The organism is Cohnella sp. WQ 127256 (assembly GCF_024519285.1).
Lineage (GTDB): Bacteria > Bacillota > Bacilli > Paenibacillales > Paenibacillaceae > Cohnella.
In genome coordinates, this window is the sequence record NZ_JAMZCY010000001.1 from 288,357 (window position 1) to 346,027 (window position 57,671).

Genomic DNA, 57,671 nt, shown 5'->3' on the forward strand with positions numbered 1-57,671 from the left:
TCGCGGAGCGTTACACGCTTGGTGCGGAAATCGATTGGGATCGTCTGTATTCGGCGAAGTCGTACGCGCGAGTTCATCTACCTACCTACCCTTTCGAGAGAACCCGCTGTTGGATAGAGCTCGATCGTATCCCGTTAATGACCGCTGACTCTCCTCATAAGGAAAGCCGCCAAACCACGGTCTATGAAGTAGCATTGACGGGTCGCGACCAAGATACGTACTCGTCTGCGGAACAGGAGATTGCCCGAATTTGGGGCGAGGTGCTCGGATTTCGACAAATTCATTACGAGGACAATTTCTTCGAGCTGGGCGGGGACTCCATTCTTGCACTTAAAATTGCGAATCGGATTCGCGGGCAGTGGGCGGTGGACGTCAGCGTGGCCGACTTGTTCACCCATGCAACATTACCCGAGCTGGCGGCATTCGTGGAACGACGATCCGGCGATGGTCCTCTCCGGTCGGAAGCAACTTTTTCCTTGTCGAAAGCAAGCGCAAGGGACTATTATCCGCTCACTTCTTCGCAATTGCGCGTATTCGCGCAGGAGCAATTCGGATCGATCGGTACGGCGAACAATACGCCGTTCTGCGCGATGGTGGAGGGCGAGCTAGATTCCGGCCGGGTGAACGAGGCATTCACGCGACTGGTGGACAGGCATGAATCTCTGAGAACCGCATTCGAATTCGTCGACGGGGAAGCGAGACAGCGGGTCGTCGATCGAACGAATTTCGCAATCGAGATCCATAACGGTACGACGGAACGATTGGACGACATCATCGATGCATTCATCCGGCCTTTCGACCTATCGTGCCCGCCGTTGCTGAGGGTAGGTTTGGTGACGCTTCAGACGAATCGTCATCTGCTTATGATCGATCTTCACCATATAATGTCGGACGGCATGTCCACAGGCATCTTAATGAAAGAGTTCTGCGATCTGTACAACGGAACTCCGCTGGCTGAGCTTAAAATTCAATATAAGGACTACGCGGTCTGGCAGCAACGTTCGATTAACGAAGGGGAACTTCGGGACCGCAAAGCCTATTGGACGGATCGATTGTCGGGCGAGCTTCCCGTGTTGGAGCTTCCGTATGATTTTCCTAGATCCGACCGCAAGCAGCCGGGCGGAAGCCGCGTAAGAGTTCCGATGGAAGCCTCATTGAAACGACAATTGGAGCAGCTTGCAATCGAGCGCAGATTAACGATGAACGCCCTTCTTTTCGCGCTGTACGCTCTGCTATTACATGGATATTCCAATCAAGATCGCCTTATCGTCGGTACGCTGGTGGCGGGAAGAAACCATCCGGATCTTGAGCGGGTATTCGGGATGTTCATCAACTTCTTGCCTATTGACGTCCGGTTTGCTCCGAAGGCGACTTTTGCGGACTATTTGACGGAAATTAACGAGACGATAGGCAAATCTTATGCGAACGACTATCCGTTCGATCTGATGTTATCGGATTCGGCGTTAAAGACGGATCGCTCGCGCAACCCTCTGTACGACACGATGTTCGTCTATCACAACGAGTATAAAATGAATTCGGCGAATCCGTATCGGATGGAGGTCGAGGGGCTGTCGTTCGCGGAATATCCGCTAAACCGTCCTACGTCATCGTTGGATTTAAAGCTGGACGTGTGGCAGGATGCGGACGATCGGCTCGTACTCGTGTTGGAATACGACACGGCTTTGTTCGCGGAAACAACGATGAAGCAGTGGATGTCCTCATTCTTGAAGCTTGCGGAAGCGGCTGTCGCCGAACCGGAGGCGCCTCTGTCGCGCTTGCTTGCGGAGAAATCCGCCGAGGAGCAAGAGGAGGTCGTGATCAAAGAAAGCGCGGCTGCTTACGATATTAAGCCTTCTCTTTCGGTAGTGGTTAGCGCCACGTTCACCGTCGAGCACATCGGCGAGCATGTGAACTGGTGGTGCAGACAGTTTGATCTGCCGGTCCGCGTATCGTTCGCGCCGTACCATCAAGTGTTCCAGGAGTTGCTGGATCATGGCAGCCTTCTCGGCAGGAACGACGGGGTTAACGTGTTCATGATCCGGTTCGAAGATTGGATCCGGGATGACGAAAGTCCGATCGGCGTCACAATCGCCAAACTCGAAAAAATATATTCGGATCTGATTGAGGCTTTTGGTCAGCGGAAGAAGGGAGTTCCTCACTTTGTAGCGATATTCCCCGTCTCCGATCATTTGCCGTTCGAAAGCGAACTGTTCTCGTACTTGGCAGCGTTGAACGAACGCTGGAGGCAGTTCCTTGGCAGCCTCGATCGCGTTTTCGTTCTCGAGTTGAACGAAGTGTTGGCCGATTCGTATGAAGTGCGGCAAATGTACGACAGAGTAACGGATCAGGAAGGGCATGCCCCTTTCACGGAACAATTTTACGCGGTGATCGGAACAACGATTGCCCGTAAGCTGATCGCTTGGAAAAGACAGAACTTTAAAGTCGTCGTCCTCGATTGCGACAATACACTCTGGAAGGGAATTTGCGGGGAGGACGGTCCGACCGGCGTAGAAATTTCCGAAAATTATCGAGATTTGCAACGTTTCATGTTGGACAGGTACGAGGAAGGCATGCTTCTGGCGATCAGCAGCAAGAACAATGAAGCGGACGTATGGGAAACGTTCGAGCGCCACCCGAATATGCTTCTGAAGAAGGAGCATTTTGCCGCCGCGAGAATTCATTGGGGCGCTAAGTCGACGGCTTTACGAGAAATTGCCGAGCAATTGAATTTAGGATTGGACAGTTTTATCTTCGTCGACGATAGCGGGATGGAATGCGCAGAAATGATGCAGAATTGTCCGTCTGTGTTGACCTTGCAGTTGCCGGAGGATGAACGACAAATCCCGGATTACCTTCGTCACGTATGGGGGTTCGATAAGCTGGTCGTGACGGAAGAAGATCGCAAGCGAACCGCTCTCTATGCGGCCGAATCCATACGTCGCCAATATTTGCAGGAAGACAATGTTTCAATGGAACAATTTCTTCGCGGCTTGGGGCTGCGAATCTACATGACAAGCTTGCGCGAGGATCAAGTTCCTCGGGCAGCCCAGTTAACGCAGCGCACAAATCAATTCAATATGCATTCCCTTCCTAGGACGGAAAATGAGCTCGCGAGCATGCTTTCGATATCCGGCAAGCCTATGTGGAGCATCGAGGTAGAGGATCGCTTTGGTGAGTACGGATTCGTTGGATTAGTAACAGGGCATGCCGAACGTGAATCGTTCATCCTGGATACGTTCCTGTTAAGCTGCCGCGTACTCGGCAGAGGGGTAGAACATGCGATTCTATCCGAAGTGAAACGGGTTACCACGAGTTATCAGGCCGAATATATCGAGATGCAATACGTGGCTACCGAGAAGAACGCCCCTTTCCGCGAATTTCTGGAAACGTCCGGTTGGCGGTTGGAGGACATCGCTAGCGGGAGGACCGCCTATCGACTGCGCGTGGATAGCATTCCGGACCGCTCCCCTCATATCACGCTAACGAACGAACGGCTGAAGGCTACCGTGTTGTCATTGCCGCGGGCAATGAATTCCGGGGAACGAGAATGCGCGGCCAGCACTCCGCCGATCTTACTAGCAGCTGCGACTTCCGTCCCCTCGGTCAAAAATCGCCCGAGCCAGGAGGAAGGTCCGCGAAATTGGCATAGCTCTGAAGCATTTAAGGATGTCGCCGCGTTAAGTCATGCCAGCCACTTGCTGCCTTTGCGTTATCACAACGCGGGAAGCCTCTTGCGGCTCGTTCAGAAACGGAAGCAATCCGTATCGGGAAGGAAGACGGATTATAAGGAACCCGTAACGTCGGCCGAACGCGAATTAGTCGAGCTGTGGGAAGAGCTATTGGACATTCAACCCATCGGAGTTACGGATTCTTTCTTCGATATTGGCGGCAACTCGTTGCAGGCCGTCTCGCTGGCTTCGAGAATTCATCGGCAGTTCGATGCGCGGATTTCTCTACGCGACTTGTTCGCCGTGCCGACGATTCGGGGCTTGTCGGCATTGATCCACCGGACGGGTCCAACCGTCCATTCCACTATCGGGCCTGCTGAGCATCGCGATTACTATCCGGTAACTTCGGCTCAGAAGCGGTTGCTGGTGCTTAGCCGGTTGGATGACGCTAAGACGGCGGACACGGCATATAATCAGCCTTGCTTTTTCGAAGTAGAAGGCGCTTTGAACGTCGAACGGTTTCAAGCCGCTTGCGAGAAGCTGGTGCATAGGCATGAAAGTCTTCGAACTTCGTTCCGTTGGCAGGAAGGCGAATTCGTGCAAATCATCTCGCAGACGGTCGATTTTTCCGTCGAATTCCACGATGCGGACAACGAGAACGGGGAGGCGCATATCGCTCGCTTTATTCGTCCGTTCGATCTGGGACAATGTCCGTTATTCCGGGCAGGTATCGTCAGAATGGGAGAAGCAAAGTGGCTCCTAATGTTCGATATGTATCACGTAGTATCGGACGGAGTGTCCATCGGCGTGATGATCCAAGAATTATTGGCTCTCTATCAAGGCAACGAGCTTCCCGAATTTCGCATCCAATATCGCGATTATGCCGTCTGGCAGACGGGGTTGCTGCATTCAGATCACATGAGAATGCAGGAAAGGTATTGGCTAGAGTCGTTCTCGGACGAAGTGCCGGTCTTGAATGTACCGCTTGACTCGCCAAGACCCGCCATACGCAGCTATGAGGGCAAGCGCCTTAGCATCGAATTGGACAAAACGTTACATGAAGCGGTGCGATCTCTGGCCGCAGACGTTGAGGCGACGCCATTCATGGTGTATTTGTCCGCGTATTACGTGCTGCTCGCCAAATATTCCGGACAAGAGGACATCGTGGTCGGCTCTCCCGTAGCCGGGAGATCCCATGCTGATCTGGATCGGTTGATCGGCATGTTCGTCCATACGCTCGTTCTACGCAACAAGCCCGAAGGGAACCTCATGTTCCGTAGGTTTCTGGCCGAGGTGAAGGAGAATACGTTGCGGGCAATGGAGCATCAGGATTATCCGTTCGAACAATTAGTAGACAAGCTGGCGCTTCGCAGGGATCTTAGCCGGAATCCGCTCTTCGATACGATGTTCGCGTATCAGAATATGTCGTGGGCGGACGGCGACATGGAAGCTGCGAAGGTGCGGCTGTATCCGTATGACGCGGGTAGCAGCCGATTCGACTTCACGTTAGAGCTGGCGGAGCACGGCGATTCCATTCGTTTGAACGTAGAATATGCGACCGAGTTGTTCCATGAGAAGACGATGGAACGATTGATCCGTCATTATACGAACATCCTCGCGCAAGTGACGCGTTCTCCCGATCAGTTGCTGTCCGCGATCGACATGCTGGATGATTCGGAGAAGGCCAGGCTATTGTTCGGCTTCAATGCGACTCATGTCGAATATGAAACGGAGCGTACGATGCACTCGGTCTTCGAAGAGCAAGCGCGCCAATCTCCCGACGCGATCGCGGTCGTCTTCGGCAATCAAAGATTGACTTACGCGCAATTGAACGAAAGGGCCAATCGTTTGGCAATGGAATTAAGGGAACGGGGAGCCGCCCCGAATCAAATCGTCGGCATCATGGTCGAACGCTCGCCGGAGATGGTCGTTGCGGTATTGGGCGTATTGAAAGCCGGAGCCGCGTATTTGCCGATCGATCCGCAATATCCGGAGGAGCGCATTCGCTACATGCTGGAGGACAGCCGGACGGGCATCGTGATCAGTCAACTTCGACTGGCGGAACGAATTCCTGCAAATCTTCAGACGTTACACGTCGACGATCAACGTTTCGCGGACGTGGGCGACCATTGGCCAACGGGTAATCCTTTGTCGCGAAATACGACAAAAGATCTTGCCTATGTCATCTACACTTCCGGTTCGACGGGCAAACCGAAAGGAGTCATGGTCGAGCACGGCGGCATGATTAACTTACAGATTTATTTCCAACGGAAGCTGAACGTCGCGAATACCGACAAAATCGCGCAATTCGCCAGCTTTTCATTCGACGCCTCCGTGTGGGAAATGTTCATGAGCTTATTCAATGGCGGAGAGCTGCACGTCTTAGCTTCGGAAACGATTCATCATTACGACAAACTGGAGCATTATTTCAACGATCAGGGGATCACGGTCGCGACTTTGCCGCCAACCTACTTGGCGGGATTACGGCCGGAGAACGTGCGGATGCTGCGCGCGGTCATTACGGCGGGCTCCTCTTCCACTGCGGATTTGCTGGCTAAGTGGAGGAGCAAAGTACAGTACGTCAACGCTTACGGGCCGACCGAAACAACGATCTGCGCGACAGTATGGACTGCCCCTCCAGCCGGAGATTCCAGCGAGAGCACGTCCGTCCCGATCGGAATTCCGATCCCGAATGCGCAAGCCTACATCGTTAATGAACACGATCAATTGCAACCGGTCGGCGTACCCGGCGAATTGTGCATAGGAGGAGCGGGGCTGGCTAGAGGTTATCTGCATCGTCCCGACTTGACGGAGAAGCAGTTCGTCTCCAATCCTTTCGTATCCGGTACCCGAATGTATAGAACCGGCGATCAGGCTAAGTGGCTGCCGGACGGGACGATCGAATACGTGGGCCGGATGGACGATCAAGTCAAAATACGCGGGTATCGCATCGAGCTGGGCGAGGTAGGGAATTGTTTGTCGAGCCATCCGAACGTAACGGAATGCATTGTCGTTCCTTACGCGGATTCGCAGGGCGGGATCGAACTGTGCGCCTACATCGGTACGGATGGACATGCGCTTGCCGCGAGCGAAATTCGTAGTTTCGTCGGGGAGCGTCTACCGGATTATATGGTTCCCGCCTACGTCGTCGTGTTGGACAAGCTTCCGCTCACTTCGAACGGGAAAGTAGACAAAAAGGCGTTGCCTGAGCCCGCCCGCGCTTCCAATGAAAGCTACGAGCCGCCGACGAATGAAACCGAACGCCGACTTGCCTGGATGTGGAGCGACATTCTCTCCGTCGATAAGATCGGTATTCAGGATCACTTCTTCGAGCTGGGTGGACATTCGCTTAAAGCCATAGCGTTGCTGACTCGCATTCATGAGGAGTTGGGCGTCGAGCTGATGTTAAAGCAGCTCTTTCAAGCACCGACGATCCAGCGGCTCTCGCGCTTGATATCGGATACGAAGCCGACTCGCTACGATGCGCTTCCGGCAGTCGAAGCCCGGAGCAGCTATCCGGTCACCCACGGACAGAAAAAGCTGTTTGTTCTACAGCAGCTTGAAGGCGCGCAAACGGCCTATAACATCGCGGGTGCCTATCGTATCGAAGGCGAGATCGATATCTCGCGGTTGGAAGCTTCTTTCAAGGCTTTGCTCCGGAGGCATGAAGCGCTACGCACATCGTTTGCCGTCGAAGACGGCGAATTCGTCCAATTTATTCATGACGACGTTCCTTTTACGATCCAATATGGGGAGACTTCCGAAGAACGGTTGGAAGAAACGCTAAGAGAGTTGGTTACTCCATTTGATCTAAGCAGGCCGCCATTGGTTCGCGTTGCTCTTCTGAAGCTCCTTCATGGCGACCCGTCGGACTCGGACTTGGATGCCCACGTGCTCTTCATCGATATGCATCATTTGATATCGGACGGCGTATCTAGCGGTATTCTCATCCGAGATTTTCTTAACCTGTACGAAGGGATAGAGTTGGAGGACCTTCGGATCCATTACAAGGATTACGCGGTCTGGCAGTCGAGTCCGAGCGCGGTTTCGATGATTGAAAGGCAAGAGAAGTATTGGATGGACTCGCTGTCCGGCGATCTTCCTTCGTTGCAGCTTCCAACGGATTTCCCTAGACCGTCCGTGCAAAGTTTTGAAGGAGCGCACGTCTTCCTGACCATCGACGAGGAGCTGACAGATCGGCTTAGAAAAGTCGCGGCGGACAGCGGAAGCACGTTATATATGGTTATGCTGACTGGATTTTTCATTCTATTGTCCAAGTACAGCGGCCAGGAAGACCTTATCGTCGGGACGCCTTCCGCGGGCAGAACGCACGCGGATCTGCAACGGATCATCGGCATGTTCGTGAATACGTTAGTCATTCGTACCCGATTGTCTGGGCATCAACCTTTCAAGGAATTGCTCATAGCAGTGAAAGAAAAGTCTCTGTCGGCTTTCGATAACCAAGACTATCCTTTCGACACGCTTCTTGAGAATCTGAGCTTGCCTAGGGATATTAGCCGGAATCCGCTTTTCGATGTCCTCTTTATGATGCAGAATTTCGAATCGGTCGAGCTTAAGGCTGGCCGGCTAGGGGTCGCCCCCTATTCGTTCTTGCCTGCCGTATCGAAATTCGACCTCAGTCTCGAAGCGGTGGAGAAAGAGGGGGGACTCGCGCTCAGGTTAGAATACGCGGTTAAGTTATATCGGACGGAGACGGCAAACCGATTGCTGGACGATTATGCTAGAATTCTTTCCGAAATCGCGACGAATCCGGATGTAAAGCTGCAAGACATTCGATTGCACGGTCAAATCACGAGAAGGAAAAAAGTGATTTCTGAGGAAATCGAGTTCAACTTTTGAATCGGAGGAGTATCGATGATCGATAAATATGCACTAAATATGCTTTCGGCAAGCGGCGAATTCGAGGAAGAGCAACGGTATTGGCTACAGCAATTAAAGGGAGACCTTACACCGGTGACTTTTCCATATGACGTAGCGGCGCCCGCCCCGGATCAACGCGAACGGGCTTCGATAACGAGAAGCTATGCTTTGCCTCAAGAGCTATCGGAGCGATTATACGTATTCTGTAACCACTCGGATTACGGCGTATACATGACGGTATTGTCCGCTTTCCCCTTTCTGCTGCATCTGTACGCGCAAGCCGATGAGATCGTCATCGGATCGCCCGTATTTCGCGGCGAGGCCAGCGAAGCCGACCGAATGAACGAGATTTTGCCGTTACGTATTTCCTATGACGGACAGAGCAGCTTTAAGGCGACATTGTCCGACATTAAGCGAAAGGTAACGGAAGCGAACGATCATGAGTTTTTTCCGTTGCGCCAATGGGTGGAGGAACTTACGCGAGTCGTGGTTCTCTTCGATCGTATTCATAAAGCGGGCTTTGCGGACGGGTATTGTCCGGATATGACGTTCGCGCTTGCCAAGCGCGAACAGACGCTGCACGTCGAGGTGGATTTCCGCGCTGATTCGTACGAACAGCCGACGATCGATGCTATCTTTCGCCGATTGACGCGTTATTTGCAAGTCGTGCTAGATGAACCGAACGTCATGATGGCGGATATCGACTTGGTGGAATCCGAGGAAAAGCGGCGGCTGGTATACGATTTTAACGATACGCATGCCGTCTATGACGAGAACGCTACGATCCATCGTATATTCGAAAGACAAGCGTTGAAGACACCCGATCGAATCGCCATCGTCGACGGCAGCGAGCAATGGACCTATCGGGAATTGGACGAGAAAGCGAATAATCTAGCGCATGTATTGCGCGGCAAAGGCGTCATTCCGAATCAATGCGTAGGCGTAATGACGGAACGATCGACGGGGATGATCCTGAGCATGCTCGCCATCCTGAAAGCCGGCGGAGCTTACGTGCCGATCGATCCCGCTTATCCGGCGGATCGCATTGCATACATGCTGGAAAACAGCGGAGTGCGGTTGCTTGTTCACGATTTTAGCGATCCGAAGGGATTGCAGGAGCTATCGTGCGACACTATTGATCTTTCCCTCGTGCCGACGGTATCGTTCGATCCTTTACCCGATGTGAATACATCGGACGATTTGGCATACGTGATCTATACTTCCGGTACGACGGGTAAACCGAAGGGAGTCATGATTGAACACCGCAACGTCGTACGGTTGTTCTTTCACGACAAGCCGCTATTTCAATTTGAAGAGAACGACGTATGGACGATGTTCCATTCGTATTGCTTCGACTTCTCGGTATGGGAAATGTACGGCGCGTTGTTGTACGGCGGTAAATTAGTCGTAATTCGCAAGGAAGTGGCGCAGGATCCGTTGCGGTTCGTGGAAACGATGATCCTGGAAAACGTAACCGTATTGAACCAGACGCCGTCGTCCTTCTACCATATCATTCAGCATGACTTGGAGCGGGAGCAACCGGAGCTGCGGCTTCGGTATGTCATATTCGGCGGAGAAGCGTTAAAGCCGGCGATCCTGAAGCCATTCAAAGAACGTTATGCCGACACCAAGCTCATCAACATGTACGGGATCACGGAGACGACGGTGCACGTGACGTTCAAAGAAATCACGGATGCGGAAATCGCGACCAATGTCAGCAACATCGGCAAGCCGATTCCCACGCTGCGCTGTTACATTCTCGACGACAGGTTAAATCTCGTGCCGCAAGGCGTCGTCGGAGAACTCTATGTCGGCGGAGAAGGCGTAGCGAGAGGTTATATCCATAATGAAAATTTGACGGGCGAAAAGTTTCTGTACGACCCGTTCCTGCCGAAGGAGAGACTGTATCGGTCGGGGGATTTGGCCAGATGGACGGACGAAGGCGAGCTTGAGTATTTCGGGCGCATCGACCACCAAGTCAAGATTAGAGGTCACCGCATCGAGCTAGGGGAAATCGAAACGAAGCTGCTCCAGCAAGAAGAAATACAAGAGTGTCTCGTCATCGCAAGAAAGGACGTGGCCGGTCAATTCGACTTGGTGGCGTACTATGTCGCGGAGCAAGAGATGGACGTAAGTTCCTTACGCGATCACCTTGCCACCGAATTGCCCGATTTCATGATTCCGGCCTTCTTTAAGCATCTTCTCGCATTACCTTTAACCGATAACGGAAAAGTGGATAGAAAAGCGTTGCCTCAGCCCGAGTTGGCACGTGCATCGGGGCATGTCTATGTTGCGCCCCGCACGCCGACGGAACATGAAATCGCCGACCTGTGGGCCGACGTGCTGCAGCTGGAGGAAATCGGCATTCACGATAATTTCTTCTCCATCGGCGGCGATTCGATCAAGGTGATTCGCTTCCTTAGCCGTATGAACAAAGCTCAGGGGAGCAACCTTTCCGTTGCCGATTTCTATCGAAATCCGACGATAGCCGAATTAGGGGTATTGCTATCGATGCCGGCCTCAGAGGGAGGCGACGAGCGTGAACGGGGGCTGCATCTGATCGATGGGATGAAGAGCAGGCTGCAAAACGAACTTGCGGATGTTCCGATGCCCGCGGACGCCGAGGATTACTATCCGCTAAGCAGCATCCAGATGAGCATGGTATTCTACTCCAAGTTGAAACCGGATGAACCGATCTATCACGATCAGTTTTATTATGTCTTGGATTTCGCCCGGTTCGATTGGGAGTTGCTGCGCGAGACCGTCTTTAGGCTTGCCGTTAAACATCCGATCCTTCGAACGTCCATGCAATTGGAGCGGTATAGCGAACCGATTCAGATCGTTCACCGGGATCGAATGCCCGCAATGGCGCTTGAGAATTTATCGGCATGCGCGATCGAAGAGCAAGAACAACGAATCCAAGATTATATGGCCGAAGATTTGCGGAACAAATTTCGGTTTGACGACGATCTGCTATGGCGGCTTGGCGTATTTCAACTAAGCCCGGGAGAAGTATGCATCGTTCTATCGTTCCATCACGCCATCTTGGACGGGTGGAGCGTCGCAAGCTTCAATAAGGAAATCATTGATACTTACGAACGATTGCTTCACGGCGGCGTAGTCTCGGCGGAGCCTTTGAAGGCGAGTTACAAGGATTACGTGGGCATCCAATTGTCTCGCAACTCCTCTCTGGAAACGGAACAATTCTGGAAGAGGGAACTGGAAGGGTATACGCGCAACAAGCTGCCGTTCAACCTGGGGGCCAAGCAGATCGAAAACCGGCCGGAGAGCGCGATCTATCGCAGCGAGATCGATCAGGAGCTCCTAGTCGCGTTGGACCGGTTAACACGCGATCAAGGGTTTACGTTAAAGGAGATTTGTTTCTCCGCTTACTTGTATTTGATGTCCGTTATTACGACGGAGCAGGATCTGGTAACGGGAATCGTCACGCATGACCGTCCGGCGATCGAAGACGGAGAAAATATGCTCGGCTGTTTCCTCAACACGTTGCCGTTCCGCGAAGCGATCGATAGAACCCGCACGGGACTATCATTCATGGGCCAAGTTCAGCAGCGTTTGCGGCAGGTCGCGACGCACGATATGCCGTTAGTCGATATCGCTAACCTGCTAGGAGAAGGCCGTCAGCACGCGGCCAATCCGTTGTTCGACGCCTTGTTCAACTTTACCGACTTTCATGTGCTGGACAATATGGACCGCCAGAACGAAATCAAAGGATCGGATCGCCGGCTTAATCTTAAGTCCAGCGAGATGACCAATACCCTCTTCGATCTGGAAGTGACGAGAACGTGGAATCGATTGGGCGTGCAGATCAAATACGCGCGGAACTATTTCTACGAAACGGAAATCGAAACGGCGTTTAACATGTACTTGCGCATATTGCGTAATTTCGCTGCCGATCCCGTAGCTACGTTGCGAGAAATTCCGCTGATGGAGGCGGAACAACGCGAAAGAATCGTCTATGGCTTCAATAGCACGCAAACCCCGTATGCTCGGGAGAAGACGATGCATCGGTTGTTCGAGGAACAAGCGGCGCGGTCGCCGAGCCGGGTTGCTTTGACGATGGAAGGAGCGGAATTAACGTATGCGGAACTGAACTCCAAAGCCAATCAAGTAGCGGTTATGCTCGCCGAACGGGGAGTTCGTCCCCGTGATCGCGTCGCACTGATCGCGGATCGCGGATTCGAGATGGTCATCGGCATGTTCGGCATTCTGAAAGCCGGCGCGGCTTACGTCCCGATCGACCCTGAATATCCGGAAGCCCGTCAACGATATATTTGCGAGAACGCGGAAGTGACCGCCCTATTGGCCGACCGCGACGATGGATTAGGCATCGGCAATACGCTGAAGCTGGACCCGGAATACTATGGACAATGGTCCGACGAAGAGAGCGGGATTTACGCGGAGCCGACGGATCTGGCTTATATCATCTATACGTCAGGATCGACGGGTAATCCGAAAGGTGTCATGATCGAGCATCATTCCGCCGTCAACCTTATCCAATGGGTGAACAAACGATTCGAGGTCGGCGAAAACGATACGCTGCTCTTTATCACGTCGATGTGCTTCGATTTGTCGGTATACGACCTATTCGGCATGCTGGCTTGCGGGGGGAAAGTCGTCATCGCCCGCAAAGACCAGATCAGCGATCATACGGAGATGATTCGCTTATTGAAGCAGGATCGGATTACTTTCTGGGATTCCGTTCCGTCCACGATGAATCACCTCGTGAGCATGCTGGGGCAAGATGAACCGGATTTCACGCAAACGGACTTAAGGCTTGTCTTCATGAGCGGGGATTGGATTCCCGTCACGCTGCCCAAACGGATCGAGCGGTTTTTCCCGAACGCGTCGGCTATCGCCCTCGGCGGTGCCACGGAAGCGACGGTATGGTCCAACTATTATCCGATCGGGGCAGTCGAGGATACGCAGAGCAGTATTCCGTACGGCGTTCCGATGGACAACAACTACTTCTACATTTTGGACGAGGAGCTGAATCCGGTTCCTTACGGCGTAGCAGGAGAGTTGTATATCGGGGGCGTCGGCGTAGCCCGCGGTTACATGAACGATCCCGGTAAAACGATGAACGCTTTCTTGCCTAACCCGTTCCTGCCGGAACCCGGCGAGCGCATGTACAAGACCGGGGATCTAGGCCGGATGCTGCCGAGCGGAGTCATGGAGTTCTTGGGAAGAAAGGATCATCAAGTGAAGATTCGCGGCTTCCGCGTCGAGCTTGGCGAGATCGAAAGCCAACTCGTCAAGCTGAAGCACGTTCGCGAAGCCGTCGTCGTGGATCGGCCCGATAAGGAAGGCATTCCTCATCTATGCGCTTACGTCGCGTTCGATCAAGTTATGACTTCCCAACAATTGCGGGATGAATTGGCGAGCAAGCTGCCCGGTTACATGATACCTTCGATCTTCATCCCGCTAGAGCGATTACCGCTGACCGCGAATGGCAAAATCGATCGCAAGGCGCTTCCCGAGCCGGATGATAGCTTCTATACCGGAAGCGAATACGAGGGACCGCGCGACCCGGTCGAGGAACGATTGACGCGAATATGGCAGGAGGTGTTGGGCAAGGAACGAATCGGCATCCGCGATCATTTTTTCGAAATCGGCGGACATTCGTTGCTGGCGACATCGCTTGCGCTGAAAATGAACCGGGAATTCGGAATCGATATCCCTCTGCTCGTGATATTCAATCATCCTACCGTTCTAGAGATAGCCGATATCGTCAGGTCGGCCAAGCGGTCGATTCATCGCCGCATCGAACGCGCGCCGGAAATGGACGAATACCCACTATCTTCCGCGCAGCAACGGATGTTCATCTTGAATCGGATCGAGGGGGAAGGTTTGCACTACAATTCTCCCGCGGCTTTCGTCGTCGAAGGAAATCTGGACGCTGCCCGGTTAGAGGAAGCGTTCCGCTCGCTGTTGAGTCGTCATGAAATCTTGCGTACCTCGTTCGCCTTGAAGGACGGCGTAATGGTTCAACGTATTCACGCGGATTTGGAATGGTCGGTTGAGCGGATTAAGCTTGACGTTGAAGCTAGCGCGGAAACCGAAGTGTTAGACGTCATTCGCACCTTCGTCAGATCTTTCGATCTCGCGAATGCGCCGCTGCTCCGCGTTGGCCTCGCGCAATGGGGAGCAAACCGCCACTTGCTGTTATTCGACATGCACCATATGATTTCCGACGGCGTGTCGATGGGCATTTTGATTAGGGAATTCATAGCCTACTATGAGCAACAGCAGCTTGAGGCACCTCGCATTCAATACAGGGATTACGCGGCTTGGCAGCAACAAGCATTGAACGGCGAGGCAATGGCGGAGCAGCGTAACTATTGGCTGAACCGATTCGCCGATGAAATCCCGGTGCTTCAGATCGCGACGGATTACCAGAGGCCGGCGGTCAAAAGCTTCGAGGGAGACAGACTATCGAGCTCGGCGGACAAGGAATTGGCCGAAGGGCTGCAGCGGGTCGCGGCAAGCTCGGGAGGTACGCTGTACATGGTACTGCTCGCGGCCTACAACGTATTGCTGGCGAAATATTCTGGACAAACGGATATCGTGGTCGGTTCGCCGATTGCGGGAAGATCGCATGCAGACTTGGAGAGCATGCTGGGCGTATTCATCAACACGCTCGCGATGCGGAATTCGCCGGAACCGGACAAGACTTTCGAGCAGCTTCTACTCGAAGTGAAGGAGAACGCCTTACAGGCGTATGCGAATCAGGACTACCCGTTCGAGCAATTGGTTGAGAAGCTGAATTTGCGCAATGACATTAGCCGCAACCCCTTATTCGATACGATGTTCATTCTGCAAAATACGGACCGCATGCGTTATGAGCTGGACGGCCTTACTTTTGCGGAGCAGTCATTGGAACATCAAGCAGTCAAATTCGATCTCACGTTACAAGTCATGGAAGATTCGAACGGTATTCGCTTCGATTGGGAATACGGTACGAAGCTGTTCAAGAAGGCGACCGTGGATCGTCTTTCCGGGCATTGGCTGCAGCTTCTTCGGAGCATTGCCCTCAATCCGTCTCAACGGTTAGCGGATATCGAGATGATATCGGAGGAAGAGAAGCGTCAAATTCTAAAGACTTTCAACAATACAGCGGCATCTTATCCGGAACATACGACGCTGCACGAGACGTTCGAGGAGCAAGCCGCCCGAACGCCGGATCGGGTAGCCGTCGTATTCGAAGATCGACAGATGACATATCACGAATTAAATGCACGGTCGAATCAGTTGGCCCGTCATTTGCGGGAGCGGGGAGTTCGCGCGGATATGGTCGTCGGCGTCATGGCGGATCGTTCGTTCGAGATGATCGTGGGCATCTACGCGATTTTGAAAGCTGGCGGAGCCTATGTCCCGTTAGACCCGGCCTACCCGGAAGAGCGTCTATTATACATGCTGCGGGATAGCGGGATCGAGCTCGTGCTTACGCAATCGGATACCGCGTTGTCGTTACCTGTCTCTACGATCCTATTAACCGATAGTAGACTATATGCCGGAGAAGATTCGAATTTGCCTTCGATTTCCGGTCCGACTCATTTGGCCTACGTGATCTATACTTCCGGTTCGACGGGGAAACCGAAGGGAGTCATGATCGAGCATCGTTCCGTCATGAACCGGCTGAACTGGATGCAGAAGCAATATCCGTTAACGGGCGACGACGTTCTTCTCCAAAAAACAAGGTACAGCTTCGACGTATCCGTATGGGAAATGTTCTGGTGGTTTATGGCTGGGGCACGGTTAAGCGTTCTATCTCCGGAAGTGGAGATGGACCCGAACCGATTGGCGGAGACGATAGAGCGCGATGGCGTCACGGTTATTCACTTCGTGCCGTCGATGCTGAACGCTTTCTTGGATTACGCGGAGCAATCGGATACTGTCGCGAATAGGACATCTTCCTTACGCTGGGTCGTATGCAGCGGCGAGGCATTGCCTCTCGCATCCGTCCAACGATTCAACCGTGTCCTAGGCCGTCCGCATTCCATCCGGCTGGCTAATTTGTACGGACCGACGGAAGCAACCGTGGACGTGACGTATTACGATTGTTCGCCGAACGATGACGATACGATGATCCCGATCGGCAGACCGATCGATAATACGTCGGTATTCGTCGTAGATCCGTTAGGCCGATTGCAGCCGATCGGCGTTATCGGCGAATTATGCATCGCTGGCGTTGGCTTAGCGAGAGGATATGCCGGGGAACTGGGCCGTACGCAAGACCGGTTCGTCGACCATCCTTACGTTTCGGGCGAGCGCATGTACAAAACCGGCGATTTGGCAAGGTGGTTGCCGGACGGTTTGATCGAATACCGGGGCAGATTAGATCACCAGGTTAAGATACGCGGCTTCCGGATCGAGCTAGGCGAGATCGAAGCGCAGCTATCTAAGTACCCATCCATTCTTGAAGCTGCGGTTATCGATCGGACGGACGCGCAACAATCCCGTTATTTGTGCGCTTATTACGCTTCGAATGAGGAAATAACGGTATCCGAGCTAAGGGCATATTTGTTGAGCAAGCTTCCCGACTATATGATTCCTTCCTATTTCGTGAGATTGGATCGGATGCCGTTAACGGCAAACGGAAAGCTTGATCGAAGACGGTTGCCCGAACCGGTCGAACGTATCCATACCGGAACGCCGTACGTCGCGCCGCGCGATACGATCGAACGGCAGTTAGCCGAAATCTGGCAGCAATTGTTAGGAATCGAATCCGTCGGGCTTCAAGATCATTTCTTCGACCTGGGGGGGCACTCGCTGAAAGCGATGGTACTCGTATCGCGGATTCAGAAGGAGTTCGGCGTCGAAGCCCAGGTTCGGGAAGTTTTTCAGCACCCGTTCTTAGAGGAATTGGCGGAATGTATCCGCTTGAAGGAAATTCGCGGTTATGACGCCATTCCGAACGCGGAGATCCGGGAGTATTACCCGATGTCGGCGGCGCAGCGAAGAATGTTCATCCTGAATCAAATGGAAGGGAAGGGCGTGCAATACAATAATCCAAATGCCTTTCTACTGGCCGGAGCGCTCGATGAGCAACGACTAGCGGAAGCATTCCGGCAGTTGTTGGTGCGCCATGATACATTACGAACTTCGTTCGTCATGGAGAACGAGCTTCCGGTGCAGCGTATCGACTCGGATGCGGCCATATCTATAGAACGGTACGAGATGAATCGGTCAGAGACATCTGAACGGAGCTCCCTAGAGGACATCATCCGCCGTTTCGTTCGGCCGTTCGATTTGCATGTCGCCCCTCTATTGCGAATCGGATTAGCTAAGATTGCGGAAGACCGCCATTTACTGCTGTTCGACATGCATCATATTATATCCGACGGCGTATCGATGGGGATTTTCGTCCGTGAATTCATCGCTCTCTATGAAGGCAAGGAACTGCCCGCGCTGCGAATCCAGTATAAAGATTTCGCGACTTGGCAGCAGGAGGCGGCTTATCAAGACGCTTTGCTGGATGACGAGACCTATTGGCTTAACAGATTCGCCGGTGAGCTTCCTGTGTTGGACTTGCCTTCGGATGATAGAAGGCCGGCCGTGTTCAGCTATGAGGGAGATCGGATTCAGTTCTCCGCGAACAGAGAAATGACGGAAGGGCTACATCAGGTCGCGGCTCGGACGGGCAGCTCGATGTATATGGTACTGCTCGCGGCCTATAACGTATTGCTGGCGAAAGTAACGGGACAGACGGATATCGTGGTCGGATCGCCGATCGCGGGAAGGTCGCACGCGGATCTGGAAGGCATGCTGGGCGTATTCATTAACACGCTTGCGATGCGGAACGCGCCGGAGCCGGATAAAACGTTCGAGCAGCTTCTGCTCGAGGTGAAAGAGAACGCCCTACAGGCATACGCGCATCAGGACTACCCATTCGAGCAATTGGTAGACAAGCTGAACCTGCGCAAGGACCTCAGTCGCAATCCTTTGTTCGATACGATGTTCATCCTGCAAAATATGGATCAAGAGCAGCTCGAAATTCCGGGATTAACGTTAACGCCGTACCCGTTCGATTTGAGAACATCTAAGTACGACTTGACTCTGCAAGCCTCAGAGGAAGCGGATGTCCTTTCTTTCACGATGGAATTCGGCACCAAGCTGTTCAAGAAGGAAACGATCGAACGTCTGGCCACGCACTGGCTGCGAATTCTTCAATACATCCTCTTAGATCCGTCGCTACGTTTAGCGGATATCGATATTTTGCCTGAGGAAGAACGGCGGTTGATCGTCCATGAATTCAACGATACGACGATCGACTACGCTAAGGACAAGACGTTACATCACATGTTCGAGGAGCAAGCGGCGGCAAGGCCGGACGAAGTCGCGATCGTATTCGAACACGAGCGGCTAACCTATGGGGAATTGGATGAACGATCGAATCGGCTCGCCCATACGCTTCGGGAGCGCGGCGTAACGCAGGATACGGTCGTCGGACTGATGGCGGAGCGATCGCTGGAAATGTTCATCGGGATCTATGGCATTCTGAAGGCGGGCGCCTCGTATTTGCCTATGGATCCGGCATACCCGCAGGAAAGACTCGATTATATGTTGCTGGATAGCGGAGCAAAGCTCGTCTTATCGCATACGAGCCAATCCGTTCCGGTATCCGTCGAGACGATGCAACTGGCTGATCCGAACCTATATAGCGATAACAAAGCTGCTTTGCCTACGATTGCCGGGCCACTGAATTTAGCTTACGTCATTTATACGTCGGGTTCGACCGGGAAGCCGAAAGGCGTAATGATCGAGCACCAAGCGCTAGCGAATCTGTTTGCCGGTATGACGCAAGAAATCCCTTTCTCCGCCGGCGATTCGATTTTGACGCTAACTTCGATTTCGTTCGATATTTTCGTCTTGGAGTCGCTCATTCCGCTCGCCGCAGGGATGACCTTGGTTGCACCCGCGCAAGAACGGGAACGCGACCTGCGTTCGTTGGAACAATACATCGCCGAGTATCCGGTCAAGACGATACAGCTCACGCCTTCTCGTTTACGTATGCTGCTGGACGGGCAAGTTTTAGAACCACTTCGTCGAGCAAGCTTCCTGCTCATCGGCGGTGAGCCCTTACCCGCGGATTTACTGCAAACGTTACAAGCAACGACAGCGGCACGAATATTCAATATGTACGGACCGACGGAAACGACGGTCTGGTCCGCGGTCCGTGAATTAACCGATACGGCCGACGTTGCGATCGGCAAGCCGATCGCGAATACGCGGATGTACGTGCTCGATCGTTCGGACCGGGTGCAGCCGATCGGCGTCATAGGCGAGCTATGCATTGCGGGGGACGGCTTGGCGAGAGGGTATTGGAATCGTCCGGATTTGACGAACGAGAAATTCCCGCCCGATCCTTACCGTGATCAGGGTCGAATGTATCGAACCGGCGATTTGGCCAAATGGTTGCCTGATGGAAATCTGGCTTACATGGGAAGAATCGACCACCAGGTCAAAATTCGCGGCTACCGGATCGAGTTGGGAGAGATCGAAGCTGTTATGCGTCTGCACGATTCTATTCAAGAAGCCGTAGTCATTGCTCGTGAAGATGAGAACCGACCTTCCTTCTTGTGCGCCTATGTGGTCGCGAATGAAGAGCTAACGACTGCGCAATACAAGGAACATGCAATGCTCGCGTTGCCGGAATACATGGTCCCTTCCTTTTTCATTCGGCTGGATAACATCCCGCTGACCCCTAACGGGAAGATTGACCGAAGAGCGTTGCCGGAACCGCAAGGAAATATCCATGGCGGAGTGGAATACGTGGCGCCGCGTAACGAGATAGAGGCTAAGCTCGTGGAAATCTGGTCGGAAATTTTGGAGCTCGAAACGATCGGCGTCCATGATGATTTCTTCGATCTTGGAGGCAATTCCATTCAGCTTGTACGTCTTCATATGGCGCTGGAGCGGGAGGAATTACTGCCGGAGCGGGACACTTCGTTATCGTTCCAACACCGGACGATCGAAGCTCTGGCGAGTTATATCGTGAACCAGCCGGTCCGCTCAGTTGAGGAAGTGGGGGTGGTGGAATGAAATTAATATGTATCCCCTATGCGGGAGGCTCCGCGACGGTTTATTACCCGTGGAAGAAGCTGATACACCCTTCGATCAAAGTCGTTCCTCTCGAATTGGCGGGCAGGGGGGAGCGGATGGGACAATCGTTCTACCGTAGCATTGAAGCGGACGGAACGGATGACCTATACCGCAGTGTGGAGAAGGAGTTAGACGGATCGCCGATTGCCCTATTCGGGCACAGCATGGGGACGTTATTTGCCTATGAATTGGCACATCGTATCGTACGCGAAACCGGACAACCTCTTGCGCATCTATTCCTATCCGGGCGCGGTGCTCCACATACAGCACGTTCCGAGTCTGTGATTCACGAATTACCCGACCCGGAATTTCAAGCCGAGGTGTTGCGATTGGGCGGAACGCCGGCGGAGCTGTTCCAACATAAGGAGCTGAGCGACATCTATATGCCGATTCTTCGCTCGGATTACCGCCTGTCCGAGACCTATCGCGATACGGGCAAACCAGACAAGCTGGATTGCGGGATTACCGTTATGCGAGGCACGCAGGATAGCTACGGGCGGACGGAGGCAGAGGAATGGAACCAGTACGTAAGCGGCGACACTCGTATCGTCGAATATGACGGCGGTCATTTCTTCATTCATGAATTCCGTCAGCAGGTGCTAAGCGCTATCCATGAATCGTTGTTATCTATGCGTTCATCCCAAATCTAGGAGGTTAAATCGCCATGTCGGTAAAAACGCTTCCCTTGGCCGAACCGAGAGTACTCGGTTATTTGCATCATGCGTACGTGTTATCCATCGCTGGCAATTGCCCGAATTTCGAAGATTGGTACTATAGCAGCTACGTTCAGATATACGACGATTATTTGTCGGGCGGATTAAACTTCTACGAGCATGATTTCACCCGTTTCCGTCAGCCGCTTCTCGACCATCATTCGATGTGCATGGATGCCTTTATGAAGGGCCGCTACGATGTCGTGGAATTCGCCAAGCATTGTTTGGATACGGACTACTATTTCTACACCTTCGTCGACGAGCGTTATATTCCGGGGAAAGGGGCGTTCAAAGCCAAGGTAACTTTCCCTCACGAAATCATGATTTTCGGTTACGACGACTCTGCCAAGCAGTTTCACGCGATCGGCTTTTCGGACAAGTTCCAGTACGAGAAATTCACGGTCGGCTTCGAACACTTTGCCCAAGGTTTCAACAACCTCAAGATGACGGCCAGTTATATGAACAACATTCACCTGCTGAAGCCCGCCTACGATGCGGAATATCCGTTCCGGTTGAAGCAAGTGGCAAGCCTGTTGGAGGATTATTGCTTATCGCGTAACACGTCGGAGCAATATAGCATGGTTCGAGAGCCTTATCGTTCCGCGTTCGGGATGGCCTGTTATGATTACTTGATCGAGTATTTCGAACAGCTATTGAAGGGCAAGGTCCAGTTGAAGATCAATTCGCTCCACATTTTATGGGAACATAAGAAATGCATGATCGACCGCGTAGCCTATATGCAACGCAAGCATGGGTTGTTACGTGATTTTGACCTGGGTCCGCTTAAGGAAGTCGAGCGGCTGGCCTATAAGACGCGGGATGAAATTATCGTATTTTCGTTAAGCAATGATCCGAAATGTTTTCAAAATGTGATTAAGTATTTGGGTCAGTTGAAGGTAAAAGAGACAGCGGCGTTGGGGCTGCTGTTGGATCGGATTTCATCTTTGGTACCGGCTTAAGTACTAGGATGAGAGCCATAAACGATCTGGAATTGGCAGACGCGCTAGATTCAGGTTCTAGTGTCAGCAATGACGTGGAGGTTCGAGTCCTCTTGGCCGCACCATACTTTAATAAACAGACTCTTCTCAGGAAGGGTCTTTTATTTTTTTTTTTTGATAAACAAAGAAGGGGAACAGAGGGTTTTATCAAATAATATAGTGTTAACCAATCCTTTCGAAAATCACCACAACATTAGGAGGTTTTAATAGATGGAACAACTCATTCAAGAAGATCAGGAACTGGTTTGGCTCTCCCCTAGTGAGCTCCCTTTTCAAATTTCCGGATTCGCTTGGTGGTCGAAGGAGCACAAGTTCCGCCGTCTGCCGGTTGTGATCGAAGGAGCCATTCGCAAAGAGGTAGACGAATTGGCAGATCATACAGCGGGCGGGCAAATTCGTTTCCAGACAAATGCTACTCTATTAAAAATAAAAGTGAAGCTATTTGGTCCAAATAGCATGGATCATATCCCTTCAACCGCAGTGACCGGATTTGATTGCTATCTGGGTTTGCCTGGCTCCCAGATGTATTATGGGACAACGAGGTTCCCTCAGACCGCAGATGAATACGAAAGTGCGTTTGAATTTGTTGAGCCTGACTTGCGCTACATCACCCTTAATTTCCCGCTTTATCAAGGCGTACATGAAGTGAAAATTGGAGTAAATAAAGATGCTATGGTTATGGAATATCCTCCATATGAACATGATGGAAAGATTATTGTGTACGGAACATCGATTACACAAGGAGGATGCGCTTCACGTCCCGGCATGGCATACAGCAATATTTTAAGCCGAAGAATCAATATCGAATTTATTAATCTGGGCTTTTCCGGAAATGGCAAGGGCGACCCAGAAATCGCAGATTTGATTAGCACAATTGAGAAGCCGAGATGTCTTATACTAGATTATGAAACGAATTGCGCGACTCTTGAAGATCTGATGACAACCCTGCCTGAATTTATTCGAATTATTCGTAGTCGGCATTCAGAGGTACCTATACTTATCGTGTCACGACTCCCATTTGGGAATGAACATGCCAAGTCTTCATCTTATGAAGACAGAATGGCAAGTAGGAACTATCAATGCGAATTAGTTAAAGAGCTTCAGGAACAAGGCGATCGCTTCGTTTATTTTTGCGATGGGGCTGATTTACTTGGGGAAATATGGAATGAGTGCACTGTTGACGGTGTACATCCGACCGATCTGGGCTTCATGCAGATGGCAAATGGTTTAACACCGCTCCTTGAGGATATTTTGCAAATAAATTAATAATCTCTCTGTCGTGCATTATTGACATCAAGAAATCACATATGATATATTTTAATTCCTGACTTGTTAGCTAATAGGTCAGAACTTGCGGCCATGGCGGAATTGGCAGACGCGCTAGATTCAGGTTCTAGTGTCAGCAATGACGTGGAGGTTCGAGTCCTCTTGGCCGCACCATACAATTAAACTCAGGAAGTCCTACTACGGTGGGGCTTCTTTTCTTTTTGTCTGAATTTGATTGTTCGTTGTATGGGTCGGGTAGTGAGGATTCGGAATGGTTTTTCAAACATTCTTCTAACATTGCTTTATTTTTATGATTTGAAGCGTTAGAGTCGGAATTTATGATGTTCTCAAAAGATTGAGATAATTTCATATATCTTCAGGGGTAAGAATGGCTAATATTTGATTTTTATTGTGGATCGCTTCACTTCCTTTTCCTTCAAGTACTTCATTGAGAAGATCAACGATTGTAATATCAAGGGCACCTGCTATCTTTTCAAGTGTAAGGATAGTTGGATTCTTTTCTGCACGTTCAATCTGACCTAGATAGATTCGAAGAAAAATCTTCAAATGGACGAGCGTTGCTGGTAAACGTAGACGAGGATTTGCCCAAAATACTCTTACCGGATTCTGTACACCACATCCCCCTTCCTGCCACGCGGCTATAACAGCATCAGCGGGAAAAGATGTTTTCATCGCAATTCTATCATACAAACGATTTGCTTAAAGTCTAAGTCAAAAAAGTCCAAAAAACGTGTAAGATTTTTACTATATCGATGATTAGGTTCTGTCCTATAGTAATAGTGTAAGTCGACGCAAATCCATAATGGGAAGCGCTCTCACCAGATGTGTGAAAGGACGAGATAAAATGATCGCAAGCTTTGCTATAGAGTGGAAGAAGGGGCCGAGCTTCGGGAGTATTAACGTTTCCGAAGGCGAGGTCGTTAAAGGAACAATAGTTCGAGGAGAAGGTAAATATAGTGAAAAAGGCTTCTCGACCGTCGGAGGCCCGCTCAGATTGGAGATTACGGTTGATCTTGCGGATGCGGATGAGTCGACTGCTACTCTTGTGATGATTGACACAGGAGAGAACCCATTCAGTTTCTTCCTACGTGATGTGAGTGGGCAGTACCCCATCTACATCCCCGCATATGAAGTCGCGATAATTCGCACTGATGATGCTAGAAGCTATGTGCAGATTGAGCAGGAAATCAAGGTATTAGAGCTTCGTACTGATTTGCAGCAAATTGAAGCTGAACCTGAAGAAAGCTATGAGAACGCGGCGAATCAAAGTCGTGAGATTGCTTCCCAGACCTGGCTAGGTTTATCTCGTGATATGCGGATATTCGGAGTAGGCTTTCGTGGTGTTGGCGGGGAGGAGCGTCTATGGGACTGGGTGCAGCCAAGATTTCATGGTTATGAGGTGACACTTCCAGAGAACGATGATAAGCCGGTCTGTTACCGTTACATGCTGGGAAGAGGGATTGGCAGTACAGAAGGTGTGACCCGTAGGCTCGAAGACGGTACATTACCTATTTTACACGCGACGATTATGGACAAAGATGTTGTCTATCATACAGTTTCCTTCGTTTCTTATGAGAACAGTCGCTTAACTGCTGAAACTCTTAGAGGTACCCACTATTTGGCGGCCGATGGGTACGGACATGGACATATGTTTACGGAAGCACAGAAGAACCAAAGGGAGCAATTATTACAGCAGGAGCTTGACCAGGAAGAGGAGACGGTGCTGTACTTTCAGGCAATTGCCACGAACAATGCGAAGGTGCCAAGGTACGCTTGGTTTAAGAATGTCATTCCGAATGCCTTTGTATTGAATAACGAACAGAATTACACCTTTGATATAGAACGCGGCTATGTTCAATTCTCAGAAGACCGTGTTTGCTGTGTTTCCAAGCTGAACGGGAGCCCCCTTACAGCCGAAGAGACAGCGATCTTAATTCCTCCAGGTGGAACAGCCACTTTTGAATTTTACTTGCCTCATCGCCCAATTTCTCGAAAGCGTGCCGAAGGTCTTATCCGTCAATCCTTCACCGCAAGACGGGAAGAGTGCCGTGAATTCTGGACGAATAAGCTGTCCAAAGCAGCGGCAATGAAACTACCAGAGAAGCGTATTGAGGAGATGGTCAATGCTGGACTGCTTCATCTTGATCTCGTCACCTATGGATTGGAGGCTGGCAGTACGGTTGTTCCGACGATTGGAGTCTATACAGCAATCGGTTCGGAAAGTGCTCCAATTATTCAATTCATGGACTCTATGGGATGGAGCAATCTAGCGGAAAGATCATTACAATTTTTCCTTGATAAGCAGCATGACGATGGATTTATTCAGAATTTCGGCGGATATATGCTGGAAACGGGAGCTTCGTTGTGGAGCATAGGTGAGCATTACCGGTATACGAACGACGATGAGTGGCTGAGCCGAATTAAAGGGAAACTGTTGAAAGCGTTCGATTATCTCGTGGAATGGCGTAACCGTAACAAGACAGATGAGCTTCGGGGGAAAGGCTATGGCATGCTCGAGGGCAAGACAGCAGATCCGGAGGACCCGTTCCATTCCTTTATGTTAAATGGGTATGCTTATGTTGGCATGAGCAGACTGGCGGAGATTTTAGCTACAGATGATCCAGTACGAGCAGGACAAATCCGTGCAGAAGCAGAGGCATTGAAAGAAGATATCCGCCAAGGCTTGTTCACTTCAATGTCTAGATCCCCAGTCGTGCCGCTAGCAGACGGCAGCTGGGTGCCGACTGTACCTCCATGGGTCGAGCATCGCGGGCCGCTTTCTCTACAAACGAAGGCGGGAAAATGGTTCACACACGGCTCAGCCGTCGCCCGTGATTCATTGCTTGGCCCTCTGTACTTAGTTCTTCAGGAGGTTGTTCAACCAGACGAGGCTGTAGCGGCGTTCATCCTTAATTATCATAACGAACTGATGTGCACGAATAATGTCGCATTAAGCCAACCCTATTATAGTATTCATCCGTGGATTCATCTCAAGCGTGGGGAGATTAAGCCTTTCCTGAAGGCTTATTATAATAGCTTTGCAGCATTGGCAGACCGGGAGACGTACACTTTCTGGGAGCATTTCTGGTATGCTAGCCCGCACAAAACCCATGAGGAAGGCTGGTTCCTCATGCAAACCCGCTGGATGCTCTATATGGAAGAGGGAAGCACACTGAAGCTGTTACCGGGCATTCCGCGAAAATGGATGGATAATGGAAATGTCATCGAGCTGAATGAAGTTGCGACTTATTTCGGGCCTTTAACATTACAGGTTGAATCGCAACTGGAAAGAGGTAAGATTGTGGCAAAGGTGAGCTGTGAATCGCATAGAAAACCAGAGTCGATAACGATCAGGTTGCCCCACCCTGGAGGAATAACTCCCACTCAAGTCACGGGGGGCACCTATTCCGTATCCCAGGAATTCGTTCGAATTGATAGCTTTACCGGGAATGCGGAAATAACTTTACACTTCTAATCGCAGTTTGTCGAATGAGTTATGCTATAATCCATCTAGGAACGCACACCTAATCGAGTGTGCGTTCGATTGTTATTCAGGAAATCTATTTACTTCTTCAATGAACAGCAGCTTTCGAGAGAGAGGTTACTTGACAGCTATGAATAAAATTCAGAGCTATTTAAAAGGACTGCAGCGACACTTTTTTGGTCTGAGTAAAAAGTTCATTTTGTTTAATTCTCTCGTTGGTGTGGTGTTCATTACGGTTCTAAGCGCATTGCTGTCGCAATTTATGGAGAAATACACGATGGAAAACATAAATCAGTACGTAATGAGTCTTAATGTACAAATCAGTAACAGCATCGATCTATATGTCGACGATATGCAGAAGGTGCTGATGATTCTCTCAGAGGATGAAAATCTTCCTATCATAGAAGACAACAAATTTATAGGAACCTATGAAGGCTATCAGGCATATAGCCAGTTTTATAACAATATACGATCGCTAATTTTCTTCAAAGGCTACAAGTCATTGTCAGTTGTTTTATATGATCGAGAGGAGATTCTGACAACGGATTTAACGGATGGTCAGGACTTCAAATATTTTCGTCAAGCACTGAATAATAACACTTACAAAGATATTACCGATTCTGAGCAGTCGATGATCTTATTACCTGAATTTTCACTGCTACCCGAAAAAGATAACAATGTCCTATTCTCACAAGCGATTAAGCTATGGGGAAATCTTCCAGGAGAGAAAGACTTCATGGTGCTTAGCGCAGATAAGAATCTTTTTACGAGTTTCCTAGCGGGTGTCAATAATAAAGCTTTCGATGATATCTTGATCACGACCGCAGAGGGACAAGTCATCTTCAGCCTGAACTCCAAAGTATCGGCGTATTCAGAGCTCAAAGACAAAGATATTGGAAGTTTATCCGCATTCGATACTCTCAACTTTAATGGGGGGAGTTATTATGCAACCCTTAATAAGTCCGCTTCAACAGAATGGTATGTCGTTTCGTTGATTAACAAGAATAAGATCGACAAGCAAATATATGACTCTAAAATGACCATCATTATTATAGGTATCACCGTAATCCTCATTCTTATTATCGCTGTAAATTTGTATCTTTCGAGAAGTACCCGAGATTTAAAGAGGTTAGCCAAAATGATGAAAAATATAGAAAAGGAAAACTTTCAAAGCAAAAGTGAAATGAATAGAAATGACGAAATCGGCGATTTAAGTCGCAGCTTTAATTCCATGGTCAGAAATGTGCTGGAAAATCAGATACTGAGAAAAGAAGCGGAAATTAAAAGCTTGCAGGATCAGATCAATCCACATTTTCTATATAATACGTTAGACAACATTAGTTCTCTGGCTATAAAGCAGGATTATATAACCATCAACCAAACGGTGGAGAAGCTGGCCGATTTTTATCGCTACAATATGAATTTCGAAAGCAACAATCTTGTTAAGATCGGAACGGAAATTCAGCATGTGAAAAACTACCTGGAAATCATTACTCTCCGTTACGGCACTAGATTGAAGATTAACTATGACATTGATGAGGCTGTGTTGGATAATCAAACGATCAGATTTATGCTGCAGCCCGTTGTTGAGAATTGTGTCAAGCACGCCTTTAATGAAAGATATCTAGATTGTGTCATTGACATTAATGCCTATGCGGGCAAGGAAGCTGTATTCCTAGAGGTGTCGGACAATGGGATGGGTATTGAGGAAAATCTCTTGAGTAAAATTATGAGCTATATTAACGGGGAAAAACAGACGCTGGATCACGGAGGCAACGGAGGCATAGGTCTTAGAAATGTGAATTTGCGGTTTAAGCTCGTGTTTGGTGACGCGTATGGAATCGTGATTAGAAGTACGCCAGGTATAGGGACAAGAGTAATCATCACTAGTCAGATCCTGAAATGAGGTGCGCTCATGATGAAAGTATTGGTCGTAGATGATGAAGAGCTAATCGTAGATAAAATTATATATTTGTTAAATAAGAGTTCGCTTAGGTGCGAATCCATAGGGTGCGCAGGGAACGGTCAGGAGGCGCTTAACCTGATCGCAGCTGGTGATATACCGGATATTATCTTGACTGACGTAAGAATGCCCGTTATTAATGGCTTGGAATTGATTGAAATAGTAAAGAGCTTGCACCCAGAGGTCCGATTTGTTGTCATTAGTGGATTTGCCGAATTCGAGTATGCTGTCAAAGCTATGCAATATGGGGTAACCAATTATGTACTCAAACCTGTTAAGGAGCATGAGCTTATCGTTGCTGTTGAGCAGCTGCAGGATGAGATTGCTAAGGCTAAGCAAGAGATGGAAGCGATGAAACAGACGGAGTCTGTAAAAGTTGAAAATAACCGGATGGTTATTGAGAAGAAGCTGTATCAGATGCTGAACGATCATCACGTTGATAACGGCTCGAAACGTAATCTGGCAAATAATGGAGAAATCCTTAATCATAATGCATATATCGTTTCAGTCGTTAAGCTTCATCCAGATCAGCAACAGCAACAGCAACAGCAACAGCAACAGCGAATACGAGATATGTATACCGAATTGCAGCAATCCTTTGACTTACAATCAGATCACATTTGGTTGATGGAGAACATGGGTGGTAGAGACTCCTTTATTCTTATATTCGGCGGACGAGCTGGGGACGATATCGTCCTAAAGGCAGAAAAGGAAATAAATAAGCTACACCAGCGGCTAAGCAAGGAATACCAGCTAGCGGCCACGATAGGAATTAGCAATGCATGTGGCGATTTGAGAACGGCCTACTCAAACAGTATGATCGCTCTTAAAAGTCGGTTTTTGTTAGGGGTGGGCAGGGTATTCATCTACAGTACTCCTGTATTACACAAGGGAAAAGCGATTCAATCCTTTATGTTTAAGGTGAAGCTTGTGGAAAAAAGCCTAGAAAATAATCGCACATTGAAGGTTAAAGGGATTCTTCGTCAATTCGCAGAGGAAGTATTCATCAATCATATTGCCGATTATCTTGGTGAAACCTCCATAGACTATCTCTTTAATGAATATCTCAATATCATCATCCGCTACTGTCTAAAAAATAATGATTCTTTCCTTGAGCAAATCGAGCCGGATGTCTTATCAGGAAAAGTACTTGAAGGCTTGGATGACAATTGTACGATTGTAAAATTATTAGGGACAACGATAGAAAGTATCTTTAACAGCCCAGTTCAGAATGAAGATGAGCATCAGATTAACCCAGCTCTTTACTCTTCTATAATTGACAATATTATCCATTATATAAATGAAAATATCAATGAAGATATCACCCTCCAGATGATCGCTGAGAAGTTTTCGATTAACCCTTCGTATTTATCGAGGGTATTTAAAGCAGCTACTGAACAAGGCTTCGTTAAGTATGTAACCGGTCTCAAGGTCGCCAAAGCACGGGATCTTCTTGAGAACAGCAGCATGGAGATAGCGGATATCGCTCATGGGTTGGGTTTCTCCGATCAGCAATATTTCAACAGGGTATTCAAGAAAACGACGGAAATGACACCTAATGAAGCGCGGTCGAAGAGTAAAAAAAGTCCAAAAAATACGTAAGATTTTTACTATATTCAACATGTGTTTTAACGTAAAGTAAGAGTATAAGCAATGGCAGAACGCTAGTTGGCAAAACGGTGGTGAAGAGAGAAGCTAAGCTGGTGCGTTGTTAAGATCCAGAAAGCGATTTTGATATTAGCCATAAAGTAAGCGCTTACATAAATTCTCGAAGAAGGTGATCACATGAATAAACTTTATCGTCAACGTTGGCTTATCGCTTTTACATTACCCGGATTTATATTCTTTCTCGTGTTCTCCTACTTTCCTATGTATGGAGTTATTATTTCCTTTCAGGACTACGACGTGTTCAAAGGAATTTTACACAGCGATTTTGTTGGGTTTGAGAATTTCAAAACACTGTTCGACATGCCTGACTTTACGAATGCGCTCAAAAATACGATTATTATCAGTTTGATGAAATTGTTTATTATTTTTCCGGCTACGATTATTTTCGCACTACTTATTAATGAGATCAATACGGGGTGGTTCAGGAAGTTCGTACAAACAACCTCCTATCTCCCTTACTTTGTATCCTGGGTCATCGCAGCCGGGATCTGGTACAAGCTGCTCTCGATTGACGGTGGAGTTGTAAATGACTTGTTGATGTCCCTTCATATTATCAAGGAGCCATTTTATTTTGTCGCTGATCAGAATGCTTTTTATCCCCTTATTATATTTACCGAGGCATGGAAGGGCATGGGGTTCAGTGCAATTATTTTTATTGCAGCCCTGTCAGGAATAGATATGCAGCTATACGAAGCGGCAAGAGTGGATGGAGCAAGCCGGTTCAGGCAGATCTGGCATATCTCGCTTCCCGGTATCAAAAATACGATCGTATTAATGTTCATTCTTAGTGTGTCTGGATTGCTCAGAGCCGGACAAGATCAAATGTGGACAATGTCGAACGTAACGGTTCAGCATAAGGCCGAGATTCTGGATACGCTTGTTCTTAGATACTTGAAGGATATGGGGATGATGGGTTATTCGATTGGAACGGCTATGGGGATCTTTCAAGCATTTATTGGACTTGTCTTATTTATTACCTGTAATTACATAGCCAAAGCAGCGAAGAGCGATTCCATTATTTAAGTGAGGAGGTACATCAATGAGTACAAAGAAGATTGATTTGTTCGTAATATGTAACACTATTCTGATGCTGTTATTCGCTTTCATCTGTATATATCCCTTCTACTATGTGATTATTATTTCACTTAATGATCCTTTGGATGCTCAACGTGGAGGCATCTATCTAATGGTTCGGTCATTCTCGATAGAAAATTATAAAGCGATCTTCAAAACGGCAGAGCTGCTTAATTCTTATCAAATTACGATATTCAGGGTTGTTGTGGGTTCTATCTTACATTTAATCCTTACATCGATGTTTGCCTATGCGTTGACCAAGAAGCATTTTGTATTCAGAAAGTTTCTGAATTGGTGGATGCTGATCCCGATGTATTTCTCAGGAGGAATTATTCCTACCTATGTCGTTATGGACATGCTTGGACTGGTCAACAATGTGATGGTTTATGTTCTGCCTCATCTGCTAGCGACCTTCCATATCCTAATCATGCGAACCTATCTGAGTGAATTACCACCTGCGTTGGAAGAGTCGGCTGTCATTGATGGGGCGGGTGATGTAGCGGTTTATTGGAAGATCATTATTCCATTAAGTGCTCCAGTAATGGCGACGATTGCTTTATTCATCGGTGTATTTCATTGGAATGATTGGTTTACTGGTTTTACCTATATGACAAGTGAAAAGCTCTGGACCGCTCAGAATGTGCTTCTGAAGATCATACAATCCAATGAAGCTTCTAACATTGCTTCAATTTCCAAAATGAACTCAGGCTTTAAACAAACCGTTACAGCAGAGTCGGTCAAGATGGCCATGCTAGTCCTCACAACAGTTCCAGTTATTATTGTCTACCCGTTCCTTCAGAAGTATTTTGTCAAGGGCATGATGCTCGGTTCTGTTAAAGGGTAGGAATTTAGGTGGATATGAGTACCTTTAGGTATTTATATATAATAAAAGATCAAAGGGAGAGGTTAACATGAGAAAAAGTAAGAAGATTGTTGCTCCGTTAGTCGTGCTTATGCTGTTGATTTCAAGTGTACTGGCTGGTTGTGCCAAGTCAAACAACGCTGTTAATGAATCGGCGCCGGCGTCTTCGTCCCAACCGCAAGAAACAGCTACTTCTGAGCCTGTTAAGGAAGCGCTTCCGGAAGAGCTTGTCGTATCCTCATTCAACTGGGGATGGCCAACCGTTGATGAAGCTCAGGACAGAATCGGGCCCGAGCTAGAGAAAGCGCTAGGGTTCAAAGTCAAGCTGAACGTACTAAAGGCGGGAAGCTCCGATGAAGCCGACAAGAAGCTTCAGCTATGGGCGGCTACGAAAGCAGCAGATATGCCAGATATATTAATGACAACAAGCTCGACCCTTGCAGCGCAAACGATAGATTCTTTGGGAAGAAACGGAATTTTACTCGAATGGAATGAAATTTTGGATCGTATGCCGAATTACAAGGCTCAGGTTAACCATCTCCTACCGATAAGTACAGATGTTGAGTCCGGCAAGTTGTTCCGGGCACCACAGAACTTCGAATCCCCGAAGGCGGTCAAACCGTCTACTGCACCTCTAATCCGGAAGGATTGGCTCGACCAGTTAGGCCTTCCAGTGCCCAAGACAACGGACGAATTGCGCGATACATTAATTGCCTTCAGGGATAACATTAAGCTGCCAGACGGACAGAAGGTAATTCCTTCGGTTGATTTCGGCGAAATGTTCTGGGTCAATAAGTATATGTTTGATAATCCGGAATACTCCTATGCAGGTTCCGCTAATATTACTGTTGGTTTGAATGATTGGTTCACAGATAAAACAGATGGTAAAGTCAAAAGACATGACATGGAGTTCTCCGAAAATGTGTACGAATTCCTAGCGTATTACAACTCTCTCTACAAAGAGGGCTTGCTCGACAAGGAAAGCCTGACGATGAAGTATGGACAATACATGGAGAAAATATCCAGTGGTAGAGTGGGTCTATACGGTGCAGGAGGTACTCATGTCATAACAGTTAATGATACCTTGGCGAGTGTTGATCCTAAAGCTATGTTTGTCGGTACAACGGTATTCGATAGTAGAACGAATCCATCGCTAGACACAGCATTTATTAAAAAGGGCATGCTAGGGGTCAACTCTTACTGGATCATCAAGAAGAGCATTAGTGAAGAGAACTTGAACGCTTTTATCAAGTATATGGAATATACGATGGGTGAAGAAGGCTGGAAGCTGACTACCTTCGGACAAGAGGGCAAGGATTGGGAGTATGATGCTGACAATAAGATTGTGGAGACAAAGGAAGCCGTAGATAAATTCAAAGGAAATCTTGGAACAAAAATCCCTGAAGGGATCTGGTATTACAGTCCTACTCCTAACTATGATCTCCAAATGAAATACTATGCTCCAACCGCTTATGACAAAAGGACCGATGTCATTGAAACATTGAAAAATATGGGTTATGTCGAAGGCCAAGAGGTCTATTCCTATATTACTGACAAAGCAGCCTATGTCCTTCCCGGCCCTATTGAAATTAAAAAGGGTGCTGGTTATGTGACCAGATGGAAAGATATGGTGGTTTCAGGTGTGTTAGCTAAATCTAATGATGAAATCAGGCAGATTATTGCGAAATGGCAAGAGACGGAAAGAAAATTAGGGTATGACGAAATTTCCGAGGAAAGAACGAATAACTTAAAGACTGTTCCTGACCTGGGCGTAAATTAATCCCATGTGTTAAATATAGAACTTCTTTACCTGGAGGGAACGGAGAAAAGGATGGAGAGATTTCATTTAATTCCTGTAGCAAAATCAGTCCAAGAGAAGCAGGGCAAGGTTTCCTTGCGAAATGCTTGTATCATGACAGGTGATGCGCAGCTGGAGGAGCTCATCCCCGTATTTGAGCAAGAAATCAGAATCATACAGGGCTCAGTTCCAATGAGATTAGACGATGATTACACGTCGATTGAGCTGCGAATTGACCAGACTCTACGGGAAGAGCAGATTAAAATTACGATTGACCATAACGTTGTTGTGCTCGGTGGGAGTTATTCAGCTGTAGCGGGAGGTACCTCTATGCTGCTCCAGCTCATGACGGATACGGGCGAGCTTCCGTATGGCTGCATTGAAGACGAACCAGATCTTCCGTATAGAGGGCTTATGCTTGATCTGGCCAGACATTGGCATTCTATCGATTGTGTGAAGAAGGCAATTGAGCTGTGCCGTTATTACAGGCTGTCCCATTTGCAACTGCATTTAACGGATGATCAATCGTTTACTTTTCCACTGACAAGCTTCCCGCACCTCCCTACACCTGGTAGACATTATACGAGGCAGCAATTAGAGGAGCTTGTAGAATTTGCGCATCAGCGGGGAGTGGAGCTTGTTCCAGAGATCGATCTACCAGGGCATTCAGAGATTCTTAATAAGGCTGAACCGGATATTTTTACATCTGGTAGAGGCGCTGAACATGAGAATGCCATATGTCTCGGGAACGCCGATACCTACGAAGCTGTAGAGAAAATTATGGACGAGCTATGTAAGGTATTCAAATATTCCCAATATATTCATCTTGGATGCGATGAAGCGAAGATGGAAATATTCGATAACTGTCCGACTTGCCGTGAGCGCATGAAGGAATTGGATATGACGAATGCTGAGGGCTTGTTACGTTCTTATATTCTACGTGCTGTCGAGATGGTCAAACGTAACGGTAGAAAACCAATCGTTTGGGAGGGCTTCTCCCCGGATCCGGGAATCGAGATTCCCACAGATATTACGGTTATTGCCTGGGAATCTTATTATCATCCTGCTGATGAGCTGGCTTCGTCAGGATACCCCATTATTAATTCATCATGGCAGCCACTCTATGTGACGCCTAATGGTGGGTGGTCTCCTGAACATATTTATGGCTGGAACGTAAGGCGCTGGGAGCACTGGTGGGAGAAATCGAAGGCGCATCTCACGCCGATTCAATTAGACGAGGATGCGAATTTGATCGGAGCTCAGTTCTGTTCGTGGGAGAACGAGGAGAAGAACGAGATCGAATCTCTGCACCTTCGACTTCCGGCAATGGCGGAACGCGTTTGGAATACAGAGCACAAGATCGAATGGGCGGACTTCTCAAGTAGATTGAACTTGCTCGATCGTAAGCTTATGCAAATATTAGATAGTATGTAATGAAGACTAGTTTAGAAGGACACCTTTCCAGGTGTTCTTTTTTTCGTTTCGCAGAGGGAGTCCATTAGTTTACTTGAGTAAAAAAAATCCAAAAAAACAGTAAGATAATTACTATAAATAGTTAGGGCAGTAGCCTATATTTACAGTATTAAAAAGAGTGTAATCCATTTTGGTAAGCGCTCTCATATTTAAAGGGGATGAGTTGAATGATCTAGGAAACGGCAAGTCTAATGAGGCTAGGAAATAAGTATTAATTGTTAAATAATCCAAGAGAGTAATAAAGGAGGAATATTTATGCGAAGAAGAGGACGTTCCCGTTTATTCATAACGGCAGCTATTTTATTTATTTCTATGGGGTTATCTTCTACTCAGGCAGCAGTGCCCAATCCGATTGTTGACCCGTTCCCAATAGGGATATTTTGGTCACCAAGTGTTCAAGATACCACATTCGATAAATACAAAGAGATCAAGGATATGAATGCAACGTACGTGCTTTTGACGAATAATATCTTGAGCCAAGCACAAAACGATGCCGCATTGGTACAGTGTGCAGCTAACGGATTAAAATGTGTCATACAAGAAGAGAGACTAGGCTCCTATAAGTTTAATGATTTACAAAATGCTGGTGATGGTGGAGGCTACTTAAATTACGGACATTCGTTCGGGCAAACCTTTATAACCCCGAATACTCCGGATTTAGCGATTGATACTATACAGCTATTCATGGATCAAAATTTACCGGCTAATGGTGAGAAGATTACATTGAGGATCTATGATTCCCCAAGCAAGACGACTCTATTTGGAAGTGCGTCTATTACAGGACCAACGGGTACGATCAATCCTACTTTTTATTTATATAAATGGCTTAATCCCAATACAACTTACTATATGGAGCTAACTAGCGATGGTCCATTAGCTCAAAGTTATGTTAAATATAATACTTCTGACGTCTACAGTGGAGGGACTGCTTTCGAGGACGGCGTTGCCAAGTCAGATCGTGATTTATGGTTTGTTCTGAACTATGCCAGAAGTATGTTTAACGGTGGTAGTGAGCCTCACACTGCAGATATTGTTGCATTTGCAAACCATTATAAATCGAATACAGCGTTTCTTGGCTATCATCTTATCGATGAACCCACAGCTGCCCAGATGACAGGTATACAAAGTACGATTGAACGAATTAGAGCAGTGGATCCAGATCATCTTACCTATGTAAATTTGCTCCCAAACTATGCAGGCAATCTCGGTTTTGGCGGTCAGACGGGAGTATTCGTGAATCCAACTCATTCTGCAGGTCAGACTTTTAAAACCAATTCGAAAACGACAAGTATATCCACGATTCAATTATATATCGATAAGAATCAATGGGGTGTGAATGAGCCCTTAACTCTGAAGCTATGGAATTCTCCTGCCAAAACCGTGCTGTTAGCTCAGCAGACCCAATCTGGAGCTAGCACCAATTACCCGCAGTTTACACTGAATGCGACAGTGAGCCCCAATACAGTTTATTATTGGGAGCTTACACATGACGGTGGTGGAGATAATTCTGTAGGTTGGGTAGTTAAGTCGACGGACGGAACGGAATGGGAGAAAGACGGTTCGGCCTATGTTGCAGGTAGTCCTGAAGTCGGAGACTTCTGGTTTACTATTAATCAAAACCTAACTGCATTCTCTTATGAAGACTATGTATACCGTTGGGCAAGTAAAAACCCCGATTTCATGATGTATGACCATTATCCATACAGTATGGCTAGCGGAGTAGGGGCAGCATATTATCCGAATTTGGAGATTATACGCAGACAATCTCTAGCGGCATCGATCGATTTTTGGACCTATATTCAATCCGTTGGGATTAATGGGGCACTTAGGGCTCCTACAGAAGGGGAAATTCGGTATCAAGTGTATACTAGCCTCACCTATGGTGCCAAAGGTATTAATTACTTCACTTACGTAACTCCTTCCGGGCAAGGAGATTCATTCCATGATGGAATCATTCTTCCTGATGGAACCAAGAATGCATCCTATACGCATGTCAAAAATATTAATGCAGAGGTCTTGAAGCTCGGACCTAAGCTATTGTCACTGACCTCTCAGGCTGTATATCATACCGGAACGTTGCCTGCCAACACGACAGCACTGCCTTCAAGTTTTTTCCTGCAGCCATCGAATACAACGGATCCACTGGTTATCGGTTATTCAACAGATACCAATGGGCAGAAGTATGTAATGGTTACTAACCGGGATATTACCAATTCCAGAACCGTGTCGTTCGTATTGCCATCCAAACCGAGCGCAGTAACGGAAGTATCCAAAACAACAGGAGCTGAGGTGAGTACGAATTACAACTCAATCACAGGAACCCTATCATCAAGCTTTGCTCCTGGAGAAGGAAGATTGTACGTTTTGCCTCTAGCTCCTGAGAATCTGGCTTTAAACGCCGCAGTCACGGTAAGCAGTGAATACTTAGACTGGCCAAAGGCACTGCTTACGGATGGGAATAGGATGAGTATTTTCTCCACTCAGACGGGGATTATGAGCAATCATTCTGAATGGATCGAGGTCAATATGGGAACCCCGAAAACCTTTAATAAGGTCGTGCTTGCAAGTCGCACTGAGCCGTATGGTTACCCGAAAGATTTTAAGATTCAGGTTTGGGACGGTGTAAATTGGCAGGATCGGGTAATTCGTACGAACGAATCGCAGCCTTCTTCAGGGGCAGTGCTCTCTTATACCTGGGGTTACTCCGATACAACGAGTAAAATAAGAATTCTCGCATCGGGGCTGCACACGGATGATAATGGGCATTATCTTCTTCAGCTTGGGGAAGTTGAGGTCTATAACGAGCCATAAGATGCGTTTCAACCGGGTATGATGACGACACTCTACTTGAGTCTAGAGTAAGGAGCATGATATTAAAGTGTGCCGCTGTCTAAAGACTGCGGCACACTTATTACTAGTATCAGTTATTGCTAGGAGAGAAAACCAAGAAATACCTTAGCTATTTCTTGAATGGCTGGCGTGTCGCCTACAAAATAATACAACTGTGAGACGTCTGTCGACTGGCCTTGAACATCGATGGGTAAGGCGGGGGAGTGATACTCAAGCTCCGCAAAATGTCCCAATTGACCCCCGTCGAAGTAGAATTGCATGCATGATCCTAAGTGATTAGGTAGATTAGGAGGATAATCCGGATAAATACCAGTAGGATTTACACTGAATTGCCGGACGATGAGGCTGCTTTTCTTATCGTTTATTTGGCGTAAATACCCGAATCTCCCAGTTGACGATAGGGCGTCAATGGATAGCTTAAAGCTACTTTGACCTTTACAAGGGAGCTGTAGACCATTGGGTAGTAAAGTCATATCGATATGCTCCGTCTGTGAGAACATGGTCATCGGACGTACGGAGCCAAAGGTTGGAGCTAGTATATTCCCTCCAGGTGGCACTTGCATGATACTCCATAGATTGCAATAACCAGAAGGAGAAAAGCTGCTGTCTGTGTGTATTGAATTCAGATTAGCAGGAGTCAGTGTCATATGGGTTCGGGTTTCATATCCGATATAGGAAAGGTTCGAACAATCCGTTATTGAAGTAGATAGGTTCATAGGGAACGGATTCGACAGAAGTGTAAAGTGCTTTTCGAGCTCTAATTCCACATTTTTAGACGATGATGAGTGCTGCAGCTCGCAAGACATGCTCGCAATAGCTTGAGATGGGGAAGTCTGCGTTAGTTTCCAGCTTCCTGGATCGAGCTGAGCTGGAAAATGGTAGTTACCGGAGCCATCGATGAAATATTCCAACTCGGGACTCATCCAAGTACGGTCACCGCCCAAATTCCACTTGTCATTAGTCCCAAGAGCGCTTGGATCTCTCCAAAATGCGGAATCTTTATCTGGAGCGGCTATCATTTCTAGAGCTCGTGCTCCCTTTTCTAGAATGATCAAGCGTCCCCCATGCTCATTGGACAGAGTAGCATAGCGATGATCGAATTGTTGAAGCTGTGATGGAAGTGTGTTGGGCATATCAATCACTTCCTTGCTCGGATTCATCATCAAAGCAGAGCAGGCAATCCTCATCCTTGATATGTCGGGTCCAAAGAGCTTCAATCTTCTCGGCGGAATCATTCTGAAGTGCGTTCAATAATGCTTCGTGATCTTCGACAACTTTGTGCAGATCTGTAAACTTGCTCGTATTCTTAATAAAGTGCATACGAAGTCTATTCACGATTCCTGACCAAATCTGCATGATGTATGAAGAGTTATCGAGTGAGAGGATATGCTCATGGAACTGTATGTCTTCCTCGACCAGAGCAAACAAGTCTCCGTTAGTGGCAGACACCTTCATTCGCTCAACAATGCTGCTTAGGTTACCGAAGAACACTTCGTCTCTCTTGGCTAGATTGTATTTGAGCGCGAACAATTCGAGTTGAAGTCGAATGGGGATTAATAAATCTACGACTTCTTCTTTTCTAACTTCAGCTACAGTTGTTTCGCGGTAAGGAGAGCTCACGATCAGACCCAATGCCTCCAGATCCCTGAGTGCTTCCCGAATAGGTCCTCTACTGATGGACATTTGCTGGGAAATTTCCAGTTCCTTGAGCTTGTCACCTGGCTTGAGATGCCCCTGAATAATCGCATTTCGTATATCATTCATGACACGTTGACGTAAAGAGAGATTTTCTTGGCTTTTGAAATGAAAGGTATCCATTGTTCGTTGTTCGACTCCTTGATTACAAGATTACTTCAACTTCGTTAGCGAAGAGAAGATCTAAATTCATTATAACAAAGCAGATTTAAATTACAAATGATTGTTGTCGATCGATTGTTGACAATCCTGAAATCTGATCGTATGATAACCATAAACCGATACACAGGAGGTATATCCCGATATGAATGTATTAGCGATCTGCGCTCATCCAGATGATGCTGAAATCTGGTGTGGGGGTACGCTTGCGAAATATGCCGAGCGCGGAGATAAGGTGACGATTGCAGTCGTCACGAACGGGGAAGTAGGATCACCAACGCTTCCTAAGGAAGAGATTGCGGAGATTCGCCGATTAGAAGCGATTGCGGCGGCTGAAGTCATCGGAGCAGAGCTCATCTGGATGGGCTATCGTGATGAATTTCTATTCGATACGGAGGAAACTCGGTTATCTTTCATTGAAGCGATGCGTGTCAGTAAAGCGGAAGTTGTGCTAACGCATTGGCCTGATGACTTGTATAACCCTGACCATACGATAACCGGCCAAGTAGCTAACGATGTAGCAATCATGACAACAGTTCCTAATATCGTGACATCGAGTCCGCCACTGTCCAAAATCCCGATCGTTTATTTTATTGAAAGCGTCGCAGGACTTGGCTTTCAGCCGGAAGAATACGTGGATATCACAGATACGTTCGAATTGAAGCAAAGGATGCTTGCCAAGCATGAGAGTCAGGTTGGGGATTGGCTGAAGGATCAATATGGTTCAAATGCCATGGAGATGATCGAGGTCATCGCCCGTTTCCGCGGTATTCAGAGTGGTGTGCGTTACGCGGAAGGCTTTATCAGAGCTAAAGCGTATCCTCGCAATATTACTGGATCATTGCTACCTTGACACTTTTTCTATTCGATAAGGAGGACTTATCATGCATCGTTTTACAGGTCTAACGGTCATCGTGACTGGCGGAGCGACCGGCATTGGATTTGCAACCGCCAAGCTTTTCGCAGCTGAAGGTGCAAATGTTGTTATCGCAAGCCGTGGCGAGGAGAATGGAATGCGTGCTTTGAGTGAGCTCAAGTCGATTGGCGGAAACCCAATATTCGTGCAAACGGATATCAGTGACGAAGCGGCCGTCCAGAATTTGATGAATCGAGCTTTAGAGCATACTGGCCGTCTGGATGTCATGATCAACAATGCAGCGATGTTCTATGAAAGTGATTTTTTAACGGAAACGACGGAGCGCTGGAAGGCCGTCTTCGATACGATTGTGAATGGGGCTTATTGGTGTTCGAAATATGCTGCGGAAGCGATGATTCAAAAGGGAATAAGCGGAGCAATCGTGAATGTATCTTCCATTAATGGCTATCGCGCATTAAACCAGTCTAGCCATTACAATGCTGCCAAAGGTGCGCTCGATCAATTGACGCGTTGCACAGCATTAGAGCTTTCTCCGCATGGCATTCGGGTCAACGGCGTGGCTCCGGGTTTTATCGATACAGAGCTTTCCGTCGTTGGTGGAGTCAATGAGCTGGAAACAGACTGGTTTAAGCAGTTCTACGTTGAGCAAAGAAAAATTCCGCAGGCAAGAGCCGGAACCGTCAACGAGGTTGCTTCAGTAATCACTTTTCTAGCATCCGAAGCCTCGACCTACATACAAGGTGCAATTATCCCTGTAGATGGTGGCTTATCTATTACGTTCTAAGGAGCTGAAAGTCATGTCGCAAGGGGAGTGGCAGCAAATCTCTCAGGAAATTCGTCGTAAAATACTGCCACCAGGCAAGCAGTTAATGAGCATGCTGGTTGAATTTAAGCAAGGTGGGTTCGGTCCAGAACATGCTCATCCCCATGAGCAGCTTGGCTATGTGGTGTCGGGGAAAATCAAAATGGTGCTCGGGGATAAGGAAATTGTGGTGGCGACCGGGGAACAGGTATGGGTTCCAAGCAACGTCCCACATTCTGTCTTGGCATTAGAGGATACGCTTTTGTTGGAAACGTTTACCCCCTTGCGTGAGGATTTATTAGCAACGTTGCCTAATTAAATAGATTAGATGTGGAGATGAGCTCATGAAGATTACTGAAGTTGAAGCCATTTATTTAAGAATACCGGATCTGGATGCCGCACAATGCGATGGAACGCAGGATACGCTTGTTATCCGCATCCATACGGATGAGGGAATTGTAGGGGTAGGAGAGGTCGATTCATCTCCATTAGTTGCGAAAGCTGTGGTTGATGCGCCGGCTTCCCATTCGATAGCAGTCGGACTTCGAAATCTTCTAATTGGTGAAAATCCAATTGAAATCGAGCGACTTTGGGATAAAATGTATCGGGGTACGATTTATTTCGGCAGATCTGGTCCAGCACTGCATGCGATAAGCGGTGTGGATATCGCTCTGTGGGATATTCTTGGCAAAGCCATGAACCGTCCCGTCTGCGAAATGATGGGCGGTGTATTTAATCGGAAGCTGAAAGCTTATGCCAGCATGCTAATGCCGGAAACGATTGAGGAAGCCGCTCGCATGGGGGAGCATTATGCGAAGCTTGGATATAAAGCGATGAAGTTCGGCTGGGGCCCAATTGGAAGAGATGCTAAATTCGATGAGGCACAGGTGAAGGCCATCCGCGAAGTTGTTGGGGATGACATTGATATTATGATTGATGCGGGGCTTGCTTGGGATTTGAAGGGCGCGCTGCGAATGGCGGATATCTACGAGAAATACGGAGTTTACTGGCTAGAAGAGCCGGTTCATTCTAATGATATCGCAGGGTATCGGGAATTGGCAGATCGTTCGAAAATCTCCATTGCGGGTGGGGAGCAGGAGAGTGGAAGACTTGCCTTCCAACGCTTGCTCGATGAAGGACATTTGGACATTATCCAACCTGATCTAGCAAGAGTCGGTGGCTTGACCGAAGGAAAGCGCATTGCTTATTTGGCCTATGATCGTCATAAGAAGGTTGTTCCGCATGCCTTTAAGACCGGAATATTGGTTGCGGCAAGTACACATTTCGCTGCAGCGATCCCCAACGGCTTCATGATCGAGCATACGGTTTCGAAATCTCCGTTAGCTCGGGATTTAGTTAGCCGAGAAGTGGAATTCAAGGACGGTTATGTTACGGTTCCCCTTGATCGTCCGGGACTTGGCGTTGACATCGATGAAGAGGTTCTGAACCGTTACCGGGTACGTTGATCATAAGAAGCTGCTGTGTAGAGGAGAGATTTGCTCAATGAAAGCATTAGTCTATGAAGGTCCGCGCACGATGAACATAAGAGAGGTTCCCACTCCGGAGTTGAAGCCGGATGAGGTGCTTATTCGCGTGGAGCGGGTGGGAATATGCGGTTCGGAGCTCGGTGGATATCTCGGTCATAACTCCCTCCGCAAGCCACCTCTTATTATGGGGCATGAATTCGCGGGTGTAGTCGAGCAGCTTGGAGTTGAGGTAGCTACCCTTAAGCAGGGAGACCGAGTAACCGCAAATCCACTTGTAACCTGCGGGACCTGCAGCTACTGCCGAAATGGACAATCGCAGCTGTGTGGTGCGAGGGCTTTACTTGGAGCACATCGTCCGGGAGCGTTTGCCGAATTCGTAGCAGTTCCGGCTAAAAACGTATATCATCTGCCTGATCATGTATCGATGGATGAGGGAGCCTTCGCCGAGCCGTTTGCTTGTGCCGTTCATATCTGTCGTTTGTTAGAGCTCGCGCCTACGGATCGACTTCTTGTGTATGGCGCTGGTCCGATTGGGCTATTTGCCCTGCAGGCGGCACAAGTGTATGGTCTTCGGGACATCGTTATTATTGATCTGAATGAATCCCGACTTGAGATCGCTAGGGAGCTGGGTGGTATTGCGGTGACGGGTTTGGATCAACTGGGAGCAGATGCTGATGCTGGGTTTGATGCCGTAATTGATGCGGTTGGAGCAGAAGTCACTAGAAGCAAAAGTATCCAGGCTACACGACCAGGTGGAAGGGTTGTATTCACGGGTCTGCACGAAGCGGAGAGCAAGCTTCCTGTTAACGATATGATTCGCAGCGAAACCTGGGTGAAGGGTGCGTTTGCATATTCACAGGATGACTTCGAAACAGCAATGAAATGGATCGGACAAGGTCGCATCAATTTGCTGAAATGGATTGAGACAGCACCGTTGAGCGACGGTGGAGCCAGCTTCGAGAAGCTCATTGCAGGACCTGGGAAAGTAGCGAAAATCATTTTGCGTGTAAGTGAACAGTAGAAGGGGTAGAAATCATGAAATTATTGCAATTTTACGTTAAAGAAGATGTGAATTGTACTCCTCAAGTCGGTGTGTTAAAGGGAGTTAACCAAGTACAGGCATTGAGCTTTCCTGGTAGTTCACGTGACGTGATTCGCCATCTGGCCAAGTTTGATCAGAAGTCTGAGGAGCTTACTATTCTATCAGAGGGTGGGGCTGTTCACGCTCTAGACGACGTAAAGCTTATATCACCTTTGACGGATCCAGAGAAAATCATCTGTATTGGACTCAACTATCACGACCATGTGATTGAATCCAATATGCAGGTGCCCAAGGTTCCCGTATTGTTTCCTAAATATAACAACTGTTTAGTGGGTCACGAGGATGACATCGTCATTCCGCAGGAAGTCACACAATGTGATTATGAAGTCGAGCTTGCGGTCATCATCGGCAGAACGGCGAAAAGGGTATCCAAGAAAACAGCAATGGACTATGTATTCGGTTATACCGTGTTAAACGATGTGAGTGCCCGAGATATTCAACTCAATGAGCCGCAATGGACACGAGGCAAAGCGATAGATGGTTTCGCACCAGTGGGGCCTTGGATTGTTACGGCAGATGAAATGGATAATCCGGGCGGACTAAATATCTCACTGACATTGAACGGACAAACTATGCAGAACTCGAATACGAAAGAGCTCATCTTCGACATTCCGCATCTCGTTTCATTCCTCTCAAATACGATCACGCTCCAGCCCGGTGATATCATTAGTACAGGAACACCGCCAGGAGTTGGAATGGGTAGGAAGCCACAAGTCTGGCTGAAGCCAGGTGACGTAGTAGAAGCTTCGATAGAGGGAATCGGAACACTTAGAAATACATTTGTAGCGGATTCAGTAGGTTGAATGAGAGAAGGTAATGGGGCTATCCGGTGAGGTCAAAGACCTTTTGGGTTAGTCCCATTTGATTAACCGTTAATTATTAATAATAATAGAAAACCGGAGTATGATGCGATCAATAAACGATCATTTGGGGGTGAAAGTGATTGAAGCTGGATATGTTGAACTTTCTAGCAAAGTATGCGATAAATTTGAAGGTCGCTAATTTTCCGATCTTAACTACTAGACGTAGAGGACATATCACTACCGATTTAGAAGTGCTTATGCTAGGTGACAGTCATGGCTGGGGGCAGGGGTCATCCGGTTATGATGTTATGTGAGGGAAATGAAGCACATATTGATCATGCACTATTAAATAGCTTAAATTCCATATATAAAAGAAAGGTGTAGTGTAGAAAATGGGGACATCTTTGGGGCGAAATAATACTAAATTCAATGAACTCCATAAGGAAAAGAGCATCAGCAGTTTGACAGTGATATAGGATTAGAAAGAGGCTTTGTTGATCAACTATAAAAAGCTATTCAAGAGCACTATAATCAATTCTAAGGAATAGTGGATCACGAAAAAAGTCATATTCTTTCTAACATTTCTTCTAACATCGGTACAACAGCTAATCCTCGAATGCATAAAAAAAACGGTCCGTCAGCTGAGATCCCTTGTCCTGATTGGGTTTACAGTCGATGTTCCCGATACGTAGAACAAGCACCAAAATACCATTTTCAAGATTCAGGTTCTAGTGTCAGCAATGACGTGGAGGTTCGAGTCCTCTTGGCCGCACCATACATACAAATTCAAGAAGCCTTGCTTTGCAGGGCGTCTTTTCTTTTTATATGAATATGATTGCTTGTTGAGTGGGATGGACAGAGTTGAGTACGATATTGCATGGTATGCGACAATTCGAATTATTGTTGTAGTTTACAGTGGTAAGGCTTAGATTAGATGCAAAGGCAATTCTCAGGTACCCTAAAGTTAGCGGGATCGTTCATTTGATTGATGGAGCAATTAGTCGAGAGGGGCGGGCTTAGATGAATAATGATCAGCAAAGCTTGAAACCTAAACTTAACGCTCCACTAAAACAATCAGGGGATATTTCCGAGCAAGCTAGAAGCGGAATCAAATTTCATTTTGACAATAAGTATTATCACACTCCCCGTATTTATGATGCAATTCTTCTATACCAAGTTGGAGATTTAAGTGTGGACTCTGGATTTTCGATCGGCAACCATGATCAGTTTTGTTACGAGATTAGTTATATCGCTTCGGGTAGTGGATATTATTGGAGCAACGATAGGTGTTACCCTGTCAAAGCTGGAGACATTTATCTTAGCTTGCCGGGTGAACAGCATGATGGTCAAGCAGATAGGGATGATCCGTTTCGCTACTATTATATCGGATTCGGCTTCGATGAATCGCAAAGTGAATACGGAAGCCTAGTTCACATTCAACGGATGTTTGATCAAGTGAAAATGCCGGTAACCGCAGATAAGTTTGGAATCTACTCGCCGTTTCTGGGCATTTTCAACGAGATGATCAACCTGAAGGCATATTCGGACTTGCTGATAAAAACCTATATAGTCCAAATTATTACGTTTGCCTATCGGAATTTTTTCGATAGCTGGGAGAGGCAGTATACTCGTGAGAATGGAACGGATAAAAATTATAGCCCGATTTATGAAATTATCCATTATATAGATAGTAACCTGGAGAGCGAGACGATTATACAGCTCATCCAACTTGAAGAAGAGCTTGGTTACAGCTATTCCCATCTGTCCCGTCTATTCTCGCAAACGACTGGTAGCACCATCAAGCAGTATTTTAACCGCAAACGCTTTGAGAAAGCTGTGCAATTATTGAAGGACTCGACATGCAGCATTACACATATATCTGAAAAGTTAGGCTATCAATCCATCCATACGTTTAGTAAAGCGTTCCGTAAAAGCTATGGCCTCTCACCAACCGAATATCAGCAAATGATTGGAAATATCAAAAAAGGCACAATAGATTAACGTCTTTGGTTAAAGACGGTCCCGCGCTTTCCTTGTACGATTACAGTAAATAAGGCAATGATCACCTTCAAAGGAAAGAAGGCGAATTCGATCATGGGAAAGTTGAGAATTGGAATTATTGGCTCAGGTAGTATCTCTGATGTTCATACAGGCTCCTATGCTGACAATAAGGAAGTAGAGATGGTTGCATTCTGCGATCTGATCGAAGAGAGAGCCGCGGAAAAGGCGAAGAAATACGGGGTAACACGAATTTATACGGACTATCGCGAAATGCTGAAGGACCCGGACATGGATGCAGTGAGCATATGTACGCATAACAACTCTCATGCTCCAATCGCGATCGCAGCCATAAATGCAGGCAAGCATGTGTTAGTCGAGAAGCCGCTCTGCATGACGGTTGAGGAAGCGCTTGAGGTCGAGAAGGCCTGTAAGGAAAGTGACCGCGTGCTGCAGGTCGGATTCGTCCGTCGTTACGGGAGTAATACGCAGCTCGTGAACCGCTTTATCCAAGCTGGAGAAATCGGTGAGGTTTATTATGCTAAGGCATCTTGTATTCGCAGACTTGGCAATCCAGGAGGCTGGTTTTCCGATTTGGAGCGTTCCGGAGGCGGGCCGTTAATTGACTTGGGTGTACACATGATTGATATTTGCTGGTACTTGATGGGTAGACCGAAGGTAGCCTCGGTAAGCGGGAACACATACAAGAAGCTAGGCAATCGTTCGAATGTGCAAAATTTATCGTTCTATAAGTCAGCGGATTATGATCCGGTCAAGAATGATGTTGAGGATTTGGCGAACGCGTTGATCCGTTTCGAGAACGGGGCCTCGCTCATGGTCGATGTAAGCTTCACCCTTCATGCGAAGGAGGATGAAATTTCGGCTAGAATCTACGGGGAAAAAGGCGGCGTTGAGCTCGAGCCGGAATTGCTACTAATTAGTGAAAAGCACGATACGATTCTGAACATCACACCTCAGGTAGATAACCTCGGATTTGACGGCATTCAGGGTTTTAAGAATGAAATCAATCATTTTGTCGATTGCTGCTTGGGCCGGACGGAAACACTTAGTCCCGTTGAAGACGGCGTGGAAATGATGAAAATGCTATGTGGAATTTATGAATCAGCGAAGCTGGGTCGAGAAATTTACTTTAAGGAAGAATAAGAAATGCAGATCCGAATAGTTTACTTAAGGCCATATGGAGCAGGATTGCACGCCAAGGCAAGGGGCTGCCCCAGAAGTGATAAACTTTTGGGGAGCCTCTTTGCTTTTTCTATCGCTTTCCAAATCAAATGTTTGAAGTAGACTATCAATAGGGTAATAGAAAAAGGTATAACGAATCAACAAATGAAAATGGGTTGAAGGAGTTTATGTATCGTTGAACTCCAGATTGGGAGGATGTATGAATACAAACATTTATTTTGAGAATTTATATGATGATGTGAAAGGTCTTCTTAAAATAGTAAGACAGCAAACGGCAAATGGACAAGGCCTAGAAGAATGGTTTTTCCAGGACATGGCTTTCGATGGTATCGAGTACGTGAAACATTGTATACCTCAGTCGGATGAATTTAGGCTTGAAGCAATTAAATGCTTAGAAGAAATCAGGGATCGACTAGTTACAGAATCAGAGGATAGGCTGTATACACATTAATAATAATATCTAATCAACTGAACAGCATAGCAAAGCAGAATCCGATAGAGAAGAGGATTGTGACGAGTTGACGGTGCAGTACACCCTTGTTATAATTCTCTCTATCAATTAAATTATCGATAAGATTATCGATAATTAAACGAGGAGGAATATCCATTCAATATCGTCTGGACGAACGAGGGGACTCGCTCAGCGAGCAGATTTACTTAGCGCTTAGAGAGTCAATCGTGCAAGGAGAATTTAATCCTGGTTTTCGCTTGCTGGTACTGGAAATCGCCACTTCCCTGAATGTCAGTCAGGCACCAGTGAGAGAAGCGATGGAACGGTTAAAGCAAGAAGGGCTGTTGATTAGTAAACACAATAAAGGTTCATTCGTATCCGAAATTAAGCAAGAAGAGATCGAAGAAATCTATATTTTGCGGGAGCTTATTGAATGGGATGCCGTCAAGAAATCGATTCCAGATCTACAACAATCCGACTTTGCCCATCTTAAGGGAATTTACGAGAGTATGTTGCAGGCTGCTGAAAATGACGATCAGTTCCAGCTCATTGATCTGGATATGGAATTTCACAGATTTTTCTTCATCAAGTCAGGTAATAAGACGATCCTACAAATATGGGACCAAATCCACATTAAAATCAAACGGTTTCTGTCCATTACGAATAAAATTTATTTTTCCGACTTGAACTCGATCGCCGCAGGTCACCTTCCCCTCATTGAAGCTCTGCAAAGTGGAAATGAGGAGGAAATCGAAAGACTATTTATCCAACACCTGAGAGAAGTATGGTGGCGAATGAATAAGAATAAGAAAAAGATCAGCATTTGGGGGTAATAGTATGGGGCAACAATCCAACCCGGAAGTCGTAACGTTCGGAGAAACAATGGCATTGTTTATGAGCGGCTCATCAAAGGGCATAGAATACAGTGACACGATGGACAAATCGTTTGGAGGGGCCGAAAGCAACGTTGCAATCGGGCTTTCAAGGCTGGGCCATAGTGCGGGATGGTTTGGTATCCTTGGGAAAGACCCTTTAGGTCGTATGATTTATAAGAAAATTCGTGGTGAAGGCGTAGATGTCTCAAGGGTGCAGTTCAGCGAAAAGGCGCCGACCGGTCTCATGCTGCGCGAAGAGCTATCTGGCAAGACTTCCGTTTATTACTATCGGAAGCATTCGGCGGCAAGTGATATGCAGCCAGATCATATTGATGTTAGTTATATTGCTCAAGCTAAGATTCTACATATCACCGGTATCACTCCTGCACTAAGTGAAAGCTGCCGCGATACGCTATTCGAAGCCATTAGAATTGCCAAAGCAAACGGAGTCAAAGTATGCTTCGATCCCAATTTGCGGCTTAAGCTATGGAAGCTAGAAGAAGCAAGAAGCGTTCTGCTTCAACTGGCGGAAGAAGTAGATTACTTTTTACCTGGGCTTGACGAATTGAAGCTATTATACGAAACGGATGATATCGATACGATTGTAGATCGCCTGCGCCGATTATCCGCAATCTCGATAGTCAAAGGCGGAAATAATGAGACTTATCTTATCGACGACAATAAACAAGTCACGGCAGTTCCGTATTTTAAAGTCCGTCAAGTAGTAGACCCGATAGGTGCCGGGGACGGTTTTTGTTCCGGTTTTATTTCAGGACTTCTTCGTGGATATTCGCTTCCCGAAGCTGTCCGGTTAGGCAACTTGATCGGCTCCCTAGTTATCCAGATGGAGGGCGATTGGGAAGGGCTTCCGACTTGGGATGAAGTGAACGCTATATTAAGCAATCAGATGCATGTCGAGAGATAAATCTAAGTGTGAATCACACAGAAAACGAGGATATCATGAAAAAGCTAAAATTAATTGAACGTATTGTCGAACAAGGTGTTGTAGCAGTGCTACGCGGGAAAGACGCGAATGAAGTCGTTGAAATGGCTGAGCAGGCGATTGCGGGTGGAATCAAAGTCATTGAGGTGACCATGACAGTTCCTTCAGCATTAGCAGCGATTGAAAAGCTAGCCGCGAAATATTCCAGTTCAGCGGAGGAATCTAGTAAGTTCGCCATCATTGGTGTAGGAACAGTGTTAGATCCAGAAACAGCTCGTTCCGCTATTCTAAGTGGTTCGGAATTCGTAGTTGGACCGTCTCTTAATCCGGCGACCATTGCCCTCTGTAACCGTTATCGGATACCCGTTATGCCAGGAGTGATGACGATCAAAGAAATACAAGAGGCTCTGGAGCTTGGCGTCGATATTGTTAAGCTGTTCCCAAGCAGCTCCCCTTCCATGATTAAAGCGATTAAAGGCCCAATGCCTCAAGCGAATATTATGCCAACAGGTGGAGTGACACTTGATAACTTGGGGGAATGGATCTCATCTGGGGCTGTTGCGGTTGGAATCGGCTCTGATCTCACGGCTGAAGCGCTGAAAAAAGGGGATTACAGCTTAATAGCTAAACGTGCCTCCCAGTATGTAGAAGCATTCAAAGCTGCTAAAGATAGCGTTCGTCGGTAAACGATTTATTTAAGGAAAGCCATACCCTATATCGAAAATACGAAACAAGACCATGAATGATGAATTTGTGGTCTTGTTTTTGATTTTGTTGTGATAACCTAAGCTCTGATCTCTATTTTGTCCATAGAGGTAAAAATAATAGAACAAAAGTAATATGGGAGGGATGTCTAACATCTGAGGACCTCTCTATACTGGGGTTAGGTAAAAACTATAAGTCAAAGGGGACATTGAATTGAAAAGAATCGGGCAGTTGGCACTTGTGTCTTGTATGATTCTGGTGTTGTTAGCGGGATGTGGAACAAACAAAGGTAATAACTCAGAAGCTTCCGGTAGCCAGTCTACAGCAACATCGAGCGTATCGGGAGGTAAGAAGCAGAGCTTGGTCATTTGGACGCTTCAACAAGCGGATACCAATATTCAAGAGGCACAAGAGAACGCGGCTAAATCTTTCGAGGAAAAATTCAACACCGAGGTTCAAATCACTTCCTTTCCTTATGATCAGTTGAAAAGCAAGCTTCTACCCGCAGTGGCAGGAGGAGAAGGACCAGATGTTCTATTGCTTGATCAAGTATGGATCGCACAGTATGCGGCTGCGAAGTACATTGTTCCTCTAGACGATTATATGGGCAAGTCAGAAGTCAAAGCCGAAGATTATTTCGCTGGGGCATGGGGAGCGGGCTCCTTCAAGAATAACGTGTATGCGATTCCATTCGATGTTGGAGTATGGGGCGTTCTATACTACAACAAGGATATGTTCAAGGCTGCCGGTCTTGATCCTGAGAAACCTCCGGTGACATGGGATGAGTTTAATCAATACGCTCAACAGCTAACCAAAGACGGCAAGTTCGGTACTTCCAACTGGGCAGGCAGCAGCGAATCGGTGCAATGTCTAGTCGACGCATTCACAGTTGCAGGTGGTGGGAAATTACTAGACGAATCCGGCAAGAAAATCCTTATTAATGAAGACGCGGGAGTTAAAGCATTGGAATTCTGGGCAGGGATGAGCGAGTTCAGTCCTCCAGGCAGCGTCGGCAAGAATGAAGAAGACGCCATGACATTGTTCACTAGCGGACAGACTGCCATGACGATGTATGGGGAATGGGGACAAGATACGATCAAGACAAGGGCCCCTAGCATGAACTACGGAGTCGCGAATTTACCTAAGCCGGAGGGTGGCGAATCGATTGGTACCTTCGGAGGATTTAATCTAGCAATCAACTCTAACTCCAGCAAAAAAGACTTAGCTTGGGAATTCATTCAATATTCCACGAATTACGAAAATCAAAAAACAATTACGATGCTGACGCCGGCGAACAAGAAAGCGGCGAAAGAATACTTAGAGCTAACTCGCCAATATCCAGACGTTATTTATCAACAACTGACAACAGCGACTTATCGCCCAAATGTTGCTAATTATCCTGAGATTGCGGATCTGCAGCTCCAAGCTACACAAAAGGTAATGACCGGAAATATGAACGCTAAAGACGCTTTGCAAGAAGCCGCTGACAAAATCAATAAGCTTCTGAACAAATAACAACGAATCATCATCAAACCATAGTTACACATAGAAGGCGCTGCGACGGATTCGACATTCATCTTGCGCAGCGCCTTTTTTTCTTACAAGGACGGAAATAACGGGAGTGAAGACATGAGAACACGCTCGACGTTTTTAGGTTATATGCTAATTGGACCATCGATTTTACTGCTTATTGTACTTTTGTTTATCCCCTTAGTGTATACGGTACAAATTTCTCTTCAAGATACGGACCTATCCCACGGGGCACCGAAGTGGATCGGATTGGCTGGATACGTTGATTCATGGAAAGACGGAGAGCTCTTGAAGGTGTTTATGCACTCAACTGTATGGACCGTGTGCGTAGCTTTCTTCCAGGTTGTCATTGGTCTCGTTGCTGCGCTCCTTCTAAATCGCAAGTTCCGGTTCAGGTGGCTCGTTCGCGCAATGGTATTGCTGCCATGGGTATTGCCAGGCGTAATCGCTGCATTGACATGGAGATTGGTTTACGACTCGCAATTTGGATTTCTCAATTCCTTAATCGCCAAGCTAGGCTTCGGGCAACATGCGACGGATTGGCTGGGTACTCCTGGGCTCGCGATGTTCTCTGTCATCTTAGCTGCAATATGGAAAGGCTTCCCGTTTGCTATGCTCATGCTACTTGCCGCACTACAAAGCGTTCCGCATGATCAATATGAAGCCGCAAAAATTGATGGAGCCGATGGCTTGAGACAGTTCATACACATCACGCTGCCGTCCATATCTGGTGTGTTGAAAACAGTCATTATGCTCGTATCGATCTGGACATTTAATTACTTTGAGATGATTTATATTCTCACAGGCGGCGGACCTATACGTTCAACGCATATCGCTCCAACTTACATTTATGAGTTAAGCTTCGGCCACTTCAATTTCGGTGAGGCTTCACGGGTTTCCGTATTTAGCTTTATCTTTATTTTCTTGATTAGTCTTTTTCTCATCCGGCAAATGCATAAGAATGAAAGAAATTGAGGGGTAATGCTATGATGATTAAACGTTTAGGGACACGGATTATATTCGCAGGCGGAATCGGATTGCTGATGTTTTTCTCCTTGTTTCCGTTTATGCAAATGCTGTCGACATCCCTGAAATCTGCGGACCAATTGTTCACCTTTCCACCAGCCTGGATTCCGAAAAATATTACGTTTTCCAATTTCACGGCTGCATGGGAGCATAAACAGTTTATTCACTATTTTATGAACAGTCTGTTCGTTTCCGTGGTCACCTGTATTCTGGTCATTATCGTTTCAGTTCTTGCCGCGTATAGCTTTACTCGGTTAGAATTCCCAGGCAGAAAGTTTTTCCTGAATGTCATTCTGGTGAGCCAGATGTTCTGCATGAGCGCAATCGTGATTCCTTTATACAAGATCGTAAGCGCATTGGGACTGTTGAACTCATTTCCTGGTCTGATTCTGGCTTATATGGCCTTTACTGTTCCGGTAGCCGTTTGGCTGTTACGTAGCTTTATGATTAATATCCCGTTTGATATGGAAGAATCCGCTATGATGGAAGGTGCGACGAAGCTACAGGCATTTATGAAAGTCGTCGTTCCACTACTCAGACCCGGAATAGGGGCAACGGCCGCTTATGTCTTCTTGATGACATGGCAGGAATTTCTATTCTCGTTGGTGTTTATTACAGATCCATTAAAAAGAACGCTACCGATAGGTATTATGGATTTCAAAGGACAATACGAAACGAATTGGGGAACAATGATGGCCGCTTCTATCATCATCTCGATCCCGGTATTCATCCTGTTTATGGTCATTCAAAAGCAATTGATATCTGGATTGACAGAAGGGGCTACAAAAGGTTAAATACACAGTGAGGACGCGAACAAAGGAGAGCCCAAACACCACATGAACATACACAGTTTGCGTTTCAAGCTAATTTGTTATTTTCTCATTTTAATTTGCTTGCCCTTAGTCGTCGTTTCTTTCTTCACTTACGAGAGATCTACGACGATCATTGAAGATAAAGTTAGTGATTCGGTCTCTACCACTTTGCTAATGCTAGAAGAGAGCATCGAATCAGTACTCAAGGAGTCGCGGTATACCGTGACTCCGTTTCTCATTAATTTCTCCTATAGAGAGTTTCTGCAGAGAGAGATCGATTTGTCCAATTATAGCGATCTGTCGAAAATCAACCAGATGATGAGCGAAATCAACTCGATGCAGATCGCAGGACACAATATCTATTCAATCAGCTTATATAACAGTCGCAACCGCATGCTACTCACCTCGGAGAAAACCATGTATTTCTATCCCAACAACGAGGTTCTGCACGTCGAGAATTTAGTGGCTGAACAGGCAGCAGCTCCTCATTGGTTTTTGGAAAATGGAGCGGGGTTCACCTACATGACGAGGGAAGCGAACTATATCACTTTTCCGATTCTCCTTGACCCAACAGACAACAGTAACATTCTGTTTGTGCAAGTGAGTGAAAATACGATCGCTCATTACATCAACAATTTGAATACAAAAAATAACGGAATTAAGACGCTGGTATTGACCGGGGAAGGAAGAAGCTTAGTAGAAACCTCGGGAGACAGTGATACACCTTTTCCGGTTCGATTCGGAGATGTTCCCGATTTTTTTAACCATACAAAGCTGATTAGTGAGAAGAAGGAAGGTAGCTTCTCCCAGAAGGTGGGGGGGAAGGAGCTATTCGTCGTTTTTAATACGTCGGCAAGCACTGGCTTCAAATACTTTGCTTTCATCCCTCGAGAGGATTGGAACAAAGAGATTGTTCATTTGCGTAATGATATTCTGGCTGTCGCAGCTATCGCTATCGCGGCTACGTTGGTCTTGTCGTTTCTTTTCATGAAAAGCATATATAATCCGATGTTTCGGCTACTCAGTGCGATGAAGCAATTCGTTGGCAAGGAGGATTTCGACTACCAGATTCAAGAAAAACGTAAAGACGAATTTGGTATTCTGTTCGCGGGTTTCAATACGATGATCCAGAACTTACAGCAGCTCGTCAAAAATCTATATGAAGAGAAGCTTATGAAGCAGGAATTCGAGCTCAAGCTTATGCAGTCGAAAATCAATCCTCATTTCCTCTACAATACACTCAATTCGATTTATTCAATCGCCAAGATTCATGGGGTTCGGGAAGTGACGGAGATGACGTACGCGTTATCGCACTTTTTCCGACATAGCCTAAAGGGCGATGATTGGATCACGGTAAAGGAAATGCTGGAGCATATCCAGTATTATCTTCTCATTCAAAAGATCAGATACCGTGATAAATTCGACGTTACCATCGATGTAGAAGACGAGTTGATGGAGATGCCGGTTCTCAAGCTGCTGCTTCAGCCTCTGGTGGAGAATGCGATTATACATGGCATAGAAATGAAAAAGGACAAAGGATCGATCATGGTCACCGGATATCGAATGAGTACCGACGTTGTATTTGTCATCAGCGATGATGGGCTAGGTATGTCACCAGAACGCTTAGAGGAAGTCCGAGAGCACTTAAAGTCACGAGCTCAAACATCTGCCGAAATATTCGCTTTAAGTAACGTCAACAACCGAATCAAGCATTATTATGGGGACAATTACGGTTTGCAAATTTACAGTCAACCCGGTCAAGGAACAACATTGGAAGTCACCTTGCCGAAACCTTCCGGAGGTACTCATGTATAGTTTACTTATTACTGAAGATGAAAGCTGGACGCGCGAAGTACTTGTGAACGCCGATTATTGGAGACTTTGCGGGATTACGCGAATTTTTGAGGCGGATAATGGAGAGGATGCTTTACACATTCTGCAAACGGAGAAAGTAGATTTCCTACTTTCTGATATCCGCATGCCTATTATGAATGGGTTAGAGTTGTTAGCTCAAATTAATGAAACGCATCCCAGTACGACTAAGGTGATGCTGACGGGCTATGACGATTTCGAATATATTCGTACCGCGATGCGATTGGGTGCCCACGACTACATGTTGAAGCCAGTTAACGATGACGAGATGCTTCAATTATTTCTCAAGCTAGCTAGCCAAAAGAATGAACATCAGGCAGAGCGGCACAGGCGTGTCATGGAAGAGTCCAAATGGAATCAAAGCAGGCATGTCATGAGGGAGCAATTGTTAATGAATTGGTTTTCCGGTAGGGAAATCGATGAGGATTTCATTAAGAAGCAATGTAAGGAGCTGGATATCGAATGGAAGGCGGAACGATATGTTGT

Annotated in this window: 34 protein-coding genes, 1 tRNA gene and 2 pseudogenes (2 of these 37 cut by a window edge); 34 read left to right on the plus strand and 3 right to left on the minus strand. The window is 47.3% G+C overall.

What is annotated here, in order from left to right; all coding sequences use genetic code 11:
- The 8 genes and pseudogenes from M1K58_RS01235 to M1K58_RS01260 all read left to right on the plus strand — a co-directional run.
- Window positions 1-8,528, plus strand: partial view of a non-ribosomal peptide synthetase gene (locus M1K58_RS01235; RefSeq protein WP_256756847.1) — the 3' portion only. It extends 1,729 nt beyond the left edge of the window; the window shows 8,528 of its 10,257 coding nt (coding positions 1,730-10,257); the start codon falls outside the window, past its left edge; its stop codon occupies window positions 8,526-8,528.
- A gap of 39 nt (window positions 8,529-8,567) precedes the next feature.
- A pseudogene (locus M1K58_RS29595) lies at window positions 8,568-9,014 on the plus strand (condensation domain-containing protein); the annotation flags it as partial.
- Window positions 9,015-9,239: 225 nt separating this feature from the next.
- A pseudogene (locus M1K58_RS29600) lies at window positions 9,240-10,769 on the plus strand (non-ribosomal peptide synthetase); the annotation flags it as partial.
- A gap of 12 nt (window positions 10,770-10,781) precedes the next feature.
- On the plus strand, window positions 10,782-20,615 hold the full coding sequence (locus M1K58_RS01240) for a non-ribosomal peptide synthetase (protein ID WP_372339124.1): 9,834 nt from the start codon (window positions 10,782-10,784) through the stop codon (window positions 20,613-20,615).
- A complete protein-coding gene (locus M1K58_RS01245; protein WP_256756849.1) occupies window positions 20,612-21,325 on the plus strand; it encodes a thioesterase II family protein in 714 nt (237 codons plus the stop codon). Before M1K58_RS01240 ends, M1K58_RS01245 begins: the two co-directional genes overlap by 4 nt.
- 14 nt (window positions 21,326-21,339) lie before the next feature.
- Window positions 21,340-22,347, plus strand: a complete 1,008-nt coding sequence (locus tag M1K58_RS01250) for a hypothetical protein (protein ID WP_256756850.1) — start codon at window positions 21,340-21,342, stop codon at window positions 22,345-22,347.
- A 249-nt stretch (window positions 22,348-22,596) separates the two neighbouring features.
- On the plus strand, window positions 22,597-23,652 hold the full coding sequence (locus tag M1K58_RS01255; protein ID WP_256756851.1) for an SGNH/GDSL hydrolase family protein: 1,056 nt from the start codon (window positions 22,597-22,599) through the stop codon (window positions 23,650-23,652).
- 87 nt (window positions 23,653-23,739) lie between these two features.
- Window positions 23,740-23,826: transfer RNA gene (locus M1K58_RS01260), tRNA-Leu, on the plus strand.
- A gap of 192 nt (window positions 23,827-24,018) precedes the next feature.
- On the opposite strand, the gene M1K58_RS01265 is transcribed toward M1K58_RS01260, so the two are convergent.
- Window positions 24,019-24,345 carry a helix-turn-helix domain-containing protein gene (locus tag M1K58_RS01265; protein WP_256756852.1) on the minus strand — a complete coding sequence of 109 codons (327 nt, stop codon included), beginning with the start codon at window positions 24,343-24,345 and terminating at the stop codon, window positions 24,019-24,021.
- A 172-nt stretch (window positions 24,346-24,517) separates the two neighbouring features.
- On the opposite strand from M1K58_RS01265, the gene M1K58_RS01270 reads away from it, so the two are divergent.
- The 8 genes from M1K58_RS01270 to M1K58_RS01305 all read left to right on the plus strand — a co-directional run bounded on the left by M1K58_RS01270 (window position 24,518) and on the right by M1K58_RS01305 (window position 38,806).
- Window positions 24,518-27,148 (plus strand): glucosidase family protein, encoded by a 2,631-nt coding sequence (locus M1K58_RS01270; protein WP_256756853.1) that lies wholly within the window; start codon window positions 24,518-24,520, stop codon window positions 27,146-27,148.
- Window positions 27,149-27,287: 139 nt separating this feature from the next.
- The gene (locus M1K58_RS01275) at window positions 27,288-29,063 is read left to right on the plus strand and encodes a sensor histidine kinase (RefSeq protein WP_256756854.1); all 1,776 of its coding nucleotides are present in this window, start codon (window positions 27,288-27,290) and stop codon (window positions 29,061-29,063) included.
- A 9-nt stretch (window positions 29,064-29,072) separates the two neighbouring features.
- Entirely contained in the window at window positions 29,073-30,722 is a 1,650-nt protein-coding gene (locus M1K58_RS01280; protein WP_256756855.1) for a response regulator transcription factor, read from the plus strand.
- A gap of 183 nt (window positions 30,723-30,905) precedes the next feature.
- On the plus strand, window positions 30,906-31,811 hold the full coding sequence (locus M1K58_RS01285) for an ABC transporter permease (protein WP_256756856.1): 906 nt from the start codon (window positions 30,906-30,908) through the stop codon (window positions 31,809-31,811).
- A 16-nt stretch (window positions 31,812-31,827) separates the two neighbouring features.
- Window positions 31,828-32,706 (plus strand): carbohydrate ABC transporter permease, encoded by an 879-nt coding sequence (locus M1K58_RS01290; protein WP_256756857.1) that lies wholly within the window; start codon window positions 31,828-31,830, stop codon window positions 32,704-32,706.
- A gap of 67 nt (window positions 32,707-32,773) precedes the next feature.
- Window positions 32,774-34,504: a type 2 periplasmic-binding domain-containing protein gene (locus tag M1K58_RS01295; protein ID WP_256756858.1), complete on the plus strand. Its 1,731-nt coding sequence runs from the start codon at window positions 32,774-32,776 to the stop codon at window positions 34,502-34,504.
- Window positions 34,505-34,555: 51 nt separating this feature from the next.
- Window positions 34,556-35,956, plus strand: a complete 1,401-nt coding sequence (locus M1K58_RS01300) for a family 20 glycosylhydrolase (protein ID WP_256756859.1) — start codon at window positions 34,556-34,558, stop codon at window positions 35,954-35,956.
- Between the two features lie 294 nt (window positions 35,957-36,250).
- Complete coding sequence (locus tag M1K58_RS01305) at window positions 36,251-38,806, plus strand: discoidin domain-containing protein (protein ID WP_256756860.1); 2,556 nt, start codon at window positions 36,251-36,253, stop codon at window positions 38,804-38,806.
- 119 nt (window positions 38,807-38,925) lie between these two features.
- Here the strand turns inward: M1K58_RS01305 and M1K58_RS01310 are convergent, their stop codons facing one another.
- Together M1K58_RS01310 and M1K58_RS01315 are read right to left on the minus strand one after the other, a co-directional pair.
- Entirely contained in the window at window positions 38,926-39,978 is a 1,053-nt protein-coding gene (locus M1K58_RS01310; protein ID WP_256756861.1) for a DUF6786 family protein, read from the minus strand.
- Window position 39,979: 1 nt separating this feature from the next.
- Window positions 39,980-40,663, minus strand: a complete 684-nt coding sequence (locus M1K58_RS01315; RefSeq protein ID WP_256756862.1) for a GntR family transcriptional regulator — start codon at window positions 40,661-40,663, stop codon at window positions 39,980-39,982.
- A 181-nt stretch (window positions 40,664-40,844) separates the two neighbouring features.
- Here M1K58_RS01315 and M1K58_RS01320 point away from each other — a divergent pair, with 181 nt between their 5' ends.
- From M1K58_RS01320 to M1K58_RS01405, 18 genes are all read left to right on the plus strand, one after another.
- A complete protein-coding gene (locus M1K58_RS01320; protein WP_256756863.1) occupies window positions 40,845-41,552 on the plus strand; it encodes a PIG-L deacetylase family protein in 708 nt (235 codons plus the stop codon).
- 31 nt (window positions 41,553-41,583) lie between these two features.
- Window positions 41,584-42,360: an SDR family NAD(P)-dependent oxidoreductase gene (locus tag M1K58_RS01325; RefSeq protein ID WP_256756864.1), complete on the plus strand. Its 777-nt coding sequence runs from the start codon at window positions 41,584-41,586 to the stop codon at window positions 42,358-42,360.
- A 13-nt stretch (window positions 42,361-42,373) separates the two neighbouring features.
- Window positions 42,374-42,697 carry a cupin domain-containing protein gene (locus tag M1K58_RS01330; RefSeq protein ID WP_256756865.1) on the plus strand — a complete coding sequence of 108 codons (324 nt, stop codon included), beginning with the start codon at window positions 42,374-42,376 and terminating at the stop codon, window positions 42,695-42,697.
- Between the two features lie 25 nt (window positions 42,698-42,722).
- Window positions 42,723-43,844, plus strand: coding sequence for a mandelate racemase/muconate lactonizing enzyme family protein (locus M1K58_RS01335; RefSeq protein WP_256756866.1), 1,122 nt, complete (start codon window positions 42,723-42,725; stop codon window positions 43,842-43,844).
- Window positions 43,845-43,881: 37 nt separating this feature from the next.
- Window positions 43,882-44,886: a zinc-dependent alcohol dehydrogenase gene (locus M1K58_RS01340; protein WP_256756867.1), complete on the plus strand. Its 1,005-nt coding sequence runs from the start codon at window positions 43,882-43,884 to the stop codon at window positions 44,884-44,886.
- Between the two features lie 14 nt (window positions 44,887-44,900).
- Window positions 44,901-45,770: a fumarylacetoacetate hydrolase family protein gene (locus M1K58_RS01345; RefSeq protein ID WP_256756868.1), complete on the plus strand. Its 870-nt coding sequence runs from the start codon at window positions 44,901-44,903 to the stop codon at window positions 45,768-45,770.
- A 140-nt stretch (window positions 45,771-45,910) separates the two neighbouring features.
- Window positions 45,911-46,084, plus strand: a complete 174-nt coding sequence (locus M1K58_RS01350; protein ID WP_256756869.1) for a hypothetical protein — start codon at window positions 45,911-45,913, stop codon at window positions 46,082-46,084.
- Between the two features lie 706 nt (window positions 46,085-46,790).
- Window positions 46,791-47,771 carry an AraC family transcriptional regulator gene (locus M1K58_RS01355; RefSeq protein ID WP_256756870.1) on the plus strand — a complete coding sequence of 327 codons (981 nt, stop codon included), beginning with the start codon at window positions 46,791-46,793 and terminating at the stop codon, window positions 47,769-47,771.
- Between the two features lie 93 nt (window positions 47,772-47,864).
- On the plus strand, window positions 47,865-48,932 hold the full coding sequence (locus M1K58_RS01360) for a Gfo/Idh/MocA family protein (protein WP_256756871.1): 1,068 nt from the start codon (window positions 47,865-47,867) through the stop codon (window positions 48,930-48,932).
- Window positions 48,933-49,170: 238 nt separating this feature from the next.
- Entirely contained in the window at window positions 49,171-49,422 is a 252-nt protein-coding gene (locus M1K58_RS01365) for a hypothetical protein (RefSeq protein ID WP_256756872.1), read from the plus strand.
- A 200-nt stretch (window positions 49,423-49,622) separates the two neighbouring features.
- Window positions 49,623-50,255 carry a GntR family transcriptional regulator gene (locus tag M1K58_RS01370; protein ID WP_256758194.1) on the plus strand — a complete coding sequence of 211 codons (633 nt, stop codon included), beginning with the start codon at window positions 49,623-49,625 and terminating at the stop codon, window positions 50,253-50,255.
- A gap of 4 nt (window positions 50,256-50,259) precedes the next feature.
- Window positions 50,260-51,222 carry a sugar kinase gene (locus M1K58_RS01375; protein ID WP_256756873.1) on the plus strand — a complete coding sequence of 321 codons (963 nt, stop codon included), beginning with the start codon at window positions 50,260-50,262 and terminating at the stop codon, window positions 51,220-51,222.
- A gap of 35 nt (window positions 51,223-51,257) precedes the next feature.
- Window positions 51,258-51,926 carry a bifunctional 2-keto-4-hydroxyglutarate aldolase/2-keto-3-deoxy-6-phosphogluconate aldolase gene (locus M1K58_RS01380; RefSeq protein WP_256756874.1) on the plus strand — a complete coding sequence of 223 codons (669 nt, stop codon included), beginning with the start codon at window positions 51,258-51,260 and terminating at the stop codon, window positions 51,924-51,926.
- Between the two features lie 232 nt (window positions 51,927-52,158).
- Window positions 52,159-53,460 carry an ABC transporter substrate-binding protein gene (locus tag M1K58_RS01385; protein ID WP_256756875.1) on the plus strand — a complete coding sequence of 434 codons (1,302 nt, stop codon included), beginning with the start codon at window positions 52,159-52,161 and terminating at the stop codon, window positions 53,458-53,460.
- 114 nt (window positions 53,461-53,574) lie between these two features.
- Window positions 53,575-54,450: a carbohydrate ABC transporter permease gene (locus tag M1K58_RS01390; protein ID WP_256756876.1), complete on the plus strand. Its 876-nt coding sequence runs from the start codon at window positions 53,575-53,577 to the stop codon at window positions 54,448-54,450.
- An 11-nt stretch (window positions 54,451-54,461) separates the two neighbouring features.
- The gene (locus M1K58_RS01395; RefSeq protein WP_256756877.1) at window positions 54,462-55,295 is read left to right on the plus strand and encodes a carbohydrate ABC transporter permease; all 834 of its coding nucleotides are present in this window, start codon (window positions 54,462-54,464) and stop codon (window positions 55,293-55,295) included.
- A 42-nt stretch (window positions 55,296-55,337) separates the two neighbouring features.
- Window positions 55,338-57,128, plus strand: a complete 1,791-nt coding sequence (locus M1K58_RS01400; RefSeq protein WP_256756878.1) for a sensor histidine kinase — start codon at window positions 55,338-55,340, stop codon at window positions 57,126-57,128.
- Window positions 57,121-57,671: the start of a response regulator gene (locus tag M1K58_RS01405; RefSeq protein WP_256756879.1), read on the plus strand. The gene runs 1,036 nt beyond the window's last position; the window shows 551 of its 1,587 coding nt (coding positions 1-551); its start codon is at window positions 57,121-57,123; its stop codon lies beyond the right edge, outside the window. The genes M1K58_RS01400 and M1K58_RS01405 overlap by 8 nt, the downstream gene beginning before the upstream one ends.

Coding starts and splice junctions, on each gene's coding strand:
- M1K58_RS01275 (WP_256756854.1), top strand. CDS start 27,288: ATGAATAAAATTCAGAGCTATTTAAAAGGACTGCAGCGACACTTTTTT.
- M1K58_RS01330 (WP_256756865.1), top strand. CDS start 42,374: ATGTCGCAAGGGGAGTGGCAGCAAATCTCTCAGGAAATTCGTCGTAAA.
- M1K58_RS01390 (WP_256756876.1), top strand. CDS start 53,575: ATGAGAACACGCTCGACGTTTTTAGGTTATATGCTAATTGGACCATCG.
- M1K58_RS01280 (WP_256756855.1), top strand. CDS start 29,073: ATGATGAAAGTATTGGTCGTAGATGATGAAGAGCTAATCGTAGATAAA.
- M1K58_RS01300 (WP_256756859.1), top strand. CDS start 34,556: ATGGAGAGATTTCATTTAATTCCTGTAGCAAAATCAGTCCAAGAGAAG.
- M1K58_RS01255 (WP_256756851.1), top strand. CDS start 22,597: ATGGAACAACTCATTCAAGAAGATCAGGAACTGGTTTGGCTCTCCCCT.
- M1K58_RS01285 (WP_256756856.1), top strand. CDS start 30,906: ATGAATAAACTTTATCGTCAACGTTGGCTTATCGCTTTTACATTACCC.
- M1K58_RS01335 (WP_256756866.1), top strand. CDS start 42,723: ATGAAGATTACTGAAGTTGAAGCCATTTATTTAAGAATACCGGATCTG.
- M1K58_RS01290 (WP_256756857.1), top strand. CDS start 31,828: ATGAGTACAAAGAAGATTGATTTGTTCGTAATATGTAACACTATTCTG.
- M1K58_RS01250 (WP_256756850.1), top strand. CDS start 21,340: ATGTCGGTAAAAACGCTTCCCTTGGCCGAACCGAGAGTACTCGGTTAT.
- M1K58_RS01400 (WP_256756878.1), top strand. CDS start 55,338: ATGAACATACACAGTTTGCGTTTCAAGCTAATTTGTTATTTTCTCATT.
- M1K58_RS01265 (WP_256756852.1), bottom strand. CDS start 24,345: ATGAAAACATCTTTTCCCGCTGATGCTGTTATAGCCGCGTGGCAGGAA.
- M1K58_RS01380 (WP_256756874.1), top strand. CDS start 51,258: ATGAAAAAGCTAAAATTAATTGAACGTATTGTCGAACAAGGTGTTGTA.
- M1K58_RS01395 (WP_256756877.1), top strand. CDS start 54,462: ATGATGATTAAACGTTTAGGGACACGGATTATATTCGCAGGCGGAATC.
- M1K58_RS01355 (WP_256756870.1), top strand. CDS start 46,791: ATGAATAATGATCAGCAAAGCTTGAAACCTAAACTTAACGCTCCACTA.
- M1K58_RS01365 (WP_256756872.1), top strand. CDS start 49,171: ATGAATACAAACATTTATTTTGAGAATTTATATGATGATGTGAAAGGT.
- M1K58_RS01305 (WP_256756860.1), top strand. CDS start 36,251: ATGCGAAGAAGAGGACGTTCCCGTTTATTCATAACGGCAGCTATTTTA.
- M1K58_RS01325 (WP_256756864.1), top strand. CDS start 41,584: ATGCATCGTTTTACAGGTCTAACGGTCATCGTGACTGGCGGAGCGACC.
- M1K58_RS01295 (WP_256756858.1), top strand. CDS start 32,774: ATGAGAAAAAGTAAGAAGATTGTTGCTCCGTTAGTCGTGCTTATGCTG.
- M1K58_RS01315 (WP_256756862.1), bottom strand. CDS start 40,663: ATGGATACCTTTCATTTCAAAAGCCAAGAAAATCTCTCTTTACGTCAA.
- M1K58_RS01320 (WP_256756863.1), top strand. CDS start 40,845: ATGAATGTATTAGCGATCTGCGCTCATCCAGATGATGCTGAAATCTGG.
- M1K58_RS01345 (WP_256756868.1), top strand. CDS start 44,901: ATGAAATTATTGCAATTTTACGTTAAAGAAGATGTGAATTGTACTCCT.
- M1K58_RS01245 (WP_256756849.1), top strand. CDS start 20,612: ATGAAATTAATATGTATCCCCTATGCGGGAGGCTCCGCGACGGTTTAT.
- M1K58_RS01270 (WP_256756853.1), top strand. CDS start 24,518: ATGATCGCAAGCTTTGCTATAGAGTGGAAGAAGGGGCCGAGCTTCGGG.
- M1K58_RS01360 (WP_256756871.1), top strand. CDS start 47,865: ATGGGAAAGTTGAGAATTGGAATTATTGGCTCAGGTAGTATCTCTGAT.
- M1K58_RS01340 (WP_256756867.1), top strand. CDS start 43,882: ATGAAAGCATTAGTCTATGAAGGTCCGCGCACGATGAACATAAGAGAG.
- M1K58_RS01310 (WP_256756861.1), bottom strand. CDS start 39,978: ATGCCCAACACACTTCCATCACAGCTTCAACAATTCGATCATCGCTAT.
- M1K58_RS01375 (WP_256756873.1), top strand. CDS start 50,260: ATGGGGCAACAATCCAACCCGGAAGTCGTAACGTTCGGAGAAACAATG.